Genomic DNA, 57,671 nt, shown 5'->3' with positions numbered 1-57,671 from the left:
GCACACACTTAGTCATAAATGTATGGTTATAACCTGACAAGCCGTTACTTTGTATCATATCAAATTAGATTTATAAGAACACTATAATTGCGCCATATATAGCTAATTATTATATTTTATGGTGAAAACATATCATTTAAACTAAAGAAAAAATAAAATTTCAGAATATTTAAAATTCTATGCATTTACCTCGGTTATGCCAAATAAAAAAGGACAATACCCAATAAACATCAATTCGATATTTATAAAGAGATAATTAGCACTACTATTAAAACAAAACACGGCGCAAATATATTATATAATTGAGAAGTAGAGAATTTTTGACTACCAAATGCAACATCAATCATTATGCATGCCTAAAAATCATATAATCGTAAACTAGCACTCTCTAAACAAACTGTTTTCCCAGAGTTATACACAGAAACAGTGGATAACCTTTCTAACCACACAATAATTTAACAACTTAAGCTCTTCTCAGGCAGCTACTGTCTAACAATATTGTAAATTACACCGTAACACTGATTGGATACTTACTTTTGGCCTTTTAGATAGTGGATAACCTGATTGCTACTTCCCCGCCATACTAATTCAGGATCATGCAGCTCTTTCTCGAATTTTCCATCAACGACAACGTCAACATAGTCCAGCACTGATTTCTGCTGCTCATCAAGCTCAGCTAGAAGGTAACCAGTCCACAACCAAATATCCTTACCGTTACATTCGGCCTGCACTCGTTTCACCAGTTTTAAAATAACTGGAACATTTGCAGGATGAAGTGGGTCACCGCCTGATAAGGACAAACCGCGTCGCTTAATCCTACTATCATTCAGATCTGCAATGATTTTGTCTTCCATATCCTGGCTATATACGTGCCCAGCATCCAAACGCCACGTACTCTGATTGTAGCAACCACGACATTGGTGCACACACCCAGATACAAACAAGGTACACCGCGTACCTGGACCATTGATAACATCAACAGGGTAATAGTTGTGATAATTCATTACTACTCCAAATAAAAAGTGCCGAATCATCGGCACTTTATGTCATTGTTCGGATAAACGTTTAGGTCTACATATGTTTCACGCGACGTTTAACTTCTTCCTGTTTACCAAAGTTAAACGGACGCGCATCAGGGCTACCTAGATACCCGCAGACTCGACGAGTAACCGAAACCTTAGAAGGGTTATGGTTACCACACTTCGGACAAGTAAAGCCTTTACTGGTACAGTCGAATTCGCCAGTAAAACCACATTCGTAACACTCATCAATAGGTGTATTGGTACCGTAGTATGGAACACGTGAGTAACTGTAGTCCCACACATTTTCAAGCGCTTCGACATTGTGTTGAATATTCGGATATTCGCCGTAACAAATGAAACCACCATTGGCAATTTCTGGGTAAGGCATCTCAAAGTCAATCTTGTCGTAAGGGTTCACCTGCTTCTCTACATCCAGGTGGAAGCTGTTAGTGTAGTAACCTTTGTCAGTTACCCCATCTACAACACCAAACTCTTTCGCGTCGATAGCACAGAAACGGCTACACAAGTTCTCACTTGGTGTGCTGTATAGGCTAAAGCCGTAACCCGTTTCATTTTTCCAAAGCTCAGTCGCATCTTTCAAACGTTTAACAATCGCGATGGCTTTATCACGCAGCGCATCGCTATCGTATACATGCGTATCATTGCCATATAGGGCGTTAATTGTTTCATGGATACCAATATAGCCCAGTGAAATCGATGCACGTCCATTTTTGAAGATTTCTGACACGTCGTCATCTGGCTTCAAACGAACACCACACGCACCTTCCATATACAAAATAGGAGCAACACGCGCTTTTACGCCTTCTAGGCGGCTGATGCGGGTTTCTAGCGCACGGCGCGCAAGTACCAATTTGTCATCCAGCATAGCGAAGAACTTAGCTTCATCACCTTTCGCCTTCAGTGCGATACGCGGTAAGTTCAGACTCACCACACCTATATTGTTACGGCCTTCGTGAATAAGCTCACCATTTTCTTCGTATGCACCTAGAAAGCTACGGCAACCCATTGGGGTTTTAAACGAGCCTGTCACTTCAACCACTTTGTCGTAGTTTAGGATATCTGGATACATACGCTTAGATGCACACTCAAGCGCCAACTTCTTGATATCGTAGTTTGCATCTTCCAGTTTGTGGTTAAGGCCGTCTTTAATAGCGAAGACTAATTTCGGGAAAACAGCTGTCTTGTGGTTTTTACCCAAGCCCGCAATACGGTTTTTCAGAATAGACGACTGGATCAAACGTGATTCCCATGATGTCCCTAAACCAAAACCAAACGTAACAAATGGCGTTTGACCGTTCGCGGTGTGCAGAGTGTTTACTTCATACTCAAGTGATTGGAATGCGTCGTAACACTCTTTTTCAGTACGTGCTTTAGCAAAGGCTTCTGGTTCTGGAATATCCCACTCGTTGGCAACTTGTAGGTGCTTTTCATAACTCACAGATACGTATGGAGCTAATACTTCGTCAATACGGTTGATCGTTGTACCACCATAAATATGGCTTGCTACCTGTGCGATGATCTGAGCTGTTACTGCTGTTGCCGTAGAAATTGACTTAGGTGTGTCAATTTCTGCATTACCCATTTTAAAGCCATGGGTCAGCATACCGTTCAAGTCGATCAGCATACAGTTAAACATTGGGAAGAAAGGTGAATAATCCAAATCATGGAAATGGATATCACCATCTTCGTGTGCTGAAACAATATCACGAGGTAGCAGGTGTTGCTTTGCGTAGTGTTTGGCCACAATACCAGCAAGTAGATCACGCTGAGTCGGGATCACCTTGCCATCTTTGTTTGCGTTCTCATTCAGAAGCGAAGCGTTGCTTTGATCAATCAAACCACGAATTTCGTTATTCAGGTGGCTCTTCTTTTCACGCGCAAGGTCACGGTCGTGGCGGTACTCAATATAAGCACGTGCAACTTCTTTGTGTGGACCATTCATCAGGTGATTTTCAACCGCATCCTGGATAGCGTGGATCTCCACCTGCTCCTGGTCAGCGAACTGGGACAGTACTTGCTCAGCAACTGACTCAGCATAGGTAGCATCCATTGCCTCTACAGATTCGGCAGCACCTAATACCGCTTCTTTAATACGCTTGGTATTAAACGGTACAAGGCAGCCATCACGCTTAATCACAACAGGGTTCACACAAGTCTCCTAAAAATGACAGTGTCACGAAAACCACTAAATATAGGGCTTACTAAATTGACCAATACAAGATGTGGTGTATTAAGCGAGAATTCAGGAACGGAAACATTGATCTATGTCAGTATTTTACCAAGAGCGTACACCTAACAACCGATGTTTTCGATGAGGTCTCAAAACTGACATTTTCATCCGTTTCATTGCAAAATTGTCAACTCATTTATTTATCCCTCGGTGCTGAAATCACTAAAAAAAAGCTTGAATATTTTTTAGAGCTTAAGTTCAAATCACCCTCTCGTGAAAGGTTGATTCAATTCTCCCAAAGGTGCTTTTTGTCGGTTATCTCCTCGACCTCTATACTCAAAAGCATCACTGTGAATGGGTACTTTATGCGAACTGCCTTACCTTTATTGTTCATCATTGGTGTACTGTTGTCCTCAACCTGCGGCGCATTCCAAATTACACCGCAGAAATACGAGAGATATACTGGTGATCTTCCTGTTATGGAGGAGAAGCGTGTTATCCGCGTACTTGTCGCCGCTGACTTAGGGTTTTACTACCTTGATCGGGGTCAGCCCAAAGGGCTAATCTCTGAAATGCTGAGATTGTTTGAACAATTTGTCTCAGAGAAAACCCAGAAAAAATACCGTATACAAATCATTCCCGTTCACCGGGATCAACTACTGCCCGCTTTGAACGCAGGCATCGGGGATCTTGTTACGGCTAACCTCACCATCACACCCAAACGTATGAAGCAGGTCGATTTTAGCCATCCGATACTGACTGATATTCAAGAATTATTTATTACCCATTCTACCCGGAGCCCCATAACTACTATCAAACAGCTCTCAAAAAAAAGCGTTTGGCTGCGGGCCAGTTCAAGTTATTACCAAAGCATCCGCCGAATAAATAAACGATTAAAAAAACTAGGAAAAGAACCTATGTATGTTCATTTTCTAGAAGAAACACTTCAGGATTTTGAGATGCTACAAATGGTTCAAGAAGGTATTATTCCCATGACCGTACTCGACTCACACAAAGCCGAGTTTTGGGATTTAGTTACTGATGATCTTCAAATACACTATGAGTACCCAATCCGCAAAAATAGCGCTATCGCTTGGAGTTTTCGCAAAGACAGCCCTGAATTTAAAGCCATTGTTGATGAGTTTGTGGAAAACAACCGCCGTGGTACGTTGAACGGAAACGTCTTATTCGATCGCTACCTCAACAGTAAAGCGTGGTTCCAAAAGGTCATGAGTCCCGATAACATCGATAAATTCAAAGAGCTTGAAAACCGCTTTATTCGATACGGCAATATGTATGACATCAACTGGCTGATCATCGCCGCCCAAGCCTATCAAGAATCAGGCTTTGACCAATCTAAGCGATCACACGCTGGTGCTATAGGCATTATGCAAGTACTTCCACAAACGGCTAGCGAGCCTTATATCAATATCCGTAACATCCAGAATATCGAAAACAATATCCACGCAGGGGTGAAGTACATGGACTTCATTCGCGAGAGATACGTCACTGATGATGACACTGATGAGCTCAACCAACTGTATTTCGCCCTGGCAAGTTACAATGCAGGGCCAAATAGAATACGACGCTTAAGAAAAGTTGCAGAAGAACGCGGCTATGATCCAACCAAATGGTTTAATAACGTAGAGGTGATTGTCAAAGAGGAAGTTGGCATGGAACCTATCACCTATGTCGGTAACATCAACCGTTACTTCACCATCTACAAGCAAATTTTCTCGCTGCAGAATGCAGCTGGACAGCGTATGGCAAGCTCCAACCGCCTACGTTTCAAGCTATCTCGATAATTTGGTTACGTTTTAATCAAGACAACCTCGAATACAACAGACGATGAGATCAACCTCTCGCTTTCATCACGTTGTCATTTAATGTCACTACTCTTACCAGTAAAACAAGATAATGCAGTTAAGGAAAACGCTGCTTGGGAATAACCTTGCTATAGGCCTCTGCTGTAGCACTCAACAAGGCATACATTTATGGATATATTGAACAATACAACAATTGTTGTACCGACCGATGAAGAGCTACTGGCCAACTGCCCAGATAGCCTGAACTTAAATGATGAAGAAGACGAGCTCGCCAACGAAATTATTGTTCTTTAACAGTAACCTACTCGAATTAAGCAATGAGCTAGCACTCGGCTAGCTCATCCTCACTAAAAGTACTATTCAGTGGTTATAAAATCAGGTCGAATTCTAGACATCAACACCATATCGATGTATTTACCCGCCTTGAACGTACTAAGCCGTTTGATCCCTTCTATCTCGAAACCCACTTTATTGTACAACGCACAGGCGACTTCATTATCTGCATGTACTTCCAACTCAAGGCGAACTAAATTAAGCCAGTTATCCGCTTGCTCAATAGCTTGCTTCATCAAGTAACGCCCTACCCCTTTGCCATGACAAGAAGGGTGAACCGCTATCGCCAAGAATGCCACATGTCTATCCCGAACCTTGTTGGTTAAAAATAGCGTGACATGCCCAACAACCTTTTCATCAACTTCAGCGACTAAAGTGTAGTTATCGGGGTTAACGAACAACTGCCCTACATTGTCAGAACTTAAAAAGGGCTTCTGGGAGGTATTTTCCGTCACCTCAGGTAGGCGATAAATATCGAACAAGTCACCGTTGTCCGATTTTTCATAATGTCTAATTGATATTTCCACTGGTATCCTTCCCTAGATATATCTTAGCTTCTGTCAAAATCGCTCTCTTTTGCAGCCAATTAATCCCTTCTCAAAGGGCGTATCACACTCTCAAGTCCTTCAATTTTCATTTCAAGGGCGAGTGCCATCAACAGCCCAAGCTCGCCTTCCGGAAAACCTTTTTTCTGGAACCACAGCAAATATTCTTCCGGCAGGTCAATAATGACCCGGCCAGCATATTTGCCAAAAGGCATCTTCACATTCGCAAGTTTTACGATTTTTTCTTTATCAAACACGATAGGCCTGTTTTCATTTCTTTAGAGGATGGAATAACCAGTAGCCTGAGCTTTACTCTGCCAACCATTGCGTCGCTGCAATGATGTCATCACCAGCGGTAACTTGAGCGACAAATTGGCTTCCCGGTTGTACCTTACCTACACCGGATGGTGTTCCTGTCATCACGATATCACCATCGTTCAGTGTCATGAAGGTTTGAATTTCTTTCAAAATGACATCTGGCGAATAGATCATCAATGAAACGGTGCCAGATTGCATCAATACATCATCAATGAAGAGGCGTAGCCCTAATTCACCACTCTCAGTGGATGGTAGAGACACAAACGAGCTAAACAATGCAGAACCATCAAAGGATTTACTGCGCTCCCAAGGCAATCCTTTTTGCTTTAATTTACTCTGTACACCACGCTTGGTAAGGTCGAGGCCTACCGCTACCGCATCGAATCTGCCATTGCGGTACAGAAATGATAACTCAGCTTCGTAGTGGACCTCGTCGCCGTTATGTGAAGCGAACAGCGTCTCTGAAATAGCAGAATTGGGCTTATTGAATAACACCATCTCATCAGGTATTTCATTTCCTAACTCATGAATATGAGCGACGTAATTACGCCCCACACACACGACTGTATTAGGGGTAACGGCTTGCTTATCGACGATAACTGTTTTCATTTCAATCCTTTTCAATGATCCTTAGTTATTGCAAAGTAACATCGATAAAAAAAGCCAGCAATGGCTGGCTTTGAAAAATTATTCGTTTTAAGTATTAGATTTATGTGCACAATAATCGATTTAACGACACTCTATTCAGACACAAACACTAAGTTCGCATTGACGGGAACAGTCAGCAATATAGAGTTAAGCTTGGCAATATCTTTGAGCTTTCCAATCCCCTCATCAAGACCAAAAGCCCCAGCTTGTATTTCCACAGGATTGATCGTTGAAACCAACAGACCACCATCATCAAGTCCAGTAACCTGAACGGTGGCGTTTAACGCCTCAGACTTGCCATGCAAATCGATCTTGAACTCAACATCCTGCACCACTGTTTGTCCTGATTTCAATCCACTGATAGCGTCGCTATCCACTTTGGCTTCGATGGTTGTCAGTGGGTATTGTTCTGTATCGAAGAGCTCTTTCTTCATTCGTTCATCACGGATCTGAATCTTGGTATCGACACTGGTTAGATCAATTGACAGCGACACCTCTCCTTTATCTGAAATAGAGCCACTTAGATTACGAAAACCATGTTGCTCCATCACACTATCATTCTTCACGGAAGAGAAACCCACAGAAGAATGAGTGCCATCTAACTTCCAACCCGCCCACGTATTCGTCGCTCCAAGCATAAGAGCAGCAGAGACACTGCTAAACATAACCGCTTTCTTCCAAGTTAACGCCATTGACTTCCCCTTCTCTGGTTATTTCTTTGAAATATCACTTAGAAAATATAGGTCAGTTCTTTACTTAGCGTTAATTGGCGGAAAGGTCACCCTTTCCCCTTCTGCAGTTAGAATCGCAATATCGACAGGTTTACCGTCAGCATCTAGCCTCACTTCTCCAATCGCACTTCGGTTGATCAAACGGTGGTTTCCAGGCAGATCTGGATCGCGCTTGAAGATCTTGAGGCGTTTTCGCTTGGTCAGTAAATTGAGTGGTGAACGTGGGCTGTACAATATGCGGTCCATAAAATCACAAACGCGAAGTAACGCATTCGGGAACTCATTTTTGATACCACTTGAAGTGATCTGGTAGATATTCGGGCTGCTATTACGGAAGCGAAGTTTAACGTCATACGCAAACGAATAGTGTACGTCACCAGATAGAATCACAAAGTTTGTTGGGGTTTTGGTATGAGTGAAGATACTGATGAGCGTGTTGGCCGAACCTGGGTGAGCCATCCAGTTTTCCGCATCAATCACTAATGGTTGCCCAAGCCACGTCATACCACGCTGTAAGGTTTCTATAAACTTCACCCCAAACATCGGCGCGGCAGATACAAGAATCACAGCAGGTTCATTTATCAATGACATCTGTAGTTCGCTAAGTGCTTCCCAGTCCATTAATCCTGATGGCTTGTTCATTTTCGACTCAGAGCGCCAACGGCGGGTGCGGGTATCTAACACCAACATTTTGGGTGAAGTGCTGATGGTGTAATGCCATTCTTCAAAACGATAAAGATAATCTATGAGGCTATCTTGGTTATCACTGGTCGGCTTAACGAAGTATGCTTCTACATGACTAAAAAAGGTCTCATCAAAGCTCTCAGGAGCATTCCCCCAGCCTTGGCATAACCAGTAACTGATTAAACCGTTTCCGATAATTCTCCGGGAAAAGTGATTATGGTAAGCTGCTTGTTCCCACCCTACCGTCAGGTTCCAATCATCGGTGACATCGTGATCATCAAAGATCATATAAGTAGGAATATGCGCCATTAAACGACGGACTTGGGGTAACCCCTCGATAAACTGATCAATTGTCGCTTTTTCATCAGCCCACAGTTTTTGCCATTTATCCTCAAGCGTATGCCCTTGCCACTGAAATAAGTTCTTTTCCAGCTTCGCATTATCGACGAACTGCCACAGTACAGGCGACCATACCAACAAATACATAGCATTGAACTCACTCAACGTGATGAGATGGTTACCTGACTCGCGGGAGCTAAATACCGGTGACTTACGCCTCAGCCAATTTGCGATGCTCGGAAATCGCTCAATGATTTCATGACCACTTTCAAGATACTGAGGTAACAGCTTATCCCTACCGTAAAAGTTATCAGCATGGCTAAATAATTCTTGCGTGTTAACGACCGGGGCTTTATCGAAACTTTCATCATAAAGGCCTAGCAAATGGATCACTTGCTGAATACTGTCTAACGTTGAGCCAGCCACGTGATCGGCATAGATCTGATCGCCACTCATCATCAGCAGCGATGGACGCTCCTCTATACTCTGGCCCGCAACTTTTGAATCCGCGGCTACTAGGCTGTCCTTGCTTGGATAATGCGGGTTACGGCAAGAACCATGCATCACATAGTCAGCTTGAGTTTTAATAATAAATGTCGGCCGTGACTCCCCGTCATAAAGTAGATCGGGGACTAATTCAGTCAGTAAGCCATCTTGGGTGTTGATTTGGTATTCCAGCGGAGTGTTAACAAGGAACTCTCCATAAAATGTCACCTGGAATATCCAAGCACATTCACCAATCCGAATGTGCTTTCCTTGTGAAAAATCTCCGTCAAAGAGCGCTGATTGCTCTGCATGATGATAGAGAGTAAAGGTGCCAGTAAGAGGGCGAGAAACGGCAAACCACAGCGTCAACTCCTGCGAAGTAGCCTTACGCAAAATCGGCCCGGCGAGGATAAGGGGCAGCATAGTTGATGAATGGGATTGTTCTGTGGTTAATGGCGATTCAACAGTCATAAGGCGAAGATACTCTTAACTTTTTATATTTACTTCTGGTATGACATTAACAGCAACAATTTGTTTAATAAAGTTATATACCCAAGTAACGTCAAGGGCGTTTGAGTATACCTAAAACATCTTGGCCAACTCGGTATACATCCACTCCATAACTTGGCCAATCCCCTTGTCCCTTCGCTTCACCGCACCCATTTCCACCATTAAAGGCTCCGGGATTTCTTCGGTTGACAGCTCAACAAGCTCATCCACATACCATTCTTCTTGTGCAACATGCTCGGGTACCAACGCCCAGCCGACTCCACGTATTACCATCGAGGAAATTAAGTAATAGCTATCAATATGCCAATAATTAGATGAAATTGGCTTCGCTTTTCCCACCCCCATACGATCGCGAATGACCAGCTGCCTATGTTGGGTAAGATCAGAAATTTTAGGTACTGGAATTGCAGCTAATGGATGCTCTCGTGAAACAATCAAAGCATGCTTAAACTGGCCGATTGACGTAAATTCCAAACTGTCAGGTAAGACATCCTGATGAAATAACACACCCAAATCGGCCTTCTCGGTTGCCACCCACTGAGAGATATCTTGCTGTGAGCCATTAATAATAGTCAGCTTTAACAATGGATAAACCGATGTTAAAGAAGCAAATAAGCTTTCAAAAGCTGTGATAGGCACAGCTTCATCAATCGCAACGGTAAACGTCGCTTCCTCACCTGATGAAACGGTCATAGCTCGTGCTGACATTCTCTCACACTGAGCGAGTACGGCCTGAGCTTCGATGTACATTTCTTCCCCTTCAGGGGTCAGAACCGGTAGACGGGCACTACGGTCAAATAACTCAAAACCTAAGTCCAACTCAAGATTGTTAATAGCAGTACTTACCCGTGACTGCGCCTTACCGATACGCCTGGCCGCTGCTGAAAACGAACCTTGCTGAACTGCGCACACAAATGCTTCAAGTTGATCTACCGTCCAATTCACGATTTTTCCTGCTATTCCTGTTAATGACTCTTTTATTCTATCCGAAAAGCGGATAGATACTAACTTCAATCAATCTTGATAGTGGTGATAATGGTATCAAAGTCATAGAAGCCAACGTTCCCCACGCAAGAGAAACTCATGCACGAGACATTCACGCAAGAAACACCAATAAACAATCAAAGTATCAGCAAAACCTTCTGGCGATACGCTGTTCCCTCCGTTGCCGCTATGCTGGTAAACGGCCTCTATCAAGTGATTGATGGTATTTTCGTCGGTCACTATATTGGCTTTGAGGGCTTAGCCGGTATCAATATGGCCTGGCCTGTAATTGGTCTTATTGCAGGCCTAGGGCTCCTTGTAGGCATGGGTACAGGCAGTTTAATCTCAATTTACAAAGGGGAAGGTAACCACAGCAAGGCGCAGCAGGCCCTATCAACCGGCCTTGGCCTTATCGCTATTGCCGGGCTATTAGTTATGGCACTGCTGAGCATGATTGCGCCATCACTGTTGATCGCGCAAGGTGCAACAGGCGCACCACTCGAAATGGGCAGTGCCTATATTGAAGTGTTTACGTGGGGAGCTGTGTTTACTATTGCCGCCGGAGCGCTTCCGATGTTGATTCGTAATGATGACAGCCCTAATTTCTCAACGGCCCTGATGATGGCTGGTGCAATTATAAATATCATCCTCGATTACATTTTCATTGCCCACCTAGATATGGGGCTAAGAGGCGCAGCAATTGCGACCATTATTGCCCAGATCTCTATCACCATCGTGGCGGTGGCGTATTTTTTTACGCACTACTCCAAGCTAAGGCTCAGCCTGAGTAACTTCAAGTTCAGCCTTGGTATTGCAACCAATGCAGTGAGTCTAGGGACGTCTAGCTTATTCATGTACGCGTATTTCAGCTTTATTGTTGCCATTCACAACAAGTTATTCATGGATTACGGCAGCGCTATTCACGTCGGCGCATTCGCGATTGTCGGCTACCTGATGACCATGTATTACCTGCTTGCCGAAGGTATTGCCAGTGGTATGCAGCCACCTGTTAGCTATTACTATGGTGCCGGACAAGGTAAGAAGATCCGGGCAACGCTTATTCTTGCAAGCAAAGTTGTGGTACTGACAGGGATCACCTCGGTAATTTTCTTAAACCTGTTCCCTAATACCTTAGTGAGCTTGTTTAATAATGGAGAGCTAGCCTTAGCCGTAGAAACAGTAAATGGCTTACGATTGCATTTGTTCGCAATGTTCCTTGATGGCTTTATTGCCCTTGCCTCTGTGTACTTTATGTCTGTTAATCAGGGGGGTAAGGCTTTAGCAATTTCAGCAGGTAACATGCTGGTGCAAATCCCTTTCTTATACTTCCTGCCACAGTGGCTTGGGGTGGATGGTGTTTGGTTATCGGTTCCTCTATCCAATATCCTATTAGCGGCGATTGTCGTGCCCTTGGTATGGAAAGACATTCAAAACAAGCAGCGCAATGATATTTCACTGCGTACTGTCACTGCCTAAGCGTCATTCGGGTTCCCCCAAAAGACGCTCAGAGCATTAGGCTAGTTGTGAAAAAGGTCGGTTAATCCCATCTCAAGTCTTACTGTTGAAGCGAACCAGTCAGGCTGTCCTCGTTGATAGCCTGCTCTGGTTTATGGCGAATAAAGAAAACAAGGGCAAGTAAAAATGTCAAACTCTCACCAATAGGTAATGCAATGACAAAGCGATTATCTTCAAAAACAAAAAACAATACGATTAGCAATGACGCAGGGAAAATCAGACTGCGGCATAGAGACACCACACCAGACTGAAACGGTAAGTGAATAGCCGTCAGGTAGCCTGATATGGTCATGTTGACACCAGCAAATATAAAGATAGGCCAAATGTAAAAAATGAATTCCGTTGCCATTGCCACGGTTGCTTGTGCACCTTGATTATCAAGGAACATGTAAATCAATGATTCGTTAAAATACAGTAAAACAAAAATAAATAACAAACTAACCGAGAACGTCATTGCGAAGGTTATGTTCAAGAACTGTTTTAACCTTTGTCTATTGTTCGCCCCAAAATTCTGACTTAGCATCACTTGTGCAGTATCAGAAATTGAAAAATAAACCATAAACCCAATCATCAATAAATAGTTTAGCACTGTGATAGCAGCGACACCCTCAATACCAGCACGTGAAATTAGCATCAAATTAAAAATAAATGCAATAATTCCACCAGAGATTTCATTAATGAATTCTGATAATCCATTGTATGCCGACTGTAATACTTCTGACCATTTTTTCTGGCGCAGTGAAAAACGCAATTTTCGCTTTCGGCTTAAAAAATATAATAATAGTGTTAGCAACGGAAATAATTGTGATAACCCGGTAGCCCAAGCAGCACCACTCAGTCCCCAATCGAATACGGCTATCAGTAGGTAATCGAGCGCTATGTTTAATATCGAACCAATAACCAAAGCAGTGGCGGCAAGGGAAGGAAAACCGTCAAGCCTAACAAAAAAATACAGAACAATCGTGATAAGCTGCGCTAAAAGAAAAGGTAGAATCACACGATAATACTGACTCATTAAAGGGATCAACTCCTCACCTGCACCCAGCAATCTGAACAAGAAAGATTCGAGCAGTAAACCGACGGTAATAATGACAACTGCATATACAACAACCGAGATAAGAATCTTACTGAATATCGCAGAAGCTGCTGTATTGTTCTTTTCCCCGAGATACTTCCCTGCCCTCACTGATCCGCCAATTGATAACATTAGCCCTACACCGAAAAGGACTGATAATATTGGAATGATCAGATTAACCGCTGCCAGTGCCGAGACCCCGACGAAGTTGCCGATGAAAATCCCATCGACAATGGAGGCTGAACTCATCGCAAGCATACCAACGACAGAGGGCATTAAATATTTTAGAAATGTAGTAAATATGGGGCCATCAATGGCACTATTTTGTTGTTCTGCTCGAGGAGACATGAAGCTCTCAGGTGGGTATTAAATGTGAAACGCACAATAACAAGAATTGATAGCGTACACTAGTAATCATTTGTTCAATGAAGAACAAACGATTATCTTAAAGCAGAATATAACTACCCCACTTTATATACTGCAATAAAATATAAATTACGTGTAACAATACAAGGAGAGGGGATCCGATACTTTCTTTCAGATCTCACATCCCCTATTTTTCAGTAAACATTGATCAGACTATACTGGCGTATGTTCTTTTATATCAGAAAACCACATGAGTATTAAAATATCCCTTTCTTCTTGATCTTCTGTACATGCGCCAGTCGTTCATTCAAATCGACTACCGGTGATGGGTTGTCAGACGGTTCATCCTGACGAGTCGTACTTCTTTGCGATAGCGTACGGAGCAATGCCGTTTGCGCTATTAGTTGATTTTTCAATTCAGCAATCTGATGTGATTGAGAGTCAATCATTGCTACGAGCTTTGCATTCTGATCGTTAAGTAGGTCAATACTGCCAATTACTGCGTCATCTTTACCTTCTGCCTCAACACTATCCGTGCGTCGTTCCGATGAAGATATGTACTCTCGTGTCAGTTTAGCTTCGGATTTCACTTGCTCGCTAATCGACGCTTTTAAAGCCTCAAATAGTGCAATTTGCGCTTCTTGGTTAGACTCTTGCGGTGAGTTCTTTACTAAAAAGCCCAAACCTTGCAGTGTGTTTTCCAGCGATAATTCTGATACCTGAGATTCTGTTACCTGTAAACTCAACTGTTGTGACAGTTCAGGACTTAGCAAGTGCATGAACAAACCACTCAAATAGACCTGCTTTTGAACATTTCTCGCATTGAGAAGCGCCAAACCATTCTCTTCCGCAGACTCAGCTTTCAACCGCGTAAAATCATCTGCCCATTGATGAAGCACTTTGCTAGCATACAAGTCGGCTGGGTTATTCAATGGGTCGAGATAAATAGAGTAATTTATCCGCTTAAGACGTTCAGCCATTTACGGCCTCTTGCTCTGGCATGTTCACCGCTTCACCATCGGCATGATACAAACACAACTCGCGCGCTAATGCTTCTTGGGGTTTATCCACTAGCACTACACGATCACCCAAGGTTTCATAAGCTTTCTTCACCGCAGGGTAAATCAAACTGGCACCGCCGCCCACAAGGTAAACACGGTTCGGGTTTTTGGCGAACTTTTTCGCTTCGTACGCCACTTGCTTACCTAGTTCATCTATCTTTGTTTCAATCTTTTCGAGAATCATTGGGATCTGACTTTCGTCATTCACCACTTCTCGAACAAAGTCATAGTTAGCTCGCTGCTTGATTAGCTCATTAGCGACTAAATAACTCGAGTCGCTATCTGCAACCGCTAGAGATTTTCGGGCAACATCTGTCACCATGGAAACGCCAATTTCGTTATTACCATAAATGGCAGACACATCATCAAACTCGCCGACAATCACCCCCATATCCAGTGTCGTTCCGCCAATGTCAATCACCAAAGAGCGGTTAAACTGACTGACAGACTGCATAGTCAGGGTCGATAATACCGCAGGCAAGCTTTCAGGCATGACTTCGACATCGATGATATCGAACAAATCACCTTTATTAAGCTCAATCTGGCGCATTAGGTTTTCACGCTTACGAGCAATCTTATCTTCGTTTTTCTGACAATCTTCGGCGTTGTAGTACTCGGTAATCGGCAGTGTAACCACCAACTGTACCGGCCCCGGTTCAATACCCGTTTGCAGCAATGCATGATGCACAGATAATAGATTCAAGTCATCGTACTGATAATCAACATGGGTTGTTTCCAACGCCTTATCTGAGGTCATATCGTACGTATATTTAGTCGAGCCAATCGTATAATTAAAGATCTTCTTGTCTTTTCTCAGTGCGGCACTTTTCCAGTTTTTACGGAATGAATTCGGTGAGATAACCGTGTGTAATTCACCATTTTCAATCCAACTTACTTTAACGTTGGTTGAACCATCATCAACCGCAAATTTACGTGGCGTCATTGTGATCCTGCTCTTTTCTCAAGGGGATATAAGTTTGTCTGCGCGAAGTAAATAAAAACCCAGCGCCAATGGCAAACCTAACACCATAGATTTGAAGCAGTTCGGCAAAACAAAAAGAACCTAACCCATTCACTTAAGAATCACGAGATTTGGTCGTACGCTTAATGTGGGAGCGATTATTAGCTATCAATTACAACACTTATGACCAAGTGATCCAGGAGTCACTTGTATGGGAGAACATTGGAGCCGCGACTTGTGACTAACCAGTGAAAGTAGAAATATAACCAAGAGGAAAAACAGCGACTCATAGAATCGCTGTTTTCACATTTACTTCAAGATATCGTAAGGCTTCGCCCAGTTGTAACGCTGGCTCAGTTCTTTTTTAGCATCCTGATACCTAGATGAATTAAGCATCGCTTTTACATCATCGACAGTCAGCAATTCTTCACTACCTTGTAGGTGCTGATTACGTACAGAAAGAATATCTTTGGCACTTTGACGCAGCGAATCAAAAGACACTTCATCACCATTGCCATTCACAAATGAAGTATAAACTTTTGCAGTCGTTCCCGGCTGTGGTTTACCACAGCTATAGATTGAAGGGTTCCATAGACCATCTTTTGAGTGATACTCCGTCACAGGCCGGCCTTCAGCGATATCTTCAATCATGCAATAGGTTGGGCTCAAGCTCACTAAGTTGTGGCTATTATTAAAAGCATGAGCGACCCAATCACCACCGCTTGCTTCATCTGTTTCATCTTGCCACACCCAGCTATCAGAAGGTCCAGTGAATGATTGACCAATCGCGAAGCTTTGCGGATCGGAGACAAAGTATGCCGTATCACCGTCTTCCAACTGGTATGCCTTAACAAAATCGCGATGAAATTCGTAATGAGCACTGTCAGTATGAAGGTTACGACCATAATAAGGGCCATCAACTAAGCCAACGGTATTAAAGTTTGTCTCGGTTATCACCTTAACATCACCATTCACAGGACGGTCTGAATCACCCTCATTGATATAGTAAGGATGATCACTGAACAGCAGGCTGTCCCCACCTGATATGATCCCGCTTCTCGGGCCTGAGTATTGATAACTAGCAACATCGTAACTGGTTTCAATACGACCAGAGCTCATTGCAACGTCATCTTTAATGACACGAACCGATGTCCCGATCCAGTTACCTTCATATTTCAGTACATAGTCCTGAGTAATGACTTCACGTCCTGATTGAGGGTCAATATCATAGCTCTGAATGTCAAAGTGAGCTGATGTCGGGTCGAAATCCCAACGTCTAAAGAAGGAAACCTTAGTGCCTTTCTGGCTTATAGCCCGTGGCTCAAAATCATAATTATCATCACAGGCTTGACCGCGCCTTGCGATATAAGCCAAATTAGTCCCGTTGACATCAACACGGCATACAAACTGATCATGAAGTGCAGAAGCGTTCACTTTTTTAACGATATTAAAGAATGCATCTTGGCTTACCGTTGAATTGTGTGCCTGAAAATACCCCAAAGCTGCATTATAAGAAGCTAATTGAGCCTCAGAACTTACCGGCAGTGTCAAAGCATAATCCAGCAAAAAATACTCTGCCTTATTTTGCTGAATTTTATTGACAGCATAGCTAATTAGTTCTTTAGATTGATAATAACCTTGTACATTAGGCGTCGCATTGGCGTGGGCTGCAGTCATGACAAGAAGAGCACTGATAATCGTTTTTTTCATTTTATCCCTTACTTCTCAAAATTTGACGGTGTACGCATGCCTGTCCCGTTATTCGAGGCATATTTCACGGCTTGGAGCATTTCTATGTCACTGTCATTAACACTAAGCTGAGTTTGACGACCGTGTTGTTGGGCAGCACTACTAGAAGAGTTATTAGAAGATGAGTCGCCACCACCACAACCAGTCAGGGATACTCCCACTGATAGGAGTAAAACTATTAATCGACATTTCATTTAACGCAGCCTTATATCAAATACTTATCGTAATAACGCAGGGAATATTGAGCACTGTTTTTTTCTGTCGAGGATTATAAATTCAGCTAGCGTTCAGGTTCAAGTCAATAAATGAATGAGTTTGTATGGATAAGCTTAGATATTTTATAAATTAAACTCTGTAAAAAAATTTACTGTTTATTTTTTATGTAGTTAAACGGATTCATAAACAGCATATAGAATATATATTTTGATAACGCCAATCAAATTTTCCATTTTTGGATGTGCATTATTGGTGGTAATTGAGAACAACGCCCTTGAATAATTTAAATTTCCAAGGGCGTTAAATATATAAGAATATTAAGTTAGATTTGTAGCAACTGAATCGTGGTCACGATCTTATCGTTTAACTCTGGGTGAATAATCCCGCCATTTTCAGGGTCGAAATTGTCATAAAAACTCGGTACTGATAAAGCTGCCTTCACCTCTGCGCCAAAGAATGGCATAGATGCTTCAGCTGCAGCCAATACATTTTTGGCGCCACCAGGACCTGGAGATGTCGACAGCAAAACAACTGGTTTATCTTGGTAAACCTTCGGCTCGATACGCGACACCCAATCAAACAAGTTCTTATAGGCAGCAGTGTAAGAGCCGTTATGCTCAGCGAATGAAATTAGCAACGCATCGGCAGATTGCACCTTCCTGAGAAAAGCTTGAGCGAGTGACGGTTGACCTAACTCTTTTTCCTTGTCTTGACTAAAGAGAGGTAGCTCAAAATCATTAAGATCCAAGACCTCGACATTCATGCCTTCTAACTGCGAGGCGGCATAAGTGACAAGTTGTTTATTAATAGAGGTTGAGCTATTACTTGCTGCAAAGGCGACTACTTTCATTATGGCTTCCTTTCATCATGTACTATTTTGCTTGTTAGATAACATTAGCAATCCATATTAATGAAGTAAACTAGGTGCCTTATTTACCTTTCTCTTTATAAAACCACATAAAAAAAGAGGAAAGCTGCCGCTCTCCCCTAATTAAAAACCTATTTCACAATGTCACTAGCTCATAGCCTCTGTTATCTCATCAACTTATAGCGATAAGATCACGCCTGCAATCGATGCACTCATCAGGTTTGCCAGAACACCTGCAGTGATAGCACGGAACCCCATCTTTGAAATAAAGGTACGACGCTCCGGAGCCAAACTACCTAAGCCACCAATCAAAATAGCCATGGTAGAAACATTAGCAAAACCGCACAGTGCAAAAGTCACAATAGCCAAAGAATGCTCACTCAACTGATCTTTCACTTCCATCATCTGAATGAATGCAACGAACTCGTTCACAACAATCTTGCTACCAATTAATGAGCCAGCAACTAATGCTTCATTCCATGGTACACCAATCAAAAAGGCAACCGGTGCAAAGGCGTAACCAAGGATCAACTCAAAACTCAGCTGCAGACCGAATAGCTCACCAATATTGCCCAACAAGCCATTAAGCAACGCAATCACACTGATGAAAGCCAGCAATGTTGCACCCACCGCTACAGCGATACGCACACCCGACATCGCACCATCGGCCAGCGCTTCAACAACATTAGTCGCACGTGGAAGCTCAACAGAAGTAATTTCATCTTCATCAGTACCCTGATCGCTCGGTGGTACCATCATTTTCGCCATCAACAAGCCAGCCGGTGCCGACATAAAGGCAGCAGCAATTAAAAAATTAAGCTCCACGCCCAAAGATGCGTAACCGACCAAGGTGCCACCAGCAACAGATGCCAAACCACAGGTCATCACAGCGAAGAACTGTGAGTCACTCATTTTTGTTAGGTAAGGTTTTACCACCAGTGGCGCTTCAACCATGCCAACAAAAATATTGGCTGTCGCAGATAGCGATTCAGCTCGGCCCGTACCAAGCAAACGCTGAAGCCCTCCGCCAATAATATTAATCACTTTTGGCATCAAGCCAATGTGGTACAACGCAGAAATCAGTGCCGAGAAGAAAATAATAATACCAAGTACATTGATGGCAAATACAAAGCCAACACTACCGGTTGCCAAACCACCAAACAAAAAGCTGATCCCTTGCTGGCCATAATCAATAACGCTAGAAACACCCGCCGTCACTGCATTCAATACTTCCTTACCAGCGGGTACATAAAGCACTAGCAGAGCAAAGATGATCTGAAGGCCGAACGCGAGGGAAACTGTTCGGAATGGAATATTGCGTCGATCTGTTGATATAAGATACGCAAAAACCAGAATGGCGAAAATACCCAGTAAGGAAGACATGAAATAAGCACCTTTGCTCTAAATGTTGAGCCGCGCATTCTAAAGAGCAAAGGTTTGCGTACAAGGTGTGTTTGCTATTCGTTTGTTACATCCCAATCAAGCCAGCAAAAGCAAAAAACGTAACGTGTTGAATTTTTTGATTTAAAAATCAACCCGCCGATTATTATTGCCAGATGGAAAAAGTATTTATTCCTTCACGAACAATAAACTGCTGTTAACTGTTGGAAATATCAGCAATTATATAAAATATCAGCAAAGGTTTTACGGCTTGAACCCAAACGTTAAAGCTTCACCCAAGGCTTTAGCGCTTCATCCCAATACGGTGCTTCACCAATATATTGTTTGAAGAAAGCGATCACCGCACTGATCTTACGTGGCAAATGCTTCCTGCTTGGATACACGGCATAGAATGGCATAGTCTGATTTGCGCTCCAGTCCGGTATCAACTGAATGAGTTTTCCGTCCCTAAACTCATCCGTTAATAGATAACTCGCTAGGTATGCCACTCCCCAACCGGCAACAGCGGCATCACGTACCGCTTCAGCCAAATCAACACGATAGTTTCCAGACACTTTAACACTCAATGACTCACCCTTTTTGATGAAGTCCCAACAACTATAATCACGCTGTCGGCTTTGGTAGGTCACGCAGTTATGGTTGACCAGATCGGATGGGTGACTCGGCGCGGCATGATCCATCAGGTACTTTGGTGAAGCGGTGACAAGAAAACGAGTTTCTGCCAAACGCTGTGCAACATAGCCTTCTGGAATGTGTTCATAGTTGGTGATCCACAAATCCAACCCATCTGCCAACATATCAGCCCTGTGATCAAACAAACTCAGCTCAACCTGCAAATCAGGGTATAACTGACGAAGTTTTTCAATTGCGGGAATAATATGCATGGTGCCGAACGATTGAGACAAGCCTAAACGAATCACTCCCGATATATCATCACGCTCAAGTACCATACTGTCGCTAGCTTCGTTAACCGCAGACACAACTTGTTTAGCATATTGGGCAAAGTGGTGGCCAGCTTCTGTCAGAGTTAAACTTCGCGTTGTACGTTGGATCAGCTTGACGTTCAATTCACTTTCCAGCGTGCCGAGTTGCTTGCTGACATGGGAGGTCGATACCCCGAGATTACGTGCTGCGGCGGTAAAGCTACCTGCCTGGACTAGGGTGTAAAAAATCACCATTTGGCTGGCTCTGTCATGGATCACTGCAATGCCCTCAATATATTATCTACAGACCATCCATGGTGGTTATTCCAAACAAGTGGAATAAAAAGCTCGCCAGTTTACCTACAAATTACCCTTGAACAAGAAGAAATCAGTTTTACCTCAGCCGTACGATATTAATGATATATGTCTATTATTATCCCTATGCCAATACTTTTACGATTAACCCTGCTTTTCTTCTCGTGTGGTGCTTCTGCCACTTTTGAACTCCCTGTTGCGCAATTTGAGCACGAAACACTCAGCACCTGGAAGGTCAAACACTTTCAAGGGCGAACTCAATATGTCCAAATTAGGCTTGACGGCCAACGTGTTCTTAAAGCGTCCAGCAACAATAGCGCGACTATCATAACCAAACGGATACGTATCGATCTTGAAGAGACACCCTACCTTAATTGGTCATGGCGGGTAGAAAATCAGTTGAATGGGATAAATGAAACGACCAAGGACGGGGACGATTACGCCGCCAGAATATATTTAGCCACCGGAACCAATATGCTGTCTTCATCCAGCAGGGCGATAAATTATGTTTGGTCCAGCAACCAGCCAAGATTTTCACGTTGGAGCAATGCGTTTGCCGGGGAAAAAGTCCAAATGATGGCGATAAGAGGCGTAGCTGACGGCGTATCTCAATGGCAGAATGAAAAACGTAATGTCTATCAAGATTTCATCAATATGTTCGGTGACAAAGGGAGCGAACAAAAAAACCGTAAGGCTTATCGGTATCTCACCGGTATCGCCATCATGACCGATACAGATAACAGTGGCCAAGCCGTCACCGCGTTTTACGGTGATATCTTTTTTTCTTCAAGGTAGCTCGGTTTTAGATAATCAGTCCTCAATGTGTAAACACATTTCAGGACGAGACAGTTTTATAAAATAAGGGGGAAGCCACTTGGCTTCCCCCTTTTGTTTCATATTTGACTGTCGCTAGCCTCTATACTGGCGTTGCACTGCTTTCCCTACCACGAAATGCATTAAGTGAAACGATAACCAGTACAACAGCAACCGCTGCCAATTTGATCGCTAACCCACTGAAAATCAGCGCAAATGGCACCATCAGCAATATCAATCGCTCCACTACCGACAATGGCTTGATCAACCGCCCTTCAATCGCACCGGCAAAGGCAACAATCAACGCTATAGTAGTGACTATCGCAAAGATAAAGCCAAGTAGGTTTTCTCCATCATAGATAAGCGGTGAGAACGCCATCATCAGTGGAATAAGGAAAAAGCCCTGCGCCAATTTGAATGCCTGTACCGCTGACTGCATAGGAGAAGCTCCGGCAATGCCCGCTCCAGCAAACGCAGCCAAGGCAATGGGCGGGGTTACATTTGAGGTTTGCGACAACCAGAACACAATCATGTGTGCAGCCAAAATGCTCAAACCAAGCTCAGTCAATGCAGGCACCGCCATAATTGACAAGACGATATAGGCAGCCGTTACTGGTAAGCCCATTCCCAAAATTACCGCAGCTACGGCAATTAACGCCATTACCGACCACAAATACCCACCTGATAATGCCATTAGGAACTGGGTAAACTGCAGACCAATACCGGTTTGGCCAACAACCCCAACCACAATACCCGCAGTGGCACATGCAACAGAAATCGGCAATGCCAGCAGCGCCCCCTCTTTCATCCCTTCAAGGAAAAGACGAAGACTTATACGGCTGTGTTTCCGGCACATCGCCGCAACCAAAATGGCACTACAGCCCGCAATACCAACCAGTACTGGCGAATAGCTCATTAGCAATAAGCTGGTGATCAAAATTAATGGAACAATGAAGTGCCAGCCTTGCTTCATCACTATTTTCAGTTGCGTGACTTTATCCATACCTTTGAGGCCGAGCTTACAGGCCATCAAGTGAACATAGAGCAAAGTACAACCAAAATACAAAATGGCCGGGGCAATCGAAACCAGTAAGATTTCACTGTATGCAATACCGGTGAACTGGGCCATGACAAAAGCACCCGCACCCATCACCGGTGGCATGATTTGCCCACCAGTCGATGCGGCGGCTTCAATACCTGCCGCCTGCTCGGGCTTATAGCCCAACTTTTTCATCATCGGAATGGTTAAGGCACCGGTGGTTACTGTATTGGCAATGGCCGAGCCTGAGATAGATCCTAATGCCGCAGACGCAACGACACTGGCTTTTGCTGGGCCGCCACGGTATTTACCCGCGACCGCAAACGCCGCATCAATGAAAAACTGTCCGGCTCCGGTAACTTGCAAAAAAGCCCCGAACAACACGAAAATAAATACCACCCCGGCAGCAATTGCCAGCGGCGCACCGAACACACCGTTAGTGGAATAAATATGGAAACGAATGATCTCATCCAACGCGAAGCCTTTGCTCGCTACACTGGCTGGCAGGACATCGCCAAACATGGCATAAGACAAAAAGAACCCGGCAATCACTACCATGACCATACCGACTGTTCGACGTGTTGCTTCCAACAACGCCACAATCAAAATAGAACCAGCAAGAATATCATTAGTCCCTAGCCCATCAAGCAAGAAACCAATGTCATCGTAGTCAAAACGGACGATATGCTGTGCAGCCCACAAGGTGGCCAATAACATGGATAAATCAACCAACCTTGCAGGTAGATAGAACCGGCTGCCTTCTTTCAATAAGGGTCTAACGAGAAATACTAGCGCGAGGATCCAGCATAGGTGGACGGGGCGAAATACAGGAGCGGAAAGGTTGGCAGTCAGTCCCTGCCAAATTTGAAACACTGATAAAGCAACGGCGGCAACCGCTGCCAATTGCATTAAACGCTCAGTTACCCTGTGATTTAACGCCGAAGAATGGGTCATTGCGAACTCCTTGTAAACTGCAATGTTATGTACCCCCGAATGACTTCGGGGGTATTACTTCAACCATCGATATCGATAGGTTTTACTTCGGTTATTTATTTTTTCTCATCCATGAATTGCTGAGAACCAGGGTGAAGAGGAATACCTGCTAGCTTATTCATGTTTTCAACGGTAGTGAACTTGGTTACGCCGATAGACTGACGGATCTGATCGATATTATCGAAAGCCACCTTGGTCATCTCGTAAGCTAAATCTTTATCCAAGTCCCCTTTTACCACCAATACATTCCATACCGCTGGTGCTTGGAAAGCAGGTACATTACGATAACTGTCAGCATCAACATCCAGACCGCTGTATGAAGCATTGTCTTGGTTAATTTTCGCTATTTCTTCATCGCTAAATGACAAAATACGGATATCACGCGTCAGCGCCAATTCTGTGATTGCACCGACACCCAGACTACCCACAATCACACCGGCATCAATCTGACCATTCGCCAGCGCTTCAGTGGTCGCGGTATAGTTCAGCGCTTGTCCACGCACATCACCCTCTTCAACGCCCAAGGTTTTTAAAATATTCAGCGCACTGACACGCGTACCAGAGCCAGGAGCTCCCAGCGCAACACGTTTACCTTTTAAGTCAGCAACTGACTTAATGTCCGAATTCGCAGGTACCATGAACTGGACAACATTAGGGTATAGCGCAAACAACACGGAAACATCCATCTTACGAGGGAAAGGCTCAGTGCCTTGGTAAGCTTGCTGGACAACATTCCCCATCGCGATACCGGCTAGCTGTTGCTCGGTAGAGACTTTAATGACGTTCTCTACCGATGCGGCAGTGACTTCTGCACGCATATTGAAGCCTTCAATATTCTCACTCCAGACCTTGGCCAGCAAACCGCCTAAAGGATAGTAAGTCCCGCTTTGGCTACCGGTACCTATCGTGTAGTTGGCCGCCGCAACGGGCAAAGAGACCGCCAGTGCCAGAGAGATAATTCCTTTTTTGATCATTGAACGCATTGAGTACTCCTTCTCATTCAGAATGCCTGATTGTTAGTATTAACCTAGACACATAAGCATCAGGTTTTATTGTCATACCGATGTTGCATCAAATGAAACTGCATTTAAATGTTAAAATTGTGAAAGTTGTGAAAATGAGATATTGGTGGTGTTAAAGGTATCAGTAGCAGTCACTGCTTAGAGTGAAATTATAAATTGCGTTTACCCGCCTAGATTGTTACCACACGTAAAAAGTCATTTGCATTCAAGCACAATTATCATCACTACAGAAATGGCTATACTGCCCTTCATCTTGATACCGCACATCACAATGAAAATAAGAGAGAATAATAATGGGCTGGCTTTTTCTACTGTTGGGAGTAATGGCAGAAGCAACATCACATGTCGCACTTCGTGCCACGAACGGATTCACAAACTGGTTACCCAGCACCATTGTGATTCTCGGGCATCTCATCGCTTTTCTTTTCTTAGGCCAAGCAATGAAGTCCCTACCTGTAGGTATTGTCCATGCTATCTGGGCAGGGCTTGCGATTGTCACCGTGACGGCAATGTCAGGAATTATCTACAAACAACACCTTGATGCCAAAGTTTGGTTAGGCATGGTCATCGTTGCAATTGGCATCGCTATTATCAATCTCGGCGGCGCTGCTCATAGCCATTAATTTAAAAACAGTTAATCATTGATGGTATAGAATCCAACAAAATTCTTGTCCTCACTCTTTGTCTATAATCTTAAATATTCTAATTTGGAGATATAAATGACTGAAGAACGCGCCATCAATCTTTACTACTACCTTGTAAACAACAAAGCCCCGAAGAGAGAGTTGGATGTAGTTATCAACTTATTAAAGCAGCAATACCAAATTGACTTGAGTCGCCTCGAACGAAAGCGACACCGTCCCCAAAATCGATTTGATATTAACAGTTATGGTGCAGGTGGGTCGCGAACCATGAATCAAACTCGTCAACTTGGGCAGTAATCATTTTCCAAACAGGTTAATCGTGTACGTATTCGTCGTTTCACCGCCCCCACGGCAGTTACACCTCCTTACAATTACCATAAAAACCTTGCACAGATTTTCATTTACACAAACCAGTACATCAAAATTTCGCCCGTATTTAAAAACAGCGTTTTTAAAATCAACCACCTACGTTGGAAGCGACCAAAAGCTTTATTGAGGTAAAAAAGCAAGCGTACTTACATTTTGAAATATAAAAAACACCGTTCAATTCATACAGGAATGATTCAGTTTCATGCTGTTAAATTAGCGCCATAACAAAACGCCATCACGGCATTGATGCAGCCTTAAAACAATTTAATCAGCAGGAATCGTCATGAATACATTCGCCAAATCTTCTATTGTTTCTATCATCGGCCTGACTCTTCTTACAGGTTGTGTAAATCCAGATAATCAAGATGACCCAAATGCACTGACTAAACAAGGCGCTGCTGGCGGTGCTCTTCTTGGTCTAACATTAGGCGCATTAACTGGTGATGCAGATCTTGCTGTTAAAGGTGCAATTGCAGGCGGCGTTTCTGGTGGTGTGGCAGGAGCTTCTGCTGATATTCATAATAACCGTGATAACCAACGTCATGACAGCCGTAATGATGCCCTTGCGCAAATTGGTAATGGTGGACAAGTTGCAACAACCAATTCTCAGCCACAAAACTGGGACAAGCTTGATAACTTCACCGGAAACTGGAATGTCAACATTTGGAGCGGAGCAACCGAGCAGCCAGTAAATGCAACTGCAAATGCCTCTGGCTCCTTGGCGAAGACAACCGAAGCAAGCATCAACATCACCAATGTAAGCGTTGACGGTCAAGCACAGGCACTCTCTTTTAATGCAAACTTTGCCTATACCCCCGAAGCTGGATATAGCCTTACAGTGACAGACAACGCAAGCAACGTACCAGTTACTTTTGCTGGTGAATTCCAACAGAATATGAACCGCTATAACTTCTACCCAACTAACGCACAAGCAAGTATCTACAAAAACTTCGACTCATCAACTGTTCGCTTAGAGCTAGGGTTTGCGGGTCAGAATGTTTGGATGGTTGACACCTATGCACTCGTTAATGGTGAAGAGCAAAAGATTCAGACTTACCGTTTCACCAAAAGCTAATTCACACTTAGTGAACAGATAAGTTTCCTGTAGCGCTGTGTCCTCCAAGATACCCAAAACATGGGGTGCGGTAGACACAGCGTATTTTTAATGAATACAGCTCAAATACCCAGCCTCATAACTACCTATATAGTCACGCCTAGAGTTTCAAGATATAAGGCAATGTTATACAAGACAATTGAATCAGATCTAACCGACTTCGACGATAGCTTAGAGCAAGTAGGAACAGAGTAATGGGCAGCAATAAAATCAAGTCGATATTATGACTTTATCTTCCTGACGTTGATGAAGAAACCCAGTCAATCTCGGAAGCTCTGGCCCACGCTTCATGGCAAGATCAAAAATTCACCTACTATATGATTGCCGAAGGTGATGTTGAGTTTATAAAGAGTTATTTATAGCTTTCTCTCAACACTGCAATGGCAAAAACCAAGAAATAAACCACACTTTGTCGAGATTTAGTTCGCTTTAAGCGCTGTCATAATCCTGATTCTTTTCTCGAGCATTAACGATGGTAAAGCCAATTTTCAATAAGGTGTTGGCTGACAATGCCAACCTTACAGACTATAAACACGCACAAAACCAGATGCCTCCTCTTTGCACTCAACCTAAGGGACTATCATCTGGCGGGATAAACATTGGCTACGAGGCTATTGACCGGCACCTCGGAACACCTTTCGAGGACAAGGTCGCTATTCGCTGGATAAGTAAAAAAGATCAGATCGTTGAGTTTAGTTATCATCAACTTAGTAAACAATCCAGTGCTTTTGCCGACCTAATACACCACCTTGGATTAGCATCCGGCAGCCGTATCTATAGCCTTATCGGACGCAGACCAGAGTTGTATGTCACCGCGCTGGGAACACTAAAAGCGGGTTGTGTTTTCACCCCTCTTTTTTCTGCTTTTGGCCCCGATCCCATTCGTTCAAGAATGGAGATTGGTGAAGCTAATGTGGTGGTCACCACCCAAGCTCTTTATCGTAAAAAACTAAAAAGTTGGTGGCGGGAGCTTCCCCACTTAAAAGCAATATTGCTTATTGACGGCAATCCAGACAACGAGCCTGATTGTTTTGACTTTCATTCACTCCTCGCTAACGCCACTCAGCAAAGTACGACGGTACAAACCCAACCTGAAAACGTTGCCCTGCTGCATTTTACCAGTGGTACAACGGGTAAGCCCAAGGGCGTTATCCACGTTCATCAAGCCGTTGAACACCACATGATATCAGCCTACTATGCCCTCGACCTCAAGCCTACAGATACCTATTGGTGTACCGCCGACCCCGGCTGGGTAACAGGTACGACCTACGGCATTATTGCGCCGTTATGCCTCGGGGTCACGATGATCGTTGACGAAGCCGAATTTGATGCCGAGCGTTGGTACACCCTTTTGCAAGACCAACACGTTACTGTTTGGTATACCGCTCCCACCGCGATTCGTATGCTAATGAAAGCCGGTGATGCACTCCCCGCTCAGTTCGACTTATCAGCATTGCGCTTTATGTCCAGCGTTGGTGAGCCCCTCAACCCAGAGGCCGTGGAATGGAGCAACCGGATCCTAGGTATACCATTCCACGATAACTGGTGGCAGACCGAAACGGGGGGGATCATGATTGCCAACTATCCGAGTGAACCGATTAAACCCGGATCAATGGGGCAGCCACTCCCTGGCATTGAGGCCACCATTATCAATACCGATGACAGTAATCAGCCAATTGAAGAACTGGCACCGATGATCATTGGCGAGCTAGCAATAAAGTCCGGCTGGCCATCCATGTTCAGAGGTTACCTCAATCAACAACAGAAATACGAAAGATGTTTCACCAATGGATGGTACTTAAGTGGTGATCTAGCAATGAGAGATGAAGATGGCTATTTCTGGTTTATCGGACGTAAAGACGATCTCATTAAGTCATCAGGCCATCTTATCGGCCCCTTTGAAGTAGAAAGCGTTTTGATGGAACACCCTGCCGTGGCAGAAGCTGGGGTTATAGGCGTACCGGACCCTGTTGCCGGCCAATTAGTGAAAGCCTTTGTCGCCCTCAAGCCTGGCATCAGTGCTGATGATGAGCTTCAGCAAGCATTGTTAGGGCTCGCACGGAAAAAGCTTGGGGCTGCCGTAGCACCCAAAGAAATCGCTTTTCGCACAAATCTACCGAAAACCCGCAGCGGCAAAATCATGCGCCGGCTGCTAAAAGCGAGAGAGCTTGGGCTACCTGAAGGAGACACCTCAACGTTGGAGAGCGACGAGCAATGACAAACAGACTCCATGTCAACCGCCAACACCTTATCGAGCAATTACGCCAAATGCTTCGAATACGGCGTTTTGAAGAAAAATGTGCCGAATTATACGCCCAAGAAAAAATACGGGGCTTTCTTCACCTTTACATTGGGGAAGAGGCGATAGCCGTTGGCGTAATGTCAGCCCTCAGCCCTGAAGATCAAATCATTGCCACTTACCGCGAACACGGCCATGCCCTGGCTCGGGGAATGAGTATGGGAAGCATATTGGCAGAAATGTATGGCCGCGCTAATGGCTGTAGCCGTGGCCGGGGTGGCTCAATGCATTTGTTTGATAAACAATGTCACTTTTTCGGTGGTAACGCGATTGTTGGTGGTGGGCTCCCATTGGCTACGGGGCTGGCAATGGCCAACAAGAAGATGCAACGCGATTCAATTGCCGTCTGCTTCTTCGGTGAGGGGGCTGTCGCCGAAGGGGAGTTTCATGAAAGCCTGAATTTGGCCGCTCTGTGGCAGCTTCCCGTGCTCTTTATCTGTGAAAACAACCGCTATGCAATGGGTACCGCTCTTACCTTTTCAGAATCGGAAACCAATATCGCCCGAAAAGCCCAGAGCTATGGCATCAACGCCGTCCAGGTCGATGGCATGAATGTCGTCGATACCGAAGCGGCCACCATAAATGCACTGGATTATATCCGGCAGGGCAAGGGGCCTTATTTCATTGAATGTCAGACCTACCGTTTTCGCGGACATTCCAGCTTTGATACACAGCTCTACAGGGACAAAGCTGAAATAGCACTTTGGGAACAAAAAGGGCCGGTGAAAAAATTAATAGAATGGTTACAGAAAAACAATCATTTTCAGGACAGTGAACTGATTGCTATCGAAGCCGAGATCGCGCAAGAAATTGAGGCCGCCATTAGATTTGCCGAGGCTGGAGAGTTGGAGCCCGTAGAGGGCCTCACCCAATTTGTCTACAGCAATGCCAGCCATACACCTGCCCCCGAGATCAATACACAGCAAAAAAGTGAACTCACCTACCGCGAAGCATTACGAAACGGCCTAAGTGATGCCCTTAACAGTGACCCGCGAATTTTCCTCATGGGAGAGGATGTCGGTCGATATGGAGGGTGCTATGCCGTTAGCAAAGGGCTGATTGATGACTTCGGCCCAGACCGAGTGATTGATACTCCCTTGTGTGAATCCGGCTTTGTCGGGGTTGGTATCGGCGCGGCTCTCGGAGGAATGAAGCCAATTGTCGAAGTCATGACCGTAAATTTCAGCCTATTGGCAATGGATCAAATCATCAACAGTGCCGCCACCCTCCTTCACATGTCTGGAGGGCAATTTAATGTCCCCTTGGTGATACGCATGGCTTGTGGTGCGGGGAAACAACTCGCGGCACAACACTCCCATAGCTGGGAGAATTTTTACGCCCATGTGCCAGGATTGAAAGTTCTCAGCCCGGCAACCCACAATGATGCAAGACATATGCTGGGGTTTGCCTTATCGGATCCCGATCCCGTTATCATTTTCGAACATGTCATGCTTCTCAATGAAAGTGGCGCGATCAATGAGCAACCTGACGGGCCAATGGATAAAGCACTGGTTAGGCGAGAAGGCTCAGACATCACCCTTATCACCTATGGGGGGAGCCTCCCTAAAGTGCTACAGGCTGCAGACATACTAAGCAAAGAGGGGGTCGGTGCTGAAGTCATTGATTTGCGCACTTTACGCCCCATCGATAACCAAACCATTGTCGCCAGCATTAGCAAGACACACCGCGCCGTGATCATCGATGAAGCCTGGTGTACCGGTAGCCTGGCTGGTGAAATCAGTGCCATCATTATGGAGCAAGCGTTCTGGTACCTTGACGCCCCGGTAGGCCGGGTCTGCACGCAAGAGGTACCGATTCCCTACCCCCAACACTTAGAACAAGCGGCACTTCCACAGCCTCAGCAAATTGTTACCGCAGCAAAAATGGCGCTAGCTGCCCCGCCGTGGGAGGAAACAACAGGGAAGCATCATGATGAACAGTAGCTCCCCCTACGATGCCCTGGTTGACATCACAATGCCAGCTTTAGGTGCCGACATGCGCGATGGCACCTTAATTGACTGGCAAATTAAGCCGGGGGATCAAGTAAAGAAAGGCGACATTATCGCCGTTATTGAAACAAACAAAGGCGCTATCGATATGGAGGCCTATCATGACGGTATCATTACCGAATTGCTTGTCATGCCTACTATCAAGCTCCCAGTTGGCAGTGTGATGGCAAGAATGGCTGAGACAGGCAGCCAATCACCATCAAGCAAGGCAACTCATGTATCGCATCCGATAACCTCTAGCCCATCACCCGAACATGAACATCATGAAGTCACTGTCCAGCCTGCCCCTATTGCTCATCGGCCTTACCTCCCCCCTCATACTGAACGCTATGGGTCTCGGGGCCCTACACGGCAAATAGTCTCGCCAGCGGCTCGCCAACTGGCTAATCAAAGGGGGATAGCACTATCCGGTTTACTAGGAAGTGGTCCAAACGGGGCCATTCTTCTTCGCGACTTACCAACTGCACCGGAAGCGCAAGCGAGCCGAGATGTCGATCATAAAAAATCAGCCATGCGACAGGCGATCAGCGAGGCGATGTCTCTATCTAAACAACAGATCCCTCATTACTATCTCTCGCTTGAGGTTAATCTAAGCAAAACACAACAATGGCTTATACAACAGAATCAACAACGGGAACCAGAACAGCGCTTACTTATCACAGCAGTCATTCTTACAGCGATAGCCCGACAGTTACCGCGCTACCCTGCCCTAAATGGCTTTTATCAAAATGGCAGCTTCACGCCATCCCAAGCCATCCATATCGGAAACACCATTAGCCTTCGTGATGAAGGGCTCGTTGTACCGGCAATCCTTAATGCGGATCAACTGAACTTGGATCAAATGATGGTCTCTTTGCGGGATCAGACTGAAAGAGGACGGCGAGGCCGCCTCAGAAGCTCAGAGCTGGGAAGTGCCACCGTGACAGTAACCAGCATCGGAGATAGAGGCGCTGACGCTATTACCGGTGTTATCTATCCGCCACAAGTCGCCATTGTTGGTCTAGGCCGGTTACGCCAAGCCCCATTAGTGGATAACGGAAATATAGCAATCGGCGATCTAATGACCGTTACCCTTTCCGCGGATCACCGCGTTAGCGACGGGCTAGTAGGCTCCCGGTTCCTCAACGCGATGGCTAAACAGCTTCAACACCCAGAGGATCTTTTATGACGGTAAAGGATACGGCAAATTACATCGCTAGCGCGCTTAAACGTATAGCACCTGAAATTGATATCACCGAAATCGATCCGGAGGAAGATCTACGGGATGAATGCGATTTAGACTCAATGGATTTTCTCAACCTCCTAACCGAAATCAAGCAGCAATCAGGTATCAGTGTTCCTGAAAGTGATTACCCTAAAGTAAGAAGCTACAACCAGCTATTAAGCTACCTTCAAGCCCATAACCAATAACTGGATACTGTGATGGACTCGACGACTTCTGCGCCGCAGATATATTGGTACTCTCAATTACACGCCCAAGATATCGCCTTAGTCGGTGGCAAAAATGCCAGCCTAGGGGAAATGCACAGCCAGCTTCACCAAGCAGGGATCAGGGTTCCTGATGGCTTTGCGACCAGCGCCCAGTTATTTCGCGACTTTCTTCACCAAAATCAACTTGAGCACCCAATCAATACCCTGCTAGACGCGATGCAAAATGGTACGGCTACTCTCACAGAGGCAGGAGAAGAGATCCGGGAGCTGATCAACCACGGTGAGTTTACTGACGACCAAGAGCGTCACATCCTCGATGCTTACCACCAGTTAGGGCGGCAAGTTGGGCAAGAGGGACTGGCCGTTGCGGTGCGTAGTTCAGCCACTGCCGAAGACCTACCAGAGGCCAGTTTTGCAGGTCAACAAGAAAGCTACCTCAATATCCGGGGTGACCAGCATGTTCTTGATGCGTGCAAGCAGTGTTTTGCCTCATTGTATACTGATCGGGCCATCGTCTACCGCCAAGAACAAGGTTTTCCTCACCAGCAAGTCGCACTTTCTGTTGGTATACAGCAAATGGTTGAATCTGAATGCGCTGGCGTCATGTTCACTCTGGATACCGAGAACGGTTTCCCTGATGTGGTAATGATCAGTGGAAGCTGGGGACTGGGTGAAAGTATCGTTAAAGGGACCGTCACCCCTGATAAGTTTATGGTCTACAAACCCCTGCTTGAACAACCCGGGTTATGCCCAATTATCGAGAAGGTACGGGGAGATAAACAAGAAAAAATGGTATTTGCTCATGGAGAGCCAGCCCTCCCCCCGACAATCACGATACCAACAAGCGTTGATGAGCGACAATATTTAGTGTTAACTGATGATGAAATCCTACAGCTCAGCCGCTGGGCGGTGCTCATCGAGAACCACTATGGCCGAGCCATGGATATAGAATGGGCTAAAGACAGCCAAACGAAACAATTTTGTATCGTTCAAGCAAGAGCCGAAACGGTAGAGGCACAAAAGAGCCATGATGTTTTAGTCAATTATCAGCTGGATCACACTAATGCCCCTATCCTACTTGAAGGTGCCAGCGTCGGGAGCGCTGTTGCCAATGGCAAGACCTACACCGTACTTTCCCCCGACGATATCGAACAGTTTCCAGAAGGCGCGATTTTAGTAACGGAACGTACTGATCCAGACTGGGTACCACTGATGAAGAAAGCCGCAGGGATCATTACTGACACGGGCGGGCCAACAAGTCATGCAGCCATTGTCAGCCGGGAGCTTAAAGTGCCGGCCATTGTAGGCACCGGAGTGGCCACTCAGGTACTGCCTAACGGCAAACCCGTCACTCTAAGTTGTGCCAGCGGAACGATCGGACAAGTCTATGACGGTATCGTAGACTTTACGACTCAACGCATTGACATTAAATCTCTCCCTTCTACCCGCACTCAAGTGATGATCAATGCCGCAATGCCCGACGGTGTCTTCCATTGGTGGCAATTACCTTGCTCCGGCATCGGTTTGACACGTATTGAATTTATTATTTCAAGCCAGATAGGGGTTCACCCAATGGCGTTGCTTCACCCAGATAAAGTGACAGATACCGATGTCAGAACAGCCATTGAGCAACGCAGCAGCAGCTTTACGAACCCGCCTGATTTTTTTGTCGAAACCTTAGCACTTGGCATCAGTAAAATTGCGGCTAGCCAATACCCCAACCCCGTCATTGTCAGGATGTCCGATTTTAAGTCCAATGAATACCGCGGGCTTCTTGGCGGAACGTTTTTTGAGCTTCACGAAGAAAACCCTATGCTTGGACTGCGGGGGGCATCACGTTATTACCACCCGAGTTATCGCGAAGCATTCCAACTCGAATGCCAAGCTATTGCTGCAGCACGGCATAACAAGGGGTTTGACAATATTATCATCATGATCCCATTTTGCCGTACGGTCGATGAGGCAGATAAAGTGCTAGAGGTGATGGCCCAAACAGGGCTTCAGCGGGGAAAAAACGGTCTGCAAGTTTATGTTATGTGTGAAATCCCTTCAAATGTGATTCTGGCAGAGCGTTTTGCTGAACGCTTCGATGGCTTTTCCATCGGCAGTAATGATTTAACCCAACTTGTTCTGGGGATAGACCGTGACTCCGCGGAGCTAAAACCCATGTTTGATGCCAGAGATGATGCCGTCAAGCGCATGATAGAACATGTGATCACCGTTGCCCACAGCATGGGGTGTAAAGTCGGGATCTGCGGGCAAGCACCTTCCGATCACCCGGAGTTTGCCGAGTTTTTGGTCAGTTGCGGTATCGACTCGATCTCCCTCAATCCAGACTCATTTGCCAAAGGCTGCCAGGTCATTGCCCAAGCAGAGCAATCAATCAATTCTGAGGATTAACAGGCAATATCATAGCGCAGGAGTTCTGCCCAGGAGAAGGTTGGGCCATGGCTACAAACATACTTTTCGTTGAGGTAGCAGTGGCCACACAGACCAACAGCACAATGCATACGGCGCTCGATCGACAAAAATATCGCTTTAGGGTCAATACCGTATGCAACAAGGTATTCCGCGGCCACCGTTTGCATTGCTTCAGGGCCAGCAAGTAACACCCTATCCGGCTGCTCACCAAATGTGTGTAACACCTTTGGTAATATACCCAGTGCCGTACCCTGATAGTATTCACTTTCGTTCAACCCTGTCACATCTTCGACCACATTAAACATTGGGATACAGTGCTGCCAACGCTCGCGTTCTGGATTCAGCATTAGCGACGCCTTATTGCGTGCCGCATAAACAACTTCCATCTGGATAAAGTCCTGACGATCCAACATCGGTTCAATCACACTCGCAAGAGGGGCGATCCCACAGCCACCACCGACAACAAGAATACGTTTCTGTGCCAAGCTATCCATTGGCCAACCTCGGCCAAACGGACCTCTGGCACCGATCACATCCCCGAGGCCACACCTGAACAAAGCTTCTGTCACACTCCCGGTTTTGCGAACTAGGGCCTTGAATAAACCTTGTTCATCCGGCAGAGCTGTAAAGGTAAACGGCGCCTCTCCGACACCAGGCAAGCAAAGCATGAAAAACTGCCCACTTTCAGCTTTCAGCCATGGGGCCAAGTGCTGCTCAGGATTCTGAATACAAAACTGATAATGACGTGTGTTTTCACCATCATCATAAAAGTCCAAGATTTTGATTGGATTAGGCGTCAGGCTAAGCATCGTCAACAATCCTTTTCATCACGGCATGAACCCCTACCACACCGGGGCAAGTCAACTCACAGCGACCACACCCGACACACCCGTAACGGCCGAATTCAGGTATAAAGTCATCGCTAAATTTATGGTACCAAAAACGCTTCACCCGCAAGCCTGCTTCTGCCGTCGGGTTATGAAAACTTGCCTCACGCTGGAAACTTTCGTACAAGCAAGAATCCCAAAAGCGAACTTGAGTCACCGACGTCTCAGAAGAGGAGGTCTTTTCCTCCGGGCGGGTAGCGAAGCAAGAGCAGGTCGGACACAGTGTTGTGCACCCTGAACAACCGAGACATTGCACTCCCAACTGCTCCCACAACGCCTCGGGTACAAGGTCTTGATTCAGTTTGCTGATTCCATCGAGAATATACGAGTAATCAGAAAAGGACTGCTCACAATGGCTTATATTCTCCCACCGCAAGCTGATATCATTTGGCGATGCTGGAACCAATTCCATACCTTGCAATGCCGCGTCCCCCAAGGCAGACAAAACCACCAGCAACCAACGTTGTGAATCCACCGGATGAAGCAGTAAATCTGCGGTCTCATCCCTTACACTTGGCCCCGCATTGACCATGTGGCAAAACCCATGCTCACAAGGGTCGATACAGTCAACGCCGACCAAAAGAGCCTGTTTGCGCCGAGCCTGATAATAAGGGTCCTGCTCAAAAAAGATATCCTGATAATGGATTGCCATCAAATCACAACTCTTTACACCAAATAGCACGAACGGATCTGGCGCTGGCAACACCTCTTTAAAAAGCTCACCGTCAAAGACATATAACGGCTCCTGCTCAGCAAAGAAAAATGACTTGGGGGACTGCAGCGGCTTTTGTTCAGCCATAGGCGGCCAATGACCACCAGAAACTAACTGCCAATGGCTATCAGCATGTTCATCATCAGCAAATGCCACAGCTTGGTATATCTCTCGAGATTGCGCCAAGTGTTCACGTAAATTATCTAGCGACTCCAACAGGTAAGTACTGTGCATCTTTACCCCTCCCCTGTTAACTGCCATACCGGGCTAGGCATATGATCTACCGGTAATGCCGTCACGGATACAGCACAGGCCTTTAACTCAGGCATTTTGGTGATTGGATCTAAGGCCGTATTGGTTAATTGGTTCGAAGGCGCTTCTTTAAAGTGATACGGCATGCTGACCACTCCTGGCGGGACATCATCTGTGATCATGGCCCTTGTTTCGATATATCCCCGCCGAGAGCGCACCCCTACGGGATGATAAGAATGCAGTGATAAGGCCTTGGCATCGAGTGGGTTTATAAATAAGATGCCCGGCGGTGTCTCTCGCTCAAGCAATGGTGATTTCCGGCTCATCGAGCCACAACCATAGTGAAAATGTAGCCGGTTAGTGGTAAGAAGTAATGGGTAGTCTTCGTCTGTTGACTCGTCGATCGGTACATAATGGGCCGGTGTCAGCCTCGCTTTGCCAATGGGGAACTGCTGCTGATGTAAAATTGCCGTCCCCTGAGGCGCGCTTTCGTTGCAAGGCCATTGCAAGCCAAACCCCTGCTCCAGTTTAGGGTAGTTCATCCCTTGGTATTGCGGTGTCAGCCGCGCCATTTCATCAAACACTGACTCAGTATCAGGCCAATCGAGCCTATCACTACCCATTGCCTTAGCTAATGCCTGCAACCACTGCCAGTCACCCACCGCTTCCCCAAGCGGCGGAACAGCGGGATGAATACACTGCACCCTTCGCTCACAATTGGTAAATGTACCCGATTTTTCTGCAAACGAAGCCGCAGGCAATACAATGTCAGCCAGTTTGGCTGTTTCTGTCATAGTCAACTCTGCCACCACCAGCAAATCCAGCGCCTGATACGCTTCTCGAACATGATTTTGATCTGGGTCGGTAACAACAGGGTCTTCACCAAACAAAATCAGGCCCTTAAACTGACCAGCCAATGCCGCTTTTGTCATTCCCATCGACGTCAACCCGGCGCTCGTGGCAACGTCACCTCCCCAGGCAGCGGAAAATTTCGCTTGAGTCTCTTTTTCGTCAGCAAGTTGATAGCCGGGATAGACATTGGGCAAGCATCCCATATCGCAAGCACCTTGAACGTTATTTTGCCCCCGCAAAGGGTTGATTCCCGTGCCCGGCTTACCAATATGGCCGCAAACCAGCGCCAAGTCGGCAAGGGCCATCACATTGGTTGTCCCGCTTACAAACTGGGTGATCCCCATCCCATACAAAATCATCGAGTGCTCAGACTGGCTGTATAGCTTTGCAGCCTGCCGGATTTGCTCGGCATCAAGGCCTGTGATCGCTTCAACTGATTCAGGTGTTACTTTCTCAATGTGCTTCTCAAGCTTTTCAAACCCTTCGCAGCGCTGCGCTATAAAGTCTTGATCATGCCAGTCATTGGAAACAATGACTTGTAGCATCGAATTAAGCAGAGCGGTATTTGTTCCAGGTTGAAGTTGCAGATGAATATCAGCAAGCTTTGCAAGTCGTGTCACGCGAGGATCGACCACAATAAGCTTGGCTCCGGCTAACTTGGCCTGGATCACTTGTCCGCCCAGAATACTATGGTTTTCAGTTGGATCGGCACCAATAACCATGATGACATCGGCCTTCGACACATCATCGGTGCTGTTCGTCATCGCTCCCGAGCCCAGTACTTGCTTGAGCCCCGCGACAGTGGGGCTGTGACAAATTCGGGCACAGTGATCAACATTGTTGGTTTTCAGTACCGAGCGAGCAAACTTTTGGGCGGCATAATTATCTTCATTGGTCGCTCGAGCACTACTGATAATGCCTACGGCTTGTGGCCCATCGTCATCGATTATGTCTTGCAAGGCACGGCTAATAGAAGAAAGTGCCTCTTCCCAACTGATAGGGACAAACTTATCATGCTCTCTTCGTAAAGGATGAGTAATACGACTCTCCGATGAAACCGCATAAACTGTGCTCCACCCTTTATCGCAAAGCTTACCTCGACTGATTGGATGATCCCACTGTGGCGTAACGCCACACACTTTCCCTTTCCAATCGCTGGTTAGATACATACCACAGCCAACACCACAGAAAGGGCAGACAGTTTTCACAACTTTGGAATGCATGCTGATTGCCTGATCATTATTGCCAGCTAAATTATAGCACCACGCCAATTACTGCTTACGTAAGTAAATGATGTGATAAACCAGCCCGACTAACACACTGCCACCGACTAAATTGCCCAAAATAACCGGAACTAAATTGCCGACAAACCCAAGCATAGAAACAGAATCGGCAACGTCAACCGTACCCGAAACTTTGAGTAACATGGCTAAAGGAATAAAATACATATTCGCAACACTGTGCTCGAAACCAGCCGCGACAAATGCCGAAATAGGAAAGACGATTGCCACCGCCTTATCAATCACACTTCGTCCAGCAAGTGCCATCCAAACCGCCATACAAACCAAAACGTTACACAATACCCCTCGGAAAAAAGCGGTCCAAAACGGTAACTCGCACTTAGCCGCAGCAATTTGTGCGTACATGACCGCTATGGCTCCATCATTCATGGCGGCGTGACCAGAAAAGAAGACAAGGAAAGCAAGGCCTACCGCCCCCACCAAGTTAGCCAAACTGACGATCAGCCAGTTTCTTAGTAGTTCTTGAGTGGTTATTTTCTTATCCGCCCATGCCATAGCAAGCAAATTGTTACCCGTAAATAGCTCTGCTCCAGCAACAATCACCAATAGTAAGCCAAGCGAAAAGGTCAATCCGCCCAGCACTTGCTGGGAGGCGAATCCCAAAGAGGCATCAGACTTTACCAAGGTGAAATATAAGCCTCCAAGACCAATAAATGCACCGGCAAGGACGCCGAGCATGACCATTGAAACCAATGGCAACCTTGCTTTTATTACACCGATATTATCAACCTTCTCGGCGATCTGTTTGGGGGAGAACGCGTCAAAACCAAAGATGTCAGCCATTCAATAATTTCTCTTTCCCATTATTCATACACACAAGCTAGACCAGATTGCCTAATAATCAATCATAGACAGAATCCGGTTGCTGGATAGGTTGCCATGCATGAGCCGCCCCCCCCCTGGCATCATTACTCAATACAGCGAACTTTTGAGGCTGTAAGTAGCCACCCCGATGGGCTAAGCACCTCAGAAGCTGATCACCGCCGTCGCCATCACGGTCCGAATAAGTTACCGGACCCGCAACGCCGTTCGATATTGGTTCGGTTCCTATTCCAGTTCAACAACCTGCTTATTTACGTGTTGCTAGCCGTCATGCTGATAACGGGCCTTCTTGGCCATTGGCTAGACACGGGGGTCATTGCAGGGGTTGTACTGATCAACGCCATCATCGGCTTTATCCAGGAAGGCCGCGCAGAAGATGCCCTCAAGGCCATTCAAAAAATGTTATCACCGAGTGCCGAAGTTATTCGCAACAGCCAGCAACAAACCATCGCCGTGGAGAACTTAGTCGTCGGGGATATCGTATTACTGCAATCTGGGGATCGAATACCTGCCGACTTGCGGCTTTGCCGTGCCAAAGGGCTACAAATTTCAGAGGCAGCCTTAACGGGAGAGTCTGTCGCCGTGGATAAACAGTGTGAACCGGTTACATACCAGAGCGACTTGGCAAACCGTGCTTGCATGGCCTATTCCGGCACCTTGGTCACCCATGGTATTGGAACTGGAATTGTAGTCGCGACAGGGGTTAAAACTGAATTGGGGCAGATCAGTGAACTCGTATCAAAGGTTAGATCAACCCAAACCCCGTTACTCAAACAAATCGCCCTCTTCAGTCGCTGGCTGACAGCCACTATCCTGACTTTAGCAACCGCCACCTTTTCCTATGGTGTCCTGATCCGGGATTACCCCTTAACCAATATGTTTCTTGCCGCTGTCAGCCTAGCCGTTGCCGCAATACCCGAGGGACTACCGGCTATTATGACTATCACTCTGGCGATCGGCGTCGAAAGAATGGCTAGGCGTAAGGCCGTAATCCGTCGTCTTCCTGCCGTCGAAACCTTAGGTGCAGTCACTGTGATCTGCACCGACAAGACGGGGACATTAACCCGCAACGAAATGACTGTCAGAACAATTATCACCGTCGACAACCACTATACGCTCAGTGGCACCGGTTATGATCCACACGGTATTCTGACCTGTGGCAATCAAACCGTTTTCCCCGAAACCGGCTCACCTCTATTGCAAACAATCGAAGCTGCCGTTCTGTGCAATGACGCCACACTTCGCAAAGAAAAGCACGAATGGCTCATCCATGGGGACCCTTTGGAAGGTGCCTTATTAGTTGCAGGTACTAAGATCGGACTTGATGCAGCCGGTGTAAAAAATCAATATCCACGCACTGATTTGATCCCCTTCGAATCTGAGCACCGCTTTATGGCGACGTTACACCATAGCCATGATGGGCAGGCCTTTATTTTCCTCAAAGGAGCACCAGAGCGTATTCTGGAGATGTGTCACCAGCAACTCACCGCTTCCGGTCCCGTCCCCGTACAACCGGACTATTGGCTCTCGATGATCGAGCAACAGGCACAGAATGGCCAACGACTATTAGCGATCGCTTACCGTGCAGCGCAAAAAGATCAGGTTGAGCTGACTTTCGATGATATGGGTGATCAATTCATCATGTTAGGGTTATTTGGCTTGATTGACCCACCGCGCGAAGAAGCGATTGAATCCGTACATATCTGCAATAAAGCCGGCATTCGAGTCAAAATGATCACCGGCGATCATGCACTAACAGCTCGAGCCGTTGCCCGCCAGATAGGGCTATCAAATGCCCAAGAAACACTTACCGGTCATCAAATGGACCAACTCAGTAATGAAGAACTGTTCGAGGTTGCCACCCAAATTGATATTTATGCCCGGGTTAACCCCAAACACAAAATGCGTCTAATCAAAATACTACAACAGCATCACCATATCGTCGCCATGACCGGAGATGGCGTCAATGATGCACCAGCACTGAAACGGTCTGACATCGGTACCGCTATGGGTAAAAATGGGACAGAGGCAGCAAAAGAAGCTTCTGAGATGGTATTGGCCGACGACAACTTTGCCACTATCACCGCCGCAGTTGAAGAGGGGCGGGCTGTTTACGACAATTTACGAAAAGCAATCCTGTTCATCCTGCCGACCAATGGCGGTGAAGCCCTCATCATTCTCACCGCTGTCTTACTTGGCTTCCCGCAGTTACCCTTAACTCCAGTACAAATCCTATGGGTAAATATGATCACTGCCGTGACATTGGCACTGTCACTCGCTTTTGAGCCCAAAGAGTCGAGCCTTATGCAACGCCTTCCCCGTCCTCCTAGCCAACCCCTGCTCAATAACCACCTTATTTGGCGAGTCGTCTTTGTCTCCATCATTATCATGGGAGGCACACTGGGACTTTTCCAATGGGAACTGACCCACCATGCTGATATTGAACGCGCTCGGACTATTGCAGTGAATACTCTTGTCATGTTTGAAGTATTCTACCTCTTTAATTCCCGCTTTATTCTGGCCCCTATTTGCCGCCGTCAAGACATTGTGGGGAACCGCTATGTTCTTCTGGCTATCGCGGCTCTCAGCGTTTTCCAGCTTGGCTTTACCTACCTTCCTATAATGCAAACACTGTTCGGCACCTATGCAATCGAGATGAGTGCCTGGCCACAAATTATCGTCGTTGCCTCAAGTGTTTTTATCCTCGTCGAAGTCGAAAAAGCCATTATGAGAAAATACCAATCTAGATCACAACCGCCCTCCTAGTTGCTTAATCATAAACAACTAAGTCCAAAGAGAGTTGGTACTTCGATCTCAAAATCACCACATAAAATTAACAAATCCAATTACATGCTTCTTCTTGCCTGCTACTATTCTTGCATCATAACAATAACAAATACCGCTTCATGCCCACTGAGACCCCATTTTCTTATCAATCATTGAATCGCCGAAACTGCACTAGCCGAAAATGGACGAGTGTCTCTGTTATTGTTGCTCTCATCGCATCATCACTGCTTTCTTCAGTTGTTGTCCTTAACCCTCAGTATTTTGCTAAACAATCAGGTTGGCTAACAGGTCAAAAAGTCCTGATTTGTACATCAGAAGGGTTACGCTGGACCTCTACATCAGTACTCGAACAAAAAAACAGCCATCAACACAGCAGTGACCACCAAAGCTTCAATGCACACTGCCCTACCTTCAAATTACATAACAATAAAAACTTATCTTTAGACGCTAGCTACACGCTTGTTCATTACATTCAATTTGTAGGACGTCTTGTTGAATATCAATCACTACAGAAGCAGGTTATTGACCGGCTATACCTGATCGCGCCCAAACATTCTCCTCCTTTATCTTAAGTACACAGTATGACTTAAAGAGAAATAGATTAATAAATTTAACTGGCATGACGCCAATTGGAGAACGTAATGAAAACTATAAAAAGTATTCTACTGGGAAGTCTATTCGCATTCACCACCACGGTTAGCGCTCACGATTACAAAGCGGGTGATTTACACATTACCCACCCTTGGTCAAAACAAGTGCCGCCCACCTCGCAAGTTGCAGCTGCATTTTTCAATATCATGAACCAAAGCAACAACAGCGACGAACTGATCAGTGCTTCGTCTCCTATCGCAGGGAAAACCGAACTACACGCACATATGCATGAAGACGGCATGATGAAAATGCGTGAAGTAGGGAAGATTGATATCCCAGCAAATGACTCACAAGCATTGAAACCAGGTGGTTATCACATTATGTTCTTTAATCTAAAAGAGGTGCCACAACTGGGGGAAAGCTTCCCATTAACCCTGAACTTCAAACATGCTGGAACCGTTAAGGTTGAAGTCAAAGTGGAAGAAGCAACTTATATGCCAGAGGGCATGAAAGAAGAAATGGACCACAGTAATCACTGATAATTCATTCTAAGCGTTCATGTTCTACCTCGTTAAGCCGCCGTCATAGCGGCTTTCTTCTTCACCCTTCATGACATTTGTCATTCCCTTGCTAAAGCTCGGCATTTACACTGTAAAGTTGTAAATACTATCTATAAGCGACACTTATGCGCCTGGACGACCTGAAACTGTTTACCACCGTTGTTGAACTCGGTAGCTTCTCTGCGGCCGCGAATGCACTCGACTTACCTCGCGCTAATGTAAGCCGTCGCATTGGCGAACTGGAAAAATACCTCAATGCCCAACTCTTTTTCCGAACCACGCGAAAACTACGCCTGACCCAGCATGGTGAAGTGCTCTATCATGAGCTATTAAAGGTGGTTCAAGGGTTAGAGAAAGCACAAGAGGCAATGTATCAGCTCGACAACAAGCCGACAGGGAAAGTAAAAATCGGTGCACTTCCCGACAGTGATGAGCTCTTGCAACCCATCCTCAATCAATTCCAGCTACAATATCCAGATATCGAATTGGATGTCCGTTTCAGCACTAATGGCTACCAAGATCTTTATGAACAAGGTCTCGACTTAAGCTTTCATGTTGGCCAGTTACAAGACTCTAGCCTCGTCGCAAGGCATATAACTTCTATACATCGTTTCTTGTTAGCTAGCCCGGAATACATCAAACAATACGGTGAACCCCAAAGTATCAATGATCTCTCCCAGCATCGCTGTATTTGCTATCGTTGGCACGATGGAAGAGTCGAAGACACATGGCGCTTTACTGACTCAACACTCAAAGTTAAACCTGTTCTTAGCAGCAACAGCACCGGCTATATTCGCCGCTCAATGATCGCAGGCCAAGGGATCAGCTTTCTACCAATGCTACTCGCAATCAACGCGATGGAATCCGGAGAGCTTGTCCAGATTCTCCCAGACTGTAAATCACAATCCGAAGATCTATGGCTGGTTTACCCCGACAGAATGGGCATAAGTAATGCAACTCGAGTGCTAATCAATCACCTACTAGAACATTTACCAAAAGTCTTTTGATTGTCGTATTTTTGGTATCAAATACCGGCATAAAACCAGATTAGCAAGGGTTTTAGCGCCTTTATTGTCACATATTTCATGACAGTGTTTCACAGCACAGCCTGATTATCCCTTCCCACTTAAAACTTAAAATAACACTGTTTTTTATAAACAGCTTTTTTGAGTGGAATGGAATATGAAAACAATAAATCCTTTTATTTTGGCACCCGTCGCCATGCTTACGCTAAGCGGTTGTACAGACACGACAACAACTTCGGTTGACAAGTCGCCGCGCCCAGTACAAGTCGTGGAGCTTGGTGGCCAGCATCAATTCAATACCCGTCAGTTCTCAGGTGTATTAGAAGCAATAGATACCGCAAACCTGGCCTTTAAAGTGCCAGGCACCATTACAGAAGTGATGGTAAAAACCGGTGAACAGGTCAAGCAAGGTCAAGTTATCGCTAGACTTGATCCTCACGATTACCAAGTCGCAGTACTCGAACTGGAGGCACGATTAGATGAAGCAAAAGCAGCGAATGCCCTTGCTAGCATTGAGCTTAAGCGTGTAAAACAAGCGACCAACGACAATGCCATCGCTGCCGTCAACCTTGATCGGGCAGTGTCTGGTTACAAGCGTAGCCAAGCGATGGTAAAAGTAGTCGAGCAAAACCTCCAGAAAGCCAAAGATGCCCTCGCTTACACGGAATTAACCGCACCCTTTGACGGTGTTGTCGGTAAACGCTTCAGTGAACAATTTGAACAGGCAGCTCCGGGGTTACCGGTATTTACTCTCCACCAGCCAAATCATCTACAAGCCGTCGTTGATATACCGGAAAGCTTGATTAACCAATTCAAAGAGCAGCCCTCAGGCACTGTTTCATGGTATGGCAATACCGATATTATTCCAGCCACGCTAAAGGAAGTTAACACCCTGCCAGATCCGATTAAGCAAACCTATCAGATCACCTATCAGCTAGATCATAGTGTATTGACGATGACAACTGATGCTCTGCCGGGAAAAGCCATACAGTTAAATGTCGCATTTGAACAAGGTGAAGGCCAGTATTGCATTCCTTATTCAGCCATTATTCAAATCGGTACAACGCACACTGTATTTGCTATCGAGAATGGAAAAACGCACCCAACACCGGTAAACATAGAGTCACTACAAGCAGACCTAGCCTGCGTCACTGGCAACCTTAATGCTGGCGACAAAATCATTACCGCAGGAGTGCATTACCTTAAACCGGGACAACCCGTCGGTAAGCTGCTTACGACAGCACTCGTCACACCGCACGTACCACAAAATATGCACCAAGGTATGCAGCTTGCTTCAACGCCAAGCCAGTCAAAACCAGTGCTGCCAAAACCAATGCTGTCAAAACCAGAAACACGATAGGTGAGAACAATGAACCTTGCAGAATTTGCAATTCGACAACGCACCTTTATCGTTTTCTTTAGTGTGTTGTGTGTTATTGCTGGTATCACCTCATATTTCAAGCTCGGTAAGCTGGAAGATCCAACATTCACGGTCAAAAGCGCCGTTATTGTCACTCTCTACCCCGGCGCATCCGCGCAGGAAGTTGAACAACAAGTCACAGATAAAGTCGAAACCAAGCTTCAAGAAATGGAGAGCCTATGGAAGCTTCGTTCTTTGTCTCGACCGGGAAGCTCGATGATTTTTGTCGACCTTCAAGAGGCAACTAACTCTAAAGATCTTCCCCAGCAGTGGGACTTACTTCGCCGTAAGGTCAATGACGTTAAGCTCAATTTACCGGCAACAGCCCAGATCAGCATTGTGCAGGATGAGTTCTCTGAAGTTTACGGCATGCTATTTGCCGTAACTGGTGAGGGTGTCGAGCCCAGCGAACTACGCCTATATGCTAAAGAGCTGCAACGTCGCCTGAAAGCTGTTGATGGCATTAAGAAGATAGAGCTTCACGGTGTACGAAACCAAGTGGTGAATATCGACTTACCTGATGAACGCTTGGCCGAATATGGCCTGTCTTCAGCACAAGTTATCAACCAACTTGCCAGCCAGAACATGATTTACGATGCCGGCAAATTCAAAGCTGGAATCGAGCGTATTCGCATTGACCAAGGCAGTGAATTTACCAGTCTGAATGATATTAGAAACTTAATGATCAAAGGCGGCGTAGGTAACTTGGGAACGGGACTAATCCGCCTTGGCGATATAGCCACCGTTTCAATGGCCGACCAAACACCGGCATTATCAGAAAGCCGCTTTAATGGTATCGACGCCGTCACACTGGCAGTCAGCCCGAACTCAGGCATCAATGTGGTGTCGCTTGGTGACCAGCTCAATCAGATCATCGATGAATACCAGCAAAACCTGCCTATCGGTGTAGAGATAAATACTGTTGCTTTCCAACCGGAAGAAGTACAAAAGTCTATCAACAACTTCGTGTCCAACCTCATTGAAAGTGTATTGATAGTCGTTGTGATCCTATGGCTATTCATGGGACTCAAGAGTGCCCTTATTGTGGGTAGCAGTTTGATGCTTACCATCCTGCTGACCTTGATCTATATGAAGATCGACGCGATTGATCTTCAGCGCGTTTCTCTGGGAACCTTTATCCTTGCTCTGGGTATGTTGGTCGATAATGCGATTGTCGTGACCGACATGATCATTTCAAAGGTCAATAAAGGAATGGACCGCTTGAAAGCGGCAAAAGAAACGATAGAGGAGACTGCTGTACCATTACTCGCTGCGACCTTTATCGCGGTGATGGGGGCAAGCCCCGTTATGTTTTCGCAGACCGACTCTGCTGAGTTTGCAAGTTCGGTATTCTGGGTAATGTGTGCGTCGCTGTTACTGTCTTGGCTTATTGCAATGACCATCACTCCTTTGATGTGCTGGGCATGGATCAAACCGAAAGAGGGACAAAACAAGCTAGGCGAAGAGCAACAACAGGCAAATAAGCCGTCACTATACCGAAAAGCGGTTCACTACACGGTACGTCATCCTCTTAAAGGTCTCAGCCTACTAGTGCCCCTACTTGCTATCACCGCCTTTGTTGTTCCTCATATCGCAGTGAACTTCATGCCGACCTCTGACCGCCCGATGGTATTTCTGGACTACTGGTTACCCAACGGCGCACAGATAGAGAAAACATCGACAGATATGGAACGCATTGAAGACTGGCTTCGAGAGCAACCTGAGGTCAAAGATTTCACAACCTTTATCGGCGCCAGTGCACCGCGATTCTCAGTCACCGTCGAGCCCGAGCCTTATGATCCGAGCTATGGTCAAATTCTGATCAACACCCATGATTACGAGGGAATTTCAGCGCTAGAGCGTCGTGGCGATCAATGGTTGGCTCAGCAGTTTCCGCATGCCGAACCTCGCTTCCGGGCGCTCAAACTTGCGACCAAAGACAAATTCAGTATTGAAGCAAGGTTTATTGGCCCAGATCCTGATGTGCTACATCAGCTTTCACAGCAAGCCCAAACCATTATGCGGGCCCACCCGAATACCAAGTATGTTCGTGATGACTGGCGCCAAAAAAGCAAAGTGATTGCGCCTCAACTAAACCAAGAGCAAGCACGTCGTGCTGGTATCAACCGTACAGATGTTGCCTTGGCAATCCAACGTGCGACCGACGGTGTTACATTGGCACAACTTCACCAAGGCGATGAACTGATCCCTATCAAGATCCGCAGCGCCGATGCTGACATCAACTCGTTAGAAACACTGCCGGTGCGCTCACTAATGGGCATGCACTCTGTACCACTAGGACAAGTGGTCGACAGCTTTGAACTCAAAGATGAAGAGAGCATGATTTGGCGTCGAAACCGTGTTCCAGCGATCACCGTGCAGGCAGGTGTAGACGGGATGACAGTATCAGAAGTACGTAAGCAACTTATCGCCGATATTGAGTCAATAGAATTGCCTAATGGTTATTATTTTGAGTGGGGCGGTGAGTATTACGATGAAGACCGAGCAATTACCGATACCCTCAACCAGTTACCGAAAGCCCTGCTTATTATGGTGATCATCCTCGTTGCACTATTCAACGGCTTTAAGCAGCCCATCATCATTCTGACGACGGTGCCGTTGGCTGCGACTGGTGCTAGCTGGTTCTTGTTAATGGTTGATAAGCCCTTCGGCTTCATGGCCTTAATCGGTGCGATAGCCCTATCGGGAATGATCATAAAAAACGGTATCGTCTTAATGGATCAAATCGAACTAGAAAGGAAAAATGGCAAAGGCTTGGAAGAAGCCATTGAGGAGGCTACGTTAAACCGCACCATGGCAATTTCCATGGGTGCCCTTACTACAGCTCTAGGTATGATCCCGCTCCTGTCAGATCGCTTATTCGACCAAATGGCAGCAACTATCATCGGCGGCTTGGCTGCAGCAACAGTGTTATCTCTGTTTGTGATGCCAGCGCTATACCGCCTATTTTATCGAGCTGATCTAAAACAACACGCCAACGATGCTATGGTGACCAAGGAGCTGCCTAATGAAAATGCCTAAACTATCTGCATTAGCCGTCGCCCTGATATTAACCGGCTGTGCGTCAGCACCTGACTACACGCAGCCGAGTAATGCGCTAACGGAAACCTTCTTGAATCAATCGATTAAAGGGATTCATTCGGGGCATAGCCTAGAAGGTCAACTAACTAATGCTCATTGGTGGTCTCAGTTTGATGACCCTATGCTAAACCAGTTGGTTAAGGATGCCCAAAATCAAAGTATTCCTCTGAAAGTGGCTTCTGAGCGGATTAAATCGGCACAAGCTTTCAACCGTATTGTAGAGTCTTTCAAGGTACCTACCGTCAACCTAGGTGCGGGTTACACCTCGTATGGCATCAGTGACAATGACCCTTTGCTGGGTGCTGCAGTATCAGCCAATAACCCATTGGGCACTGCACTTATCGACAGTGATCAAAGTGCCTTTCATGCTGGAATGACCATAGCTTGGGAACTGGATTTATTTGGCCGAATCGACAATCAAGCCAAAGCCGCATCTATCCGTGCTGAGCAAGCAGAAATCATGCGGCAGGGACTAACAACCTTGATCACCAGTGATGTGATCCATAACTACCTCCAATACCGTGGCGCACAAGAGCGCAAAGCAATTGCGCTTGATCTTGTAAACGATCAGCAGCAAACACTAGCGTTGGTAGAGAAGGTCAATCGCAGTGGGTATGGTTCCCAACTTGATGTCGCAAGGGCAAAAGCCATGCTCGCAGCGACAAAAGCGGTGATCCCGCAACTGGAAACGGCTGAAAATGCCCACCGGCAGCGTTTGGCTATTTTACTAGGTGAGTCACCAAGACAGATGCAAAACAGGCTGAAGAGAACATCACCACTACCAGCGTTTAACGGTGTTATTCCAACTGGCTTACCCTCAAACCTTCTGCAAAGAAGGCCTGATTTACGTATCGCTGAGCGGGAAATGGCGGCACAAAATGCAGAGTTAGCGGCAGCTGTCGCCAACCAATACCCGAAATTTTACCTAACCGGTACACCGGGTTTATTGGCGAACGACTTTGATGACGTATTTAACAGTGACTCTGCAACATGGCTAGCCAGCGTCGGCGTCAGTTGGAACATATTCGACGGTGGCCGTACCGATGCCATGATCAAGATGCAAGAGTCACGGTTTGAAGCCAGCGTGCTGTCATATCAACATGCCGTAAACAGTGCCATTGGTGAAGTGGAAACCATGCTCAATGGCTATGGCAACAGCCAGCAATACCATAGCCTTATTTCTGAGGCAAAATCGGAAACTGACACCGCAGTGAATAAAGCTATCTCGCTCTACAAAGCAGGCTTAATTGACTATCTCGCCATACTTGATGCTCAACGACAGCAGCATGCGATGCGAGACCGAGAAGTCGCCGCCCGCCTCCAAACCGCCAACATGGTCGTGGGCTTGAATAAAGCTCTTGGAGGTGATTGGAACATTTAAGTTTTGCCCAGCAGGTTGCTCGCTCTACCACTCATAACAGGCCTGCTGGGCCTTTTCCTCTGTACAGAATTAACCTTTCCCCGCAAGTACCTCCTCCTGGCTTTCTACCCTATTAGCTAACTAAGCTATTTCCTGCTTGATTGGTCTGATGAGTTGTTAAATAATGATTTAACAACTGAAAGATAATGTCGCTTTTCATCCATATAGGGATATCAAGATGAAACTGCACCAAATAGATGGCTACATCCAATCGATATATCTGGTCGAATACCGCTATGGCCTACTCTTGCTCGATGGTTGCTGCCGCGCTGACATCCCTATCCTGCTCAAATTCATTTCCGACAACCTGAACCGCCCAGTAAAAGATCTCAAATTGGTCGTCGTCACCCACATGCATCCCGATCACGCAGGCGCTGCCCATCGACTACGCAACCTGACAGGATGCCGCGTCGCTTCTGCCAATATAAAGGGTCAATGGTATCAAGGTGTTGATGGTGTACTGATGCACTGGACTGATTTGTTACTAGCCAATTGGGTAGCTAGGCGAATGAAAAAACCACGCCAGAATTTATGGTATAACGCCAAACTAAAACCCGATTTCCTATTGGATGATCAAGAACGCTTACCCGGCTTTCCAGAGTGGCAAGCCTTATCAACACAAGGGCATACTGATCGTGACTTGTCGCTCTACCACCCAGACTCCGGTCAAGTTTATGTCGCAGATTTGATGGTACGAGTGAAAGGACGCTATATTCCCCCCTTCCCCGTTTTTTACCCAAAGCGCTATCGGCATTCAATTAATAAGATTATCTCCTTATCGCCCAAGCACTTATTGCTGGCCCATGGTGGTAAAATCACCCCAACGGCTGAGGATTTTCAGCACCTGCTTGAGAAGGCTCCCACTACACCAAGCACGCATTGGCGCTCGGTAAAAACCAAGTTCAAACGTGCATTTTCTGCAACATGAGTTGCCGTTATTACCAATAAGATTAAGATACTCTCGTTAAGCACAACGTGTACCGCCGGAACAAACGATGACGACAAACGCAAATACTCAAACAGCTCGACCTTGCCTGATGTCGGCATGGTCAGAGCACGCGCAACTTCTAGGGCACTGGCTAAAGGCAAAGTCGCATGATGAATCATTAGCAGAGGATCTGCTGCAAGAAGTTTTCATTCGGGCAATGGTCAAAGACCATGAGTTTTGTGACATCGCTAACCCCCGCGCTTGGCTATACCGCGTTGCAAACAATCTGCTCATTGACCACAGCCGAAAAAAACATCCTGTCCAGTTAGAGCAAGATATCGAGCAAGAAAGCGATCCCGAGGCGGTTATCGACACCCTCACCCAATGCCTCACCCGTGTCTTATCAGAACTACCAGAACAAGATAGCCACGTATTGAAAGCTTGTGACATCCAAAAGATGCCACAGCAAGAGTACGCTAACCAAAACAGGTTGACCCTGCCCGCCGTAAAATCACGTCTATTGCGTGCCCGAGGAAAACTGAGACAACAGCTAATGTCATCTTGCCAAGTGAAGCTGGATACCAACCAGCAAGTGTGTTGCTTTACGCCAAGAGAAGATAATTAGCGAAAACACGCGAGACCAACTGAGGGCTTTATGTACACCCCAAATTTATGGATCACAAAGTAGTCTAAATTCGCTGTCTGGAATATGACCAATTGATTTTAAAATTGAGTTCAAGAAAGACTGCATTCTAGGGGGGATGAAAAATGGTTTTTCGCCGGATTATACGCATTAGCTTCAGAGGCTATAATGGAAGATATTTTCGACTGTTGAAGTTTGGATGCTTCTGAAATACAAGCATTATCTGTCTACAACCAAGTACTACAAAGCTTCGTTTAATGAACTCCTTGATGTACTTCATAATCTGTAATGAGGCGATTGGGGTATGCGTATACTGTATTCAGCGATGGGGCTTAAATTCTTTTGATGACTTTTTGGCAAATGTGAACCCGTCGCACAGTTTATCCTGGGTCAGATTGCTGTAAATGATTATCTTCGTTAGTGTGCGCGAAAATCGTCAGCAGAATAAGGTTTCTGAGTTGTTTTCCATGTTAAAGTGCTGTGGCTTCAAATTGAGTATATGCTTCCTTAGTCTTTCACTGCTCTCAGCATGTGGCGGAGGAGGTGATAGTGATTCGGGAAATGGTGGTGTCCAGCCTCCTGTCCCCCCTGAGCCGCTCCCCCTGACACAAGATCAGCGATATGACCTTCTCTATCGGTCGACATTTGGTCCTCAACCGGGCTCCTATCAAGAATTAGCAAACTTAGGCTATGTGACTTGGCTAGATAAGCAGTTTTCTATGGCTCCAAGTTTGCATTCAACACGTCTGAAAGAGTATCCACTTGAAGGGGAGACGGATAGTTACAACCAAGCGGATCGCGCGGCAGTTTGGTGGGATCTCAGCCTGAATGCGCCGGATCAGCTTCGGCAGCGTGTCGCGTTTGCATTGAGTGAAATATTCGTGATTTCACGGTATGGCGCTAGCTTGGGTGGCCGTACATTAGAGATGACCGACTACTACGACATGCTCATCACACATGCTTTTGGCAATTATCGTGATCTGATTGAATCAGTGACGCTTCATGCCGCAATGGGTGATTACTTGTCAATGATGGCTAATCAAAAGGCTGACCCAGAGAGCAATCGCTACCCTGACGAAAACTATGCCCGTGAAGTGATGCAATTATTTAGCATCGGGCTCTATGAATTAAATCCTGATGGCACGGAGAAACTGGATAGCCAAGGACAGCTGATTCCAACTTACTCGCAAGATGATATTGAAAATCTTGCACGCGTGTTTACCGGTTGGAACGTCGCTGAGAAAAACCAACCATGGTGGGGGTCTAAGGATGGGAATTGGTTCTTGCCAATGGTCGCTTATTCTGAGCATCATGACGATGAAGAAAAGGTGGTGATGGGAGAAATATTTACACAAGGGCAAACCGCCGAACAAGATATGGCACAGGCGATGGATATGTTGCTTAATCACCCGAACACTGCTCCGTTGATTAGTAAGCACCTTATCCAAAGATTGGTGACGTCGAATCCTTCTCCAGCTTATGTTGCCCGAGTTAGTGCACTATTTGCCGATAATGGTGCGGGAGTAAGAGGTGAGCTTGAAGCGGTAATCCGCGGGGTTCTAACTGATAGCGAAGCACTTAGCGGCGGTGATCGATTACCAGTTAAGATGAAAGAACCGTTGATAGCAATGACCAATTTCTTCCGCGCCTTTGAGGCAAAATCAGCCGATCCTTCGGGGCGCTTCCATAACTCTATTGGCACGTTTGGGTCATACGGACAGTCTCCGCTTGGCTCGCCAAGTGTGTTCAATTTCTTCTCTCCAGATTACACCCCAAATGGCGAGATCGCTGCCGCGAATGACGTTGCGCCAGAGTTTGAGATTCTGAGCTGGAACAACTTTATCCTCACCAATAATCAGCTTTGGGCAGCAACTGGCCGAACAGATTACGAGGGAGAAGATAACCCTAATCGCATTGTTATTAATACAGCGCCTTTAGAAGCGATCGCCAATGATCACTCGGCATTGATCGATGAGATCGAGAAGCGATTGCTTTCTCAAAGAATGAGTGAGCCGCTTAGAGCCATCGTATTAGAAGGATTAGAAGATCTTCGCGATACACAGCAAAGTTTAAAGGTCCGCAATGCACTCTATATTGTCGTGACAAGTCAAGAGTTTCATATTGAGGAGTTAGCCCAATGATTTCACGTCGTCAACTGTTAGCGGCTATGACCTCGGCACCGCTTGTCTCGATGATGGGTACCGGCTCTGCACATGCGCTGCCAAATAATGATTATAAAGCTCTTGTCTGTGTGTTTTTGTTTGGCGGGAATGATGGCTTTAACATGTTGGTGCCTAAGGATAATGCACACTATGATGAGTACGCTAATGCTCGTCCAGATATTGCCATCCCACAAGCTTCATTATTGCCTTTGTCGTTAAATACGGGGTCCAATCTGACATTGGGTTTACACCCATCAATGGCTGACGTTCAAAATCTTTTCGACAGTGGAAAAATGGTCGCCATTGCGAACAGCGGTATATTGATAGAACCTTCAACGAAAGCGGGTTTAGAGGATGGAACTCACGCGATGCCACCCTTTTTATTTTCTCACAATTCACAACAAGCTGAATGGCAACGTGGTTGGTCTGGCAGCACCACAACGTTAGGCTGGGCGGGGCGGTTGATGGATGTGCTCAGTAGCGATACTGACGCAATTAGCCCAACGTTTAGCCTTAATGGCTATGCTCAGCTACTGAATGGCAGCGATCATAGTGCTAACCTTATCAATGCATCATCACTTCCTCAAGTGAATGCCATCAATAACGAACAGCGTCGTAAGAGCTTTGATCAGGTGATGAATCTATCCCCACTGACGGCGTTTGGGCGAGAGTTTGATCGGGTGAAGGATGATTCGATTTCAATACGAGATACGCTAGCAGCGGCGATTGATTCTGTGCCGATAGAAGAGCATTTTCCTGATATTTCGTTAAGTCATCAGCTACATACGGTCGCGCGATTGATCAAGTCGAGTGATCAACTTGGGCATCAGAAGCAAGTCTATTTTGTCGGCTTAGGTGGCTTTGATACACACGCCAATCAATTGGATGACCATGCGGAATTGATGAGCGCTTTGAGTCAGTCGCTTGCCGCGTTCAATCAGTCAATGGAAGCATCAGGACTGGGCGATAAAGTCACAACAATAACGATGTCTGATTTTGGTCGACGCTTAGCGAGCAATGGCACCGGAACAGACCATGGCTGGGCGAGTAATCATCTTGTGATGGGCGGCGCATTAAATAGTGGACAGTTATACGGACAGTGGCCATCGTTAATCCTTGATGGAGAAAATGATTTCAATAAAGGACGAATGATTCCGACGACTTCCGTTGAACAAATTGGTGCGACAATCGCGAAATGGATGGGAGTGAGGAGTGATAGTGCAATGGCTCATATCTTTCCAAACTTAGCTAATTTCCCGGTACAAGATTTAGGGTTCTTGAAATAATTGAGCTTGAATGTTCATCAGAACCACCAGTACAAAAGCACTCGTAGATTTACCTACGGGTGCTTAATAGCTTGTTTTCTGTTAGTGCGGAATACCGACAATTCTCGGCAGTTGAGCAATTGCAATAATTGTTCAACTGCCCATTCTTTCTTTTAGCTGCTCTCACTTTGCAAAGTCACCACTATTACACCATACACAATGATTGGTTAATTACACCAAGGCGGCTACTCTACAGACTTAATTGCTTCCATCAGGGTTTTGTTGAACTCATTAGGTTTTTCTAACATTGGGAAGTGTCCTGAGTCTTCAATATAATAAATACTGTAGTCTTTAATGTGTTTCTTATTCTCTTCCGAGTTCGTTGGCCATAATCGAGCATTCACCAGCACTACCGGCACATTAACACTCTCATAAACGCGACGGGCTTCACCGCTGACATACTGGCCTAAGTAATGACGAAATTGGTTGATAGCGATAGCGGGTGGTGCAGATGCCATATCTTCCGTTACCCAATAAAGCAATTTTTCGTCGACCTCTAGTGGTAGCGAGTCCTTTACGAATACTGTCATCCCTTGTTGAAAGTCATCTTCAAAGGGTTTGGTCATTAGATCAAGGTCGTCTTGTGATAACTCTATAGCCACATTCTGTGAAGTATCGACACCAATAATGCCAATCACTTTGTTAGGCATTAGCTTCGCCGCTTCGGCGATAACTCCGCCCCCCATTGAGTGCCCCACTAAGATAACAGAGTCTAGGTTTTCTTTCTCAATCACAGCTTTAATGTCATGAGCAAAAGAGAGCATGGTGAACTCTTTTCGGTTGAATGATGAGTGTCCATGTCCCGCTAAGTCCATCGAGATCACTTTGTATTCTTCTGAAAAATAACCAATTTGGTTTTGCCATAGCCTGCTATCTAAACTCCAACCGTGAATGAAGATAAGGGCAGTTCCCTTGCCCTCAGTTACGCTATAAGCGATTTTCTCCGCATCATTAGAGGTTGCGACACCATACTTAACGGCGCTATTGCTGGCTAAAGCCATCACGCTGTTGAATGACATGAATACCAAGAATGTCATCGTCAAAATTAAACGTTTCATAGTTTCTCTCTGTTTACCTTCTAAGAGCACACACGTAGCGCCCTCTTCTCAATATAGTTACTATGAACTATGAACTATGAAGTTATAGACAGGTCAAGATTGATTTAGTAAGACATAGAGTAACGCCAATTAGGCAAATGAACGGTAGTTAAGGTGAGAAAAATTGGTTCAATCCATCCGCTGTTATAATCCACCCGCTGTTATAAGCTGGCTCAGATATGCCCCAAAGTTTGCTAGCAGGTTTTCAATAAGAGCACTCCTGCCTTGATTTACCCTTAGCTAAGTTAATGATTCAGTCAAATCGATAATCCTGTCACATACCAGATTTTGGCTTCACACCTCCTTTTGATATAGGGGATTATGATATGTTGAATTTTTCAACATATCACACAGTACTTACATGAGAAGCCCTGTATATTCAGCCAACTATGCAGCAGTGCTTTGAGTAAAAATTGATGTGATAAACAGAAATTTCAATATATAAAGCTGTTAGGGGGTAGTGATTCATGCATCGAGCAATTTTTCTAATAGTTTTCTTTATCAGTGGTTGTACTACAGCACTGTGGGCTCCCGATTTTAAAGAGGAAACAGTAAACGGTTTTT

General features: G+C 45.8%; 46 protein-coding genes (1 of these 46 only partly in view). 23 read left to right on the top strand and 23 right to left on the bottom strand.

Features of this window, described 5'->3' with window-relative positions; translation table 11 throughout:
- Window positions 1–530: 530 nt before the first annotated feature.
- Both nrdG and nrdD read right to left on the bottom strand, forming a co-directional pair.
- A complete protein-coding gene (gene nrdG / locus ACVA58_RS19660; RefSeq protein ID WP_446512064.1) occupies window positions 531–1,004 on the bottom strand; it encodes an anaerobic ribonucleoside-triphosphate reductase-activating protein in 474 nt (157 codons plus the stop codon).
- 67 nt (window positions 1,005–1,071) lie between these two features.
- Window positions 1,072–3,192, bottom strand: a complete 2,121-nt coding sequence (gene nrdD, locus ACVA58_RS19655; RefSeq protein WP_446512063.1) for an anaerobic ribonucleoside-triphosphate reductase — start codon at window positions 3,190–3,192, stop codon at window positions 1,072–1,074.
- A 386-nt stretch (window positions 3,193–3,578) separates the two neighbouring features.
- Between nrdD and ACVA58_RS19650 the strand changes: the two genes are divergently transcribed.
- Both ACVA58_RS19650 and ACVA58_RS19645 read left to right on the top strand, forming a co-directional pair.
- A complete protein-coding gene (locus ACVA58_RS19650) occupies window positions 3,579–5,018 on the top strand; it encodes a transglycosylase SLT domain-containing protein (protein ID WP_446512062.1) in 1,440 nt (479 codons plus the stop codon).
- Between the two features lie 189 nt (window positions 5,019–5,207).
- Complete coding sequence (locus ACVA58_RS19645; protein ID WP_446512061.1) at window positions 5,208–5,333, top strand: hypothetical protein; 126 nt, start codon at window positions 5,208–5,210, stop codon at window positions 5,331–5,333.
- Between the two features lie 62 nt (window positions 5,334–5,395).
- Here the strand turns inward: ACVA58_RS19645 and ACVA58_RS19640 are convergent, their stop codons facing one another.
- The 6 genes from ACVA58_RS19640 to ACVA58_RS19615 all read right to left on the bottom strand — a co-directional run bounded on the left by ACVA58_RS19640 (window position 5,396) and on the right by ACVA58_RS19615 (window position 10,578).
- Window positions 5,396–5,899, bottom strand: a complete 504-nt coding sequence (locus ACVA58_RS19640; protein WP_446512060.1) for a GNAT family N-acetyltransferase — start codon at window positions 5,897–5,899, stop codon at window positions 5,396–5,398.
- Between the two features lie 59 nt (window positions 5,900–5,958).
- The gene (locus ACVA58_RS19635) at window positions 5,959–6,174 is read right to left on the bottom strand and encodes a DUF3820 family protein (RefSeq protein WP_039469726.1); all 216 of its coding nucleotides are present in this window, start codon (window positions 6,172–6,174) and stop codon (window positions 5,959–5,961) included.
- Between the two features lie 52 nt (window positions 6,175–6,226).
- Complete coding sequence (locus ACVA58_RS19630; protein WP_446512059.1) at window positions 6,227–6,844, bottom strand: fumarylacetoacetate hydrolase family protein; 618 nt, start codon at window positions 6,842–6,844, stop codon at window positions 6,227–6,229.
- A gap of 131 nt (window positions 6,845–6,975) precedes the next feature.
- Window positions 6,976–7,575 carry a YceI family protein gene (locus tag ACVA58_RS19625; protein ID WP_446512058.1) on the bottom strand — a complete coding sequence of 200 codons (600 nt, stop codon included), beginning with the start codon at window positions 7,573–7,575 and terminating at the stop codon, window positions 6,976–6,978.
- Window positions 7,576–7,635: 60 nt separating this feature from the next.
- Window positions 7,636–9,594, bottom strand: a complete 1,959-nt coding sequence (locus ACVA58_RS19620; protein ID WP_446512057.1) for an alkaline phosphatase D family protein — start codon at window positions 9,592–9,594, stop codon at window positions 7,636–7,638.
- A 111-nt stretch (window positions 9,595–9,705) separates the two neighbouring features.
- Window positions 9,706–10,578: a LysR family transcriptional regulator gene (locus tag ACVA58_RS19615; RefSeq protein ID WP_446512056.1), complete on the bottom strand. Its 873-nt coding sequence runs from the start codon at window positions 10,576–10,578 to the stop codon at window positions 9,706–9,708.
- Window positions 10,579–10,716: 138 nt separating this feature from the next.
- Here ACVA58_RS19615 and ACVA58_RS19610 point away from each other — a divergent pair, with 138 nt between their 5' ends.
- Window positions 10,717–12,093: an MATE family efflux transporter gene (locus ACVA58_RS19610; protein ID WP_446512055.1), complete on the top strand. Its 1,377-nt coding sequence runs from the start codon at window positions 10,717–10,719 to the stop codon at window positions 12,091–12,093.
- A 79-nt stretch (window positions 12,094–12,172) separates the two neighbouring features.
- On the opposite strand, the gene ACVA58_RS19605 is transcribed toward ACVA58_RS19610, so the two are convergent.
- The 8 genes from ACVA58_RS19605 to ACVA58_RS19570 all read right to left on the bottom strand — a co-directional run bounded on the left by ACVA58_RS19605 (window position 12,173) and on the right by ACVA58_RS19570 (window position 21,031).
- The gene (locus ACVA58_RS19605; RefSeq protein ID WP_446512054.1) at window positions 12,173–13,555 is read right to left on the bottom strand and encodes an MATE family efflux transporter; all 1,383 of its coding nucleotides are present in this window, start codon (window positions 13,553–13,555) and stop codon (window positions 12,173–12,175) included.
- A gap of 275 nt (window positions 13,556–13,830) precedes the next feature.
- Window positions 13,831–14,553, bottom strand: a complete 723-nt coding sequence (locus tag ACVA58_RS19600) for a hypothetical protein (RefSeq protein ID WP_446512053.1) — start codon at window positions 14,551–14,553, stop codon at window positions 13,831–13,833.
- Window positions 14,546–15,577 (bottom strand): plasmid segregation protein ParM domain-containing protein, encoded by a 1,032-nt coding sequence (gene parM, locus ACVA58_RS19595; RefSeq protein WP_446512052.1) that lies wholly within the window; start codon window positions 15,575–15,577, stop codon window positions 14,546–14,548. The genes ACVA58_RS19600 and parM overlap by 8 nt, the downstream gene beginning before the upstream one ends.
- 327 nt (window positions 15,578–15,904) lie before the next feature.
- Entirely contained in the window at window positions 15,905–17,305 is a 1,401-nt protein-coding gene (locus ACVA58_RS19590; RefSeq protein WP_446512051.1) for a porin, read from the bottom strand.
- Between the two features lie 8 nt (window positions 17,306–17,313).
- Window positions 17,314–17,538, bottom strand: coding sequence for a hypothetical protein (locus ACVA58_RS19585; protein WP_446512050.1), 225 nt, complete (start codon window positions 17,536–17,538; stop codon window positions 17,314–17,316).
- 344 nt (window positions 17,539–17,882) lie between these two features.
- Window positions 17,883–18,410, bottom strand: a complete 528-nt coding sequence (locus ACVA58_RS19580; RefSeq protein ID WP_446512049.1) for an NADPH-dependent FMN reductase — start codon at window positions 18,408–18,410, stop codon at window positions 17,883–17,885.
- Between the two features lie 195 nt (window positions 18,411–18,605).
- Entirely contained in the window at window positions 18,606–19,811 is a 1,206-nt protein-coding gene (locus ACVA58_RS19575) for a NupC/NupG family nucleoside CNT transporter (protein ID WP_446512048.1), read from the bottom strand.
- A 281-nt stretch (window positions 19,812–20,092) separates the two neighbouring features.
- Window positions 20,093–21,031, bottom strand: a complete 939-nt coding sequence (locus ACVA58_RS19570) for a LysR family transcriptional regulator (protein ID WP_446512047.1) — start codon at window positions 21,029–21,031, stop codon at window positions 20,093–20,095.
- Between the two features lie 144 nt (window positions 21,032–21,175).
- On the opposite strand from ACVA58_RS19570, the gene ACVA58_RS19565 reads away from it, so the two are divergent.
- On the top strand, window positions 21,176–21,862 hold the full coding sequence (locus tag ACVA58_RS19565) for a DUF3047 domain-containing protein (protein ID WP_446512046.1): 687 nt from the start codon (window positions 21,176–21,178) through the stop codon (window positions 21,860–21,862).
- 121 nt (window positions 21,863–21,983) lie between these two features.
- Here the strand turns inward: ACVA58_RS19565 and ACVA58_RS19560 are convergent, their stop codons facing one another.
- Both ACVA58_RS19560 and ACVA58_RS19555 read right to left on the bottom strand, forming a co-directional pair.
- Window positions 21,984–23,873 (bottom strand): TRAP transporter permease, encoded by a 1,890-nt coding sequence (locus ACVA58_RS19560; RefSeq protein WP_446512045.1) that lies wholly within the window; start codon window positions 23,871–23,873, stop codon window positions 21,984–21,986.
- A gap of 95 nt (window positions 23,874–23,968) precedes the next feature.
- Window positions 23,969–24,895, bottom strand: coding sequence for a TAXI family TRAP transporter solute-binding subunit (locus tag ACVA58_RS19555; protein ID WP_446512044.1), 927 nt, complete (start codon window positions 24,893–24,895; stop codon window positions 23,969–23,971).
- A gap of 332 nt (window positions 24,896–25,227) precedes the next feature.
- On the opposite strand from ACVA58_RS19555, the gene ACVA58_RS19550 reads away from it, so the two are divergent.
- The 8 genes from ACVA58_RS19550 (at window position 25,228) to ppsA (ending at window position 35,200) form a co-directional block, all read left to right on the top strand.
- Window positions 25,228–25,557, top strand: coding sequence for a DMT family transporter (locus ACVA58_RS19550; RefSeq protein ID WP_446512043.1), 330 nt, complete (start codon window positions 25,228–25,230; stop codon window positions 25,555–25,557).
- Window positions 25,558–25,653: 96 nt separating this feature from the next.
- Entirely contained in the window at window positions 25,654–25,875 is a 222-nt protein-coding gene (locus ACVA58_RS19545) for a hypothetical protein (RefSeq protein ID WP_446512042.1), read from the top strand.
- Between the two features lie 355 nt (window positions 25,876–26,230).
- On the top strand, window positions 26,231–27,022 hold the full coding sequence (locus ACVA58_RS19540; RefSeq protein WP_446512041.1) for a hypothetical protein: 792 nt from the start codon (window positions 26,231–26,233) through the stop codon (window positions 27,020–27,022).
- 511 nt (window positions 27,023–27,533) lie between these two features.
- Complete coding sequence (acsA, locus tag ACVA58_RS19535) at window positions 27,534–29,279, top strand: acetate--CoA ligase (protein ID WP_446512040.1); 1,746 nt, start codon at window positions 27,534–27,536, stop codon at window positions 29,277–29,279.
- The gene (pdhA, locus tag ACVA58_RS19530; RefSeq protein ID WP_446512039.1) at window positions 29,276–31,303 is read left to right on the top strand and encodes a pyruvate dehydrogenase (acetyl-transferring) E1 component subunit alpha; all 2,028 of its coding nucleotides are present in this window, start codon (window positions 29,276–29,278) and stop codon (window positions 31,301–31,303) included. Before acsA ends, pdhA begins: the two co-directional genes overlap by 4 nt.
- Entirely contained in the window at window positions 31,290–32,537 is a 1,248-nt protein-coding gene (locus ACVA58_RS19525; protein WP_446512038.1) for a dihydrolipoamide acetyltransferase family protein, read from the top strand. Before pdhA ends, ACVA58_RS19525 begins: the two co-directional genes overlap by 14 nt.
- A complete protein-coding gene (locus ACVA58_RS19520) occupies window positions 32,534–32,779 on the top strand; it encodes an acyl carrier protein (RefSeq protein WP_446512037.1) in 246 nt (81 codons plus the stop codon). The genes ACVA58_RS19525 and ACVA58_RS19520 overlap by 4 nt, the downstream gene beginning before the upstream one ends.
- Window positions 32,780–32,791: 12 nt before the next feature.
- On the top strand, window positions 32,792–35,200 hold the full coding sequence (ppsA, locus tag ACVA58_RS19515) for a phosphoenolpyruvate synthase (RefSeq protein ID WP_446512036.1): 2,409 nt from the start codon (window positions 32,792–32,794) through the stop codon (window positions 35,198–35,200).
- Here ppsA and ACVA58_RS19510 read toward each other — a convergent pair.
- The 4 genes from ACVA58_RS19510 to ACVA58_RS19495 are packed head-to-tail and all read right to left on the bottom strand — an operon-like array spanning window position 35,197 to window position 40,008.
- Window positions 35,197–36,030 (bottom strand): iron-sulfur cluster-binding protein, encoded by an 834-nt coding sequence (locus ACVA58_RS19510; protein ID WP_446512035.1) that lies wholly within the window; start codon window positions 36,028–36,030, stop codon window positions 35,197–35,199. The two genes, ppsA and ACVA58_RS19510, sit on opposite strands and share 4 nt — an antisense overlap.
- The gene (locus ACVA58_RS19505; RefSeq protein WP_446512034.1) at window positions 36,023–37,054 is read right to left on the bottom strand and encodes a 4Fe-4S dicluster domain-containing protein; all 1,032 of its coding nucleotides are present in this window, start codon (window positions 37,052–37,054) and stop codon (window positions 36,023–36,025) included. Before ACVA58_RS19505 ends, ACVA58_RS19510 begins: the two co-directional genes overlap by 8 nt.
- A 2-nt stretch (window positions 37,055–37,056) precedes the next feature.
- The gene (gene fdhF, locus ACVA58_RS19500; protein ID WP_446512033.1) at window positions 37,057–39,147 is read right to left on the bottom strand and encodes a formate dehydrogenase subunit alpha; all 2,091 of its coding nucleotides are present in this window, start codon (window positions 39,145–39,147) and stop codon (window positions 37,057–37,059) included.
- A gap of 48 nt (window positions 39,148–39,195) precedes the next feature.
- On the bottom strand, window positions 39,196–40,008 hold the full coding sequence (locus ACVA58_RS19495) for a formate/nitrite transporter family protein (RefSeq protein WP_446512032.1): 813 nt from the start codon (window positions 40,006–40,008) through the stop codon (window positions 39,196–39,198).
- Window positions 40,009–40,104: 96 nt separating this feature from the next.
- On the opposite strand from ACVA58_RS19495, the gene ACVA58_RS19490 reads away from it, so the two are divergent.
- From ACVA58_RS19490 to ACVA58_RS19445, 10 genes are all read left to right on the top strand, one after another.
- Window positions 40,105–42,813 carry a cation-transporting P-type ATPase gene (locus ACVA58_RS19490; RefSeq protein ID WP_446512031.1) on the top strand — a complete coding sequence of 903 codons (2,709 nt, stop codon included), beginning with the start codon at window positions 40,105–40,107 and terminating at the stop codon, window positions 42,811–42,813.
- Window positions 42,814–43,475: 662 nt separating this feature from the next.
- Complete coding sequence (locus ACVA58_RS19485) at window positions 43,476–43,964, top strand: copper chaperone PCu(A)C (protein ID WP_446512030.1); 489 nt, start codon at window positions 43,476–43,478, stop codon at window positions 43,962–43,964.
- Window positions 43,965–44,110: 146 nt separating this feature from the next.
- Window positions 44,111–44,992 carry a LysR family transcriptional regulator gene (locus ACVA58_RS19480; RefSeq protein WP_446512029.1) on the top strand — a complete coding sequence of 294 codons (882 nt, stop codon included), beginning with the start codon at window positions 44,111–44,113 and terminating at the stop codon, window positions 44,990–44,992.
- Between the two features lie 175 nt (window positions 44,993–45,167).
- Window positions 45,168–46,370 carry an efflux RND transporter periplasmic adaptor subunit gene (locus ACVA58_RS19475; RefSeq protein WP_446512028.1) on the top strand — a complete coding sequence of 401 codons (1,203 nt, stop codon included), beginning with the start codon at window positions 45,168–45,170 and terminating at the stop codon, window positions 46,368–46,370.
- 9 nt (window positions 46,371–46,379) lie between these two features.
- Complete coding sequence (locus tag ACVA58_RS19470) at window positions 46,380–49,472, top strand: efflux RND transporter permease subunit (RefSeq protein WP_446512027.1); 3,093 nt, start codon at window positions 46,380–46,382, stop codon at window positions 49,470–49,472.
- The gene (locus ACVA58_RS19465) at window positions 49,459–50,913 is read left to right on the top strand and encodes an efflux transporter outer membrane subunit (protein ID WP_446512026.1); all 1,455 of its coding nucleotides are present in this window, start codon (window positions 49,459–49,461) and stop codon (window positions 50,911–50,913) included. The genes ACVA58_RS19470 and ACVA58_RS19465 overlap by 14 nt, the downstream gene beginning before the upstream one ends.
- Window positions 50,914–51,130: 217 nt before the next feature.
- A complete protein-coding gene (locus ACVA58_RS19460) occupies window positions 51,131–51,880 on the top strand; it encodes an MBL fold metallo-hydrolase (protein ID WP_446512025.1) in 750 nt (249 codons plus the stop codon).
- Between the two features lie 67 nt (window positions 51,881–51,947).
- On the top strand, window positions 51,948–52,505 hold the full coding sequence (locus tag ACVA58_RS19455; protein WP_446512024.1) for a sigma-70 family RNA polymerase sigma factor: 558 nt from the start codon (window positions 51,948–51,950) through the stop codon (window positions 52,503–52,505).
- A gap of 422 nt (window positions 52,506–52,927) precedes the next feature.
- Entirely contained in the window at window positions 52,928–54,664 is a 1,737-nt protein-coding gene (locus ACVA58_RS19450) for a DUF1800 domain-containing protein (RefSeq protein WP_446512023.1), read from the top strand.
- A complete protein-coding gene (locus ACVA58_RS19445) occupies window positions 54,661–55,971 on the top strand; it encodes a DUF1501 domain-containing protein (protein WP_446512022.1) in 1,311 nt (436 codons plus the stop codon). Before ACVA58_RS19450 ends, ACVA58_RS19445 begins: the two co-directional genes overlap by 4 nt.
- A gap of 224 nt (window positions 55,972–56,195) precedes the next feature.
- On the opposite strand, the gene ACVA58_RS19440 is transcribed toward ACVA58_RS19445, so the two are convergent.
- The gene (locus ACVA58_RS19440) at window positions 56,196–57,068 is read right to left on the bottom strand and encodes an alpha/beta fold hydrolase (RefSeq protein WP_446512021.1); all 873 of its coding nucleotides are present in this window, start codon (window positions 57,066–57,068) and stop codon (window positions 56,196–56,198) included.
- Window positions 57,069–57,574: 506 nt separating this feature from the next.
- Here ACVA58_RS19440 and ACVA58_RS19435 point away from each other — a divergent pair.
- Window positions 57,575–57,671, top strand: partial view of a hypothetical protein gene (locus ACVA58_RS19435; protein ID WP_446512020.1) — the start only. The gene runs 485 nt beyond the window's last position; 97 of the gene's 582 nt are visible here — the first part of the coding sequence; its start codon is at window positions 57,575–57,577; its stop codon lies off the right edge, out of view.

It is taken from the genome of Photobacterium sp. DNB22_13_2, assembly GCF_052873915.1.
This window is presented reverse-complemented; position numbering and strand designations above follow the sequence as displayed.

Coding starts and splice junctions, on each gene's coding strand:
- ACVA58_RS19620 (WP_446512057.1), bottom strand. CDS start 9,594: ATGACTGTTGAATCGCCATTAACCACAGAACAATCCCATTCATCAACT.
- ACVA58_RS19460 (WP_446512025.1), top strand. CDS start 51,131: ATGAAACTGCACCAAATAGATGGCTACATCCAATCGATATATCTGGTC.
- nrdG (WP_446512064.1), bottom strand. CDS start 1,004: ATGAATTATCACAACTATTACCCTGTTGATGTTATCAATGGTCCAGGT.
- ACVA58_RS19585 (WP_446512050.1), bottom strand. CDS start 17,538: ATGAAATGTCGATTAATAGTTTTACTCCTATCAGTGGGAGTATCCCTG.
- ACVA58_RS19440 (WP_446512021.1), bottom strand. CDS start 57,068: ATGAAACGTTTAATTTTGACGATGACATTCTTGGTATTCATGTCATTC.
- ACVA58_RS19580 (WP_446512049.1), bottom strand. CDS start 18,410: ATGAAAGTAGTCGCCTTTGCAGCAAGTAATAGCTCAACCTCTATTAAT.
- ACVA58_RS19555 (WP_446512044.1), bottom strand. CDS start 24,895: ATGCGTTCAATGATCAAAAAAGGAATTATCTCTCTGGCACTGGCGGTC.
- ACVA58_RS19485 (WP_446512030.1), top strand. CDS start 43,476: ATGAAAACTATAAAAAGTATTCTACTGGGAAGTCTATTCGCATTCACC.
- ACVA58_RS19445 (WP_446512022.1), top strand. CDS start 54,661: ATGATTTCACGTCGTCAACTGTTAGCGGCTATGACCTCGGCACCGCTT.
- ACVA58_RS19625 (WP_446512058.1), bottom strand. CDS start 7,575: ATGGCGTTAACTTGGAAGAAAGCGGTTATGTTTAGCAGTGTCTCTGCT.
- ACVA58_RS19645 (WP_446512061.1), top strand. CDS start 5,208: ATGGATATATTGAACAATACAACAATTGTTGTACCGACCGATGAAGAG.
- ACVA58_RS19505 (WP_446512034.1), bottom strand. CDS start 37,054: ATGCACAGTACTTACCTGTTGGAGTCGCTAGATAATTTACGTGAACAC.
- ACVA58_RS19510 (WP_446512035.1), bottom strand. CDS start 36,030: ATGCTTAGCCTGACGCCTAATCCAATCAAAATCTTGGACTTTTATGAT.
- ACVA58_RS19520 (WP_446512037.1), top strand. CDS start 32,534: ATGACGGTAAAGGATACGGCAAATTACATCGCTAGCGCGCTTAAACGT.
- ACVA58_RS19650 (WP_446512062.1), top strand. CDS start 3,579: ATGCGAACTGCCTTACCTTTATTGTTCATCATTGGTGTACTGTTGTCC.
- ACVA58_RS19540 (WP_446512041.1), top strand. CDS start 26,231: ATGAATACATTCGCCAAATCTTCTATTGTTTCTATCATCGGCCTGACT.
- acsA (WP_446512040.1), top strand. CDS start 27,534: ATGGTAAAGCCAATTTTCAATAAGGTGTTGGCTGACAATGCCAACCTT.
- ACVA58_RS19450 (WP_446512023.1), top strand. CDS start 52,928: ATGATTATCTTCGTTAGTGTGCGCGAAAATCGTCAGCAGAATAAGGTT.
- ACVA58_RS19480 (WP_446512029.1), top strand. CDS start 44,111: ATGCGCCTGGACGACCTGAAACTGTTTACCACCGTTGTTGAACTCGGT.
- ACVA58_RS19550 (WP_446512043.1), top strand. CDS start 25,228: ATGGGCTGGCTTTTTCTACTGTTGGGAGTAATGGCAGAAGCAACATCA.
- ACVA58_RS19610 (WP_446512055.1), top strand. CDS start 10,717: ATGCACGAGACATTCACGCAAGAAACACCAATAAACAATCAAAGTATC.
- ACVA58_RS19490 (WP_446512031.1), top strand. CDS start 40,105: ATGCATGAGCCGCCCCCCCCCTGGCATCATTACTCAATACAGCGAACT.
- ACVA58_RS19455 (WP_446512024.1), top strand. CDS start 51,948: ATGACGACAAACGCAAATACTCAAACAGCTCGACCTTGCCTGATGTCG.
- ACVA58_RS19575 (WP_446512048.1), bottom strand. CDS start 19,811: ATGTCTTCCTTACTGGGTATTTTCGCCATTCTGGTTTTTGCGTATCTT.
- parM (WP_446512052.1), bottom strand. CDS start 15,577: ATGACGCCACGTAAATTTGCGGTTGATGATGGTTCAACCAACGTTAAA.
- ACVA58_RS19465 (WP_446512026.1), top strand. CDS start 49,459: ATGAAAATGCCTAAACTATCTGCATTAGCCGTCGCCCTGATATTAACC.
- ACVA58_RS19605 (WP_446512054.1), bottom strand. CDS start 13,555: ATGTCTCCTCGAGCAGAACAACAAAATAGTGCCATTGATGGCCCCATA.
- ppsA (WP_446512036.1), top strand. CDS start 32,792: ATGGACTCGACGACTTCTGCGCCGCAGATATATTGGTACTCTCAATTA.
- ACVA58_RS19525 (WP_446512038.1), top strand. CDS start 31,290: ATGATGAACAGTAGCTCCCCCTACGATGCCCTGGTTGACATCACAATG.
- fdhF (WP_446512033.1), bottom strand. CDS start 39,147: ATGCATTCCAAAGTTGTGAAAACTGTCTGCCCTTTCTGTGGTGTTGGC.
- ACVA58_RS19565 (WP_446512046.1), top strand. CDS start 21,176: ATGTCTATTATTATCCCTATGCCAATACTTTTACGATTAACCCTGCTT.
- ACVA58_RS19600 (WP_446512053.1), bottom strand. CDS start 14,553: ATGGCTGAACGTCTTAAGCGGATAAATTACTCTATTTATCTCGACCCA.
- pdhA (WP_446512039.1), top strand. CDS start 29,276: ATGACAAACAGACTCCATGTCAACCGCCAACACCTTATCGAGCAATTA.
- ACVA58_RS19560 (WP_446512045.1), bottom strand. CDS start 23,873: ATGACCCATTCTTCGGCGTTAAATCACAGGGTAACTGAGCGTTTAATG.
- ACVA58_RS19630 (WP_446512059.1), bottom strand. CDS start 6,844: ATGAAAACAGTTATCGTCGATAAGCAAGCCGTTACCCCTAATACAGTC.
- ACVA58_RS19495 (WP_446512032.1), bottom strand. CDS start 40,008: ATGGCTGACATCTTTGGTTTTGACGCGTTCTCCCCCAAACAGATCGCC.
- ACVA58_RS19470 (WP_446512027.1), top strand. CDS start 46,380: ATGAACCTTGCAGAATTTGCAATTCGACAACGCACCTTTATCGTTTTC.
- ACVA58_RS19475 (WP_446512028.1), top strand. CDS start 45,168: ATGAAAACAATAAATCCTTTTATTTTGGCACCCGTCGCCATGCTTACG.
- ACVA58_RS19545 (WP_446512042.1), top strand. CDS start 25,654: ATGACTGAAGAACGCGCCATCAATCTTTACTACTACCTTGTAAACAAC.
- ACVA58_RS19590 (WP_446512051.1), bottom strand. CDS start 17,305: ATGAAAAAAACGATTATCAGTGCTCTTCTTGTCATGACTGCAGCCCAC.